This window comes from Nonomuraea sp. NPDC050404 (assembly GCF_040655495.1).
GTDB lineage: Bacteria > Actinomycetota > Actinomycetes > Streptosporangiales > Streptosporangiaceae > Nonomuraea.
In genome coordinates, this window is sequence record NZ_JBFAKB010000007.1 from 284,363 (window position 1) to 339,860 (window position 55,498).

Here is a 55,498-nt window from a genome sequence, read left to right on the forward strand (position 1 = left end):
CGGCGGCACCGATGAGCGCGACGGTCGCGCCGGGCCGCAGCGGCAGCACGCCGTCGTTGGTCAGCAGCGTGAACGCCCGCGCGGCGACCTCCCGCGCCAGCCCGGCACCATCGATCGCCCCGGTGTCCTGCGGCCGATCAGTGGCGTGCGGGGCGTCATGGCGGCCGGCGCGGTGCTCGTCCGCCGCGCGCAGGGCGCCGACGCGCTCGGCCAGGCGCAGGATGCGGCGGATCCGGTCGTCCACGGCCGACTCCGGCACCCGCCCCTCCCGTACGGCCGCCTCCAGCCGTTCCCCCCACGGCCCAGAAGGACCAGGCATGGCCACGTCGGTGCCGCCCAGCGCGGCGGCCTCGGTCGAGCGCACCGCCGTCCAGTCGGACACCACGAACCCGTCGAACCCCCACTCATCCTTCAGCACCCCGTTCACCAGCTCGGAGTGCTCGGTCATGGTGGTGCCGTTGACGGAGTTGTACGCCGTCATCAGCCCCCAGGCCCCCGCCTCGACCACCCGCTCGAACGGCCGCAGGTACATCTCCCGCAACGTCCGCTCACTCACCCGCACGTCCACGGTGAATCGGTCGGTCTCGAAGTCGTTGGCCACGAAGTGCTTGGGCGTGGTCGCGACCCCGCCCTCCTGCACCCCTTCGACATAGGCGGCGCCGATCTCGCCCGTCAGGTACGGATCCTCCGACAGGCACTCGAAGTGCCGCCCGCCCAGCGGGGAGCGGTGCAGGTTGAGCGTGGGCGCGAGCAGCACGTGCACGCCCTTGCGCCGCGCCTCCTGGGCCAGCAGCAGGCCGGCCCGCCTGACGAGCTCCACGTCCCAGGTCGCGGCCAGCGCCGTGGGGCTCGGCAGGGCGATGGAGGGGTCGGCGGAGGTCCACTGCTCACCGCGTACGCCGATGGGCCCGTCGCTCATCACGAGCCGTTCGAGCCCGATCTCGGGCAGCGGTGGCAGTGACCACATGTCGGCGCCCGTGAGCAGCCGGATCTTGGTGGGGAGGTCGAGCCGGGAGATCAGTTCGTCGAAGTCCACGAGCACAGTGTTCACCAGAAAACCGAGCACTCGATAGGTTTGTGACCTTAGCGTTATGCAAAGCCGTTGGGCGCCCAAGCTCGTCAGGCGGCCATGCGCCTCATGCCGTCACGAAGAACTCCAGCAGTTCGGGCGCCAGTGCCTCCGGTGCCACGTTGTGCGCCTGATCCTCCAGCACCCGCCGGACCGCGCCGGGCACCACCGCCGCGACCGCCTCGCCCGCGTTCGCCATCCACCCGGGGCTGTCGGCCCCGTTGAGCACGAGCGTCGGCTGCCTGATGGCGGCCAGCCGCCCGGCGGGCAGCGCGTTGCCCGGCCCCAGCACGGCCGCCTCGTAGGCGAGCGTGGGCGCCACGGCCTCGATCTGCGCCCAGAACGGCCGCGCCCGCATCGCGGCCACGTCCGCCCGCGACGCCTCGGCCGCCTCCACCATGAACCGCTCCACCGCCTCGCCCGCCCTGCCCGCCGCGACCAGCCCGGCGAGCTGCTCGGCGAAGTCGGGCGGCAGGTGGGGCGCGCTGTCGTCCACGTGGTATGGCGGCTCCCACACGGCCAGCTTCGAGATGTCCGGGCACACGACGGCCGCCTCCAGGGCCAGGGCCGCCCCCGACGAGCCGCCGAACACCATGGCCGACCCGCCCGCCGCCGCGACCACCGCCGCCAGATCCTCGATCTCCCGCCCGACGGCGTACGGCTGCGTGTCCCCGCTGCCGCCCCGCCCCCTGCGGTCGTAGTTGTAGACCGTGAACCACCGGGCCAGGGCGGTCGCGATGGCGGTCATCATGGGATGCCGCCGATCGGTGAACGCGCCCTGGACCAGGACCAGCGCGGGACCCTCCCCGCTGCGGTCATAGGCGATGGAGGTGCCGTCGGCCGACACCACCACGCCCGAGACCGCCGTTTCCGCGCTCACTGGGCCGGCTGCACCAGGCACAGCGCCTCCCAGTGGTGCCCGTCGAGGTCGGCGAAACCGCGCTGGTAGCGGAACCCGCCCTCCTGCTGCACGCCCGCCGCGGTGGCCCCGGCGGCGATCGCCTTGTCCACCAGCTCGTCGACCTGGGCCTGGTTCTCCATCCCGAGCACCAGGATCGCCTCCGTGCTCTTGACGGCGTCGCCGACCTCCTTGGTGATGTACGAGGCGAAGGTCGGCTCGGTCAGCAGCATGACCTGCGTCTCCTCGCTGATGACCACGGAGGCCATGTCCTCGGACATGCCGAACAGGTTGAAGCCCAGCTCGGTGAAGAACTTCTTGGCACGCTCAAGGTCCTTGACCGGCAGATTCACGAAGAGCTGCATTTTTCCGGATCCCTTCTCGTTTGCGAACACCTCAGATTCTGCTGAGAAAGGGCCGGCCGGTCTTGCGTCTGGGCGCCGGGAGAATTGACGTTCAGCGCACGGCGTGCGAGCGACGGTACTCGGCCGGCGGCATCCCGTACGCGCGCCGGAACAACCTGCTGAAATGCGCCGAATCGGGCAACCCCCACCGGGCGCCGACGACGCTCACGGACTGGGCGCCGCCCGCGATCAGATCCGTACGGCAGCGTTCGAGCCGCCGCTGCCTGATCCAGGCGGCCACCGTCGTGTTCTCCGTCTCGAACAGCCGGTGCAGGTAACGCACCGAGATGTGGCAGGCCGCCGCGATGGCCGCCGGATCCAGCTCGACGTCCCCGAGCCGCTGCTCGATGAAGGCGTGCACCTGAAGCAGCAGCGTACGCTGCCGGGCGTCGGCGGGCAGGGCGCGCTGCCGGTCCAGCCGCTCGGCCACGGCTGCCCCGACCAGGTCCGTCACCACGGTGGACAGCCGGGCGGCGCTGCCAGGCCGGTAGGTCTCATGATCCAGCGCCACCCGCCGCAGCAGCGGCACGGCCAGCGCGGCGGCGCCCGACTCGCCCGCGATGGGCAGCGCGGCCAGCTCCGCCACCGCGTCGACCGGCACGGCGAGCTGGTCGCGCGGCAGGCTGAACACCACCAGCCGCACCGCCGAGTCGTAGGCCAGCTCATAGGGCCGGGCGAAGTCGTAGATCGCGAACTCGCCCCGGCTGAGCTGCGTGTTGCGCCCGTCCTGCGACAGGCGCGGGCTGCCCTCCAGCGCGAGCACCACCCGGTAGAGGTCGGGGTTGTCGCGGCGGATCAGGCCGGAGGTGCGGTGCACGCTGTGCGGGGTGGAGGTGTGGATGCGGCCGACGCCCACGGCGCCGAGCCTGCCGAACTCGATCTCTCCGCGCAGCGGCGCGTCGGGGTCGATGCGTAAGTCCAGCGGGCCGAGGGTGTCGCAGACGACGCTCCGCCAGGCATCGTGGCGCCGCCCCTCGGGCAGGTCACTCGTACGGATCAGAACGGCCATGCGGATCGCCCTCCAACGGCTGCGCTGCGACGGTCACCACACGCCGCCCGGGCGGCTGCGCTGCCATGCTAGCCCCGGCCCCCGACACACAACACTTCCCGGCACCCGCACACCCGCACGTCCGCCCACCCGCAGATCCGAGCATCCGGGCACCTGCGCCTCTCAGCCTCACCAATGCCCTGGCACGGAAAAGCCCCGGGACAAGCCCGGGGCTCTTGTAGGTGGCGGGGGTCAGGCCGTCTGGCGGGCCTCGATGGCCTGCTTGTACAGCTTGCCCGCCCGGTACGACGACCGCACCAACGGCCCGGACAGCACCCCGGCGAACCCGATCGCCTCGGCCTCGGCCTGCAGCTCCACGAACTCCTCCGGCTTGACCCACCGCTCCACCGGATGGTGGCGCGGCGTCGGCCGCAGGTACTGGGTGATGGTCAGCAGATCGGTGCCGGCCTCGTGCAGGTCGCGCATCGCCTCGACGATCTCCTCGCGGGTCTCGCCCATGCCCAGGATCAGGTTGGACTTGGTGACCAGCCCGGCCTCGCGGGCCGTCGTGATCACACCCAGCGAACGCTCGTACCGGAAGGCCGGCCGGATCCGCTTGAAGATCCGCGGCACGGTCTCGACGTTGTGCGCGAAGACCTCGGGCTTGCTGGAGAAGACCTCCTCCAACTGCTCACGGTTGCCGTTGAAGTCGGGCACCAGCAGCTCGACGCCGCAGCCGGGCAGCAGCCCGTGGATCTGGCGCGCGGTCTCGGCGTAGAGCCAGGCGCCGCCGTCGGGCAGGTCGTCGCGGGCCACGCCGGTCACGGTCGCGTACTTCAGGCCCATCTGCTGGACGGACTCGGCCACCCTGCGCGGCTCGTCGCGGTCGTATTCCTTGGGCTTGCCCGTGTCGATCTGGCAGAAGTCACAGCGGCGGGTGCACTGGTCGCCGCCGATCAGGAAGGTCGCCTCGCGATCTTCCCAGCACTCGTAGATATTGGGACAACCCGCCTCTTCACAGACCGTGTGCAGGCCCTCCCGGCGCACGAGCGATTTCAGCTCGGTGTATTCGGGGCCCGTCTTCAGCTTGGTCTTGATCCACGGGGGCTTGCGCTCGATAGGGGTTTCGGCGTTACGCACCTCCAGACGGAGGAGCTTTCTGCCTTCAGGAGCAACGGTCACCATCTCAGCTTACGTCTCCTGGTGAAGTCGCCAGGTCGGGGGTCAGGAGATGAGCCGGGCGCCCCCGGCCGCGGCCCCCGGTCACCGCCGTAGCAGATCCTCTTCGTGCAGCTCGAAGGACTCCTTGCCGAGCGCCTCCGCCAGCCGCTTCTCCGCGATCGGCAGGACCTCGTCGGCCACGATCCGCCGGCCCGTCTCCGCCGACAACGAGGAGACCCCCACGTCGGGGATGCCGCACGGCGTGATCCGGTTGAACCAGCGGGGGTCGTTGGCGCAGTTGAGCGAGAACCCGTGCATGGTGACCCCGCGCGAGACCCGCAGCCCCACCGCCCCGAGCTGGCGGTCGGGCAGGCCGAGCGCGGGGTCCCCGGCCGCCCACACCCCGCCGCGGCCGGGCACCCGCCGGGCGGTGACGCCGAAGTCGGCGCACACCTGGATCATCGTGTCCTCCAGGCGGCAGGCGTAGGCGACCACGTCGGTGATGGCGACGATCGGGTAGACGACCAGCTGCCCGGGACCGTGCCAGGTCAGGCGGCCGCCGCGATCGACGTCCACGACGGGGGTGCCGTCGGAGGGGCGTTCGTGCGGCGCGGTGCGCCTGCCGGCCGTGTAGACGGGCGCGTGCTCCAGGAACAGCACGGTGTCCGTCAGCTCACCGGCGGCCCGTTTGCCGTGCACCCAGCGCTGGAGCGACCAGGCCTGCTCGTAGGGGACGTCGACACCGAGCCGGACGATGGCGAGAGCGTGGGGATCGTCCCCGCGGATGGGGCGCATGAGCCTATTGTGCCGTTCCCTCACCCTTGAAGGGTAATCAGGGGGTCAGCAAACGTGGCTCGATCCTGAACTCCTTTACCCTTCCCGCACCCTCGTTATCCACCCGGTACGCGTAGGCCCCGGCCTCCACGCTCACCGCCTGGATGAACTCCGTGCCCACGTAGTGCAGGGCCACGCCCTCGTCGGCGGCGTACCCGCCGGGCAGTTCGCCGTTGCCCACCGAGTGCTGCAGCAGCGGCCGGCGCTGCGGTTCGGCGTTGTAGTGCACCCCGCAGGAGTAGGGCAGCAGCCCCATGCCCTCGGCCCACACCCGCAGCTCGGGCCCGAAGGAGTCGGTGTTGCCGCCGACGTGCCAGCACAACGCGCCCGCGCTCTGCCCCGACAACACCACCCCGGCCCGCCACGCCTGCTCGAAGATCTCGTCGAGCCCGTGCAACCGCCACAACGCCATCAGGTTCGCCACGCTGCCACCGCTGACATAGATCATGTCCTGCTCAAGGACCCACGCCCGCGGATCGGCCACGTTGGGCATGGGGAACACCGTCAGATGGCTCAACTCGACATCCCAGCCGGCGAAGGCGCCGTACATCTTCAGCACCCAGTCGGAGGAGTCGCCCATCGCCGTGGCCACCAGGCCGAGCTTCGGCCGGTCCTGGCCGGTGAGGTCTAGGCCGTAGCGCAGCAGCGCGCTGGCCTCGATCTGGTTGTGGCGCCTGCTGGAGCGGAACGATCCGCCTCCGATGGCGAGGATGTGCGACTGTCCTGACCGGCTCATGTCAAATTCTCTCAGCTTGATGAACGAACGGCACCTCAGAGTACGGCGCGCAGCGCGTCGTCGAGACTCGTATGCGAGAAGCGGTAGCCGCCGGCCGTCAGCTTGGCCGGCGCGAGGCGGTGACTGGGCAGAAGAGCCTCGCGGGCGAACTCCCCGACCCCCGCGGACAGTGCGAACGCCGGCACGGGGATCGGCATCGTGCTCCGGTGCAGAGCCCTGCCCAGAGCCTTGGTGAACTCGGCGTTGGTCACGGGCGACGGGGAGGCGAAGTTGACCGGCCCTGTCAGGTCCCGATGGCTCAGCAGGTGCCGCGCGGCGCCCACCCAGTCGTCCAGGCTGATCCACGACCAGTACTGCCTTCCCGACCCGAGCGGCGCCCCCAGCCCCATCCTGAAGATCGGCAGGATCCGGCCGAGCGCCCCGCCGCCCCGGCTCAGCACCAGCGAGGTACGCGTCGTCACGACCCTGACGCCCGCCTCCGCGGCCCGCAGGGCCTCACCCTCCCAGCGCTCGCACAGGTCGGCCAGGAACCCGCCGCCCTTGCCCTGGGTCTCGTCGATCACCCGGTCACCGGTGTCGCCGTAGAAGTCCATCCCGGAGGCCGACAGGAGCACCTCGGGCGGCTTGGACAACTCCCGCAGGGCGTCCACCAGCACCCGGGTGCCCTGGACCCGGCTCTCCAGCAGCTCACGCTTGTACGCGGGACTCCAGCGTCTACCGCCGATCGAGGCCCCGGCCAGATGCACCACGGCCTGCGCCCCTTCGAGCGCCGCCAGGTCGATGACCTGCTCGGCCGGCTGCCAGAACGCTTCGTCGTCCTTGGCCGGCTTGCGGCGCACGAGCCGTACGACCTGCTGCCCGTCGGCCCGCAGAGCCTCGGTGAGTGCCGTCCCGATCAGCCCCGACGCCCCCGTCACGATGATCGCCATGCCCCCACAGTACGCCGCGGGGACACCGTACGCAGGGAGGCGAAACGAAAGGCCGGGCGGTCCCCGAGGGAACCGCCCGGCCTGTCGGGGACCTGCTCAGGCGAGGCCGAGCTGCGCCTCGAAGCGACCCTCCTCCAGACGGCGCTTGACCGTCGTCAGGAAGCGGGCCGCGTCGGCGCCGTCGACCAGGCGGTGGTCGTAGGTCAGCGCCAGGTACACCATCGAACGGACCGCGATGACCTCGCCCTCCGGCGTGTCGATCACCACGGGCCGCTTCACGACGGCGCCCGTGCCGAGCATGCCGACCTGCGGCTGGTTGAGGATCGGCGTGTCGAACAGCGCGCCGCGGCTGCCCGTGTTGGTCAGCGTGAACGTGCCGCCGGTGATCTCGTCGGGCGTCACCTTGTTGGCGCGGGTCCGCTCGGCCAGGTCGGCCGTCTTACGGGCCAGCCCGGCGAGGTTGAGGTCGCCGGCGTTCTTGATGACCGCCGCGATCAGGCCGCGCTCGGTGTCGACCGCGAGGCCCAGGTGCTCGACGTCGAAGTACGTGACCTCCATGGTCTCGTTGTTGATCGTCGCGTTGAGCTTCGGGTGCTGCTTGAGCGCCTCGATGGCGGCCATCTCGAAGAACGGCATGAACGTCAGCTTGACGCCCTCACGCCGCTGGAAGTCCGCCTTCGCCTGCTCACGCAGCCGGGCGATCTTCGTGACGTCCACCTCGACCACCGTGGTGAGCTGGGCGGCCGTCTGCAGCGACTCGACCAGGCGCTTCGACATCGTCTGGCGCAGGCGCGACATCTTCTCGGTACGGCCGCGCAGCGTCGTGTCGACCTCCACCGGCTCGGGCGCCGCGGCCGGCGCCTGCGCGGCCGGAGCCTGCGCGGGAGCCGCCGCTGCGGCGGGAGCCTGGGCGGCCGGCTGGGCGGCGGGCTGAGCGGCGGCGGCCGCGGCCTGCTCGCGCTGCGTCTTGGCGGCCTCCAGCACGTCCTGCTTGCGGATCCGGCCGCCCACGCCGGTGCCGTTGATGGCGTCGAGGTCCACCCCGTGCTCGTTGGCGAGCTTGCGCACCAGCGGCGTCACGTACGGGCTGTCACCCGAGGACGCCACCGGGGCGGGGGCGGCGGGCTGAGCCTGCGGGGCGGGAGCCTGCGCCTGAACGGGAGCAGGCGCGGGGGCCGGGGCCGGAGCCGGAGCGGGCTGCTCCGGAGCGGGCTGCGGGATGGAGGAGGCGGGGGGAGCGGGCTCGGGCTCCGGCTCGGGCTCGGGAGCCGGCGCGGGGGCCGCCGCCTCGGGAGCCGGGGCAGCGGCGCCCGGCTGGGCGTTCTCGTCGATGACGGCGAGTTCGGCGCCGACCTCGACGGTCTCGTCCTCAGCAACAACGATCTTGGTGAGCACACCCGCGGAGGGCGACGGAATCTCGGTGTCGACCTTGTCGGTCGACACCTCGAGGAGCGGCTCGTCGGCCTCGACGCGCTCGCCCTCCTTCTTCAGCCAACGGGTTACCGTGCCCTCGGTAACGCTCTCGCCGAGCTGGGGCATCTGTACGGAGACCGGCATCGTTATTCTTCTCTCGCGTTCTGATCTCGAGGGCTGGACTAACTAGTTGTGTACGTGCAGCGGCTTGCCGGCCAGGGCCAGCATCGCCTCACCCATGGCCTCGGACTGGGTCGGGTGTGCGTGAATGAGCTGGGCGACCTCTGCGGGCAGCGCCTCCCAGTTGTAGATGAGCTGGCCCTCCGTGACGAGCTCGCCGATCCGCCGGCCCACCATGTGGACACCGACGACGGGGCCGTCCTTCTGGGCGATGACCTTCACGGCGCCCGCGGTGCCGAGAATCTGGCTCTTGGGGTTGCCCGCGAGGTCGTAGACCTGCTCGACGGTCTCGATCCCGCGCTCGGCCGCCTGCGCCGAGGTGAGCCCGACCGAGGCGACCTCGGGGTCGGAGTAGGTGATGCGCGGCACGCCCGCGTAGTCGATGGGCGGCGGGTTGAGCCCGGCGATGTGCTCGGCCACCATGATGCCCTCGGCGAACCCGGCATGTGCGAGCTGCAGGGTCGGGATCAGGTCGCCGATGGCGTAAACCCCGGGCACGGAGGTCCGGCAGTGCTCGTCGACCACGACGGCGCCGCGCTCGACCGTGATGCCCTGCTCCTCGAAGCCCATGCCCGCCGACACCGCGCCACGGCCGACCGCGACCAGCAGCAGCTCGGCGTCGAGCGTCTTGCCGTTGGCCAGGGTCACGACCACGCCCGTCTCGGTGGTCTTGACTCCGTCGAAGAAGACGCCGAGCTCGTACTTGATGCCGCGCCGGCGGAAGGCCCGCTCCAGCAGCTTGGAGCTGGACTCCTCCTCGGTCGGCAGCAGGTGCGGCAGCGCCTCGACGATCGTCACCTCGGCGCCGAACGAGCGGTAGACGGACGCCAGCTCGACGCCGATGACGCCGCCGCCCAGCACGATCACCGACGCGGGCACGCGGTCCATCTTCAGCGTGTGCTCGCTGGTGATGACGCGCTCGCCGTCGATCTCGAGGCCGGGCAGCGACTTGGGTGCGGAGCCGGTGGCCAGGACGAGGTTGCGGCCCTCGTAGACGTCGGAGCCGACCTGGATGCGATTGGCGCCGGCCAGGCGGCCCTCGCCCTCGACGATGGTCACGCCCGCGGCCTTCAGCAGCCCCTGCACGCCCTTCCAGGCCCGAGTGACGATCTTGTCCTTGAAGGCGTGGACGCCCTGGACGTCGATGCCTTCGAAGCGCGCCTTGACGCCGTACGACTCGCTCTCGCGGGTCTCGTCGGCGATCTCGGCGGAGTGCAGCAGGGCCTTCGTGGGGATGCATCCCCTGTGCAGGCAGGTGCCGCCGATCTTGTCCCTTTCGATCAGGGCGACCGACTTGCCCAGCTCAGCCGCTCTAAGGGCGCAGGCGTAACCGCCGCTGCCGCCCCCTAGGACGACGATGTCATAGGCCACGGGAAGGCTCCTTGTCGGGGTGTTCTTGATGCCGTCATCTTTTCATTTGTTTCAGATGCTCGCGTGCCGCTCTGCGAGTCCGATGAGCGTGCGGGTGATGGCGCCCGTGCCGCCCTTCGGTGTGTAACCGTACGGCTCGCCCTTGTTGTAGGCGGGACCGGCCATGTCGATGTGCGCCCAGCGCACCCCGTCCGGCACGAACTCCTTCAGGAAGATGCCCGCCGCCAGCATGCTGCCCCAGCGTTCCGGCTGGAGGTTGGCGATGTCGGCGATCGGTGAGTCCAGGCCCTTGCGCAGCTCCTCGGGCAGCGGCATGCCCCACGCGCCCTCGCCGGCGGCGTGCGCCGCCTCGACCACCAGCTCCCTGATGGCGTCGTCGTTGGCCATGACGCCGGCGGTGCGCCAGCCGAGCGCGACGATCTGGGCGCCGGTGAGGGTGGCCACGTCGACGATCACGTCGGGGGAGTCCTCGCCGGCGCGGGCGATGCCGTCCATGAGCACCAGGCGGCCCTCGGCGTCGGTGTCGAGCACCTCGACGGTCTTGCCGCTGTAGCTGTGCAGGACGTCGGACGGGCGCTGCGCGGTGCCGCTGGGCAGGTTCTCGGCCAGGCAGAGGTAGCCGACGGCGTTGACCGGCAGGCCGAGCCCGGCGATGCCGACCATCGCGCCGAGCACCGCGCCCGCGCCGCCCATGTCGGACTTCATCAGGTCCATGCCCGCCGACGGCTTGAGCGAAAGGCCGCCCGAGTCGAAGGTGATGCCCTTGCCCACGAAGGCGAGGGTCTTGGTGGCGTCCGGGTGGCTGTAGGCGAGGCGGACCAGGCGCGGCGAGTTGGCCGAGCCCTGGCCGACGCCGATCAGGCCGCCGTAGCCGCCGTCCTTGAGCTGCTTGTCGTCCAGCACCTCGACGCTCAGCCCGGCCTCGGCGCCCGCCTGCTCGGCGAGCTCGGCGAACTTGGCCGGCCACAGGTCGGAGGGAGGCGTGTTGACCAGGTCACGGACGAGGGCGACCGACTCGGCCAGCACGCTCGCGCGCCCGGCCACGCCCTCCGCCTGCCCCGAGAGCACGGTGAGCTCGGCGACCGGCGCCTTCTGCTCGCCGTTCGTGCGGTAGCGGGAGAAGGCGTACGCGCCGAGCAGTCCGCCGAGCGCGACCGCCTCCGCCTCCTCGGCGGTGCCGGTGGGCAGCAGGAGGGCGGCGCGGGCGGTGCCCGCGACGGAGCGCACGCCGGCGCCGGCGGCGCGGCGCAGGGTCTCCAGGTCGGGGGTCTCGCCCAGGCCGACGGCGACCAGCAGCGGGCTGGTGACCGTGCCGAACGTGGGCAGCTTGGCCAGCTCACCGGCCTTGCCGGAGAACGCCACGGCGCCGAGTGAGACGGCGAGTTTGCCGCCGAAGGCGGCGTCGAGGGAGTCGGCGCCCACCGCGGGGACGGGGCCGTCCTGACCTGTCCTGAAGCCGACGATGAGGGCGTCGGTGTCGAACGAGACTGGATCTGCTGAGTTCAGCCGCACAGTGGTCACGTAAACCGATGCTATCCACGGTTTCTCGGTAGTCATAAACAGGGGTTCATCCCACCAATATTTGGTCCCGGGCTACTGCGTAATGGTGCTAGTGTCATTAGCACCATGTTGCTGACGCTCGATCTCAATGACGCCCGCCCCCTCCACGACCAGGTGGCGAGCGCTATCCGGCGCGCCATAGGCGAGGGCTCCTACCGGCCGGGCGACCGCCTGCCGCCCGCCCGCGACCTGGCCGCCGCGATGGGCATCAACCCCAACACCGTGCTGCGCGCGCTGCGTGACCTGCGCGACGAGGGGATGCTGGAGTTCAGGAGAGGGCGCGGCGTCAGCGTGGCCGGGCGCGCCGACGGACACGCGGACGGGCGCGCCCTGCTCACCCAGCGGGCACGTGAGCTGCTGGAGGAGGCCAAAAGGTACGGCTACAGCCGTGACGACCTCATCACGATCCTGGAGGGTTTGAAGTGAGAGACCGTGTCATCGCCGTGGCGTGGTGGCTGATCGTGGCCGGTGTGCTGCTCCTGGCACCCCTGAGGCTGCGCGACCGGCTGCCCGATCCTCTGGCCACGCACTGGGGGTCGTTGGGCAGCGTGCCCGACGGGTCGAGCTCCTTCATCGGGTTCGTGATCTTCACCCAGGTCGCCTGGGCGGTGTTGTGGCTGGTCTTCTTCGTGCTCGGCAACGCGCGCGGGAAGCAGGTTCGCCAGCGGCGGATGACCAGCTGGGGATGCCTGGTGGGGGTGGGCGTGGTGCTGCTCGGCGCGGGCCTCTCGACGCTGAGCGCCAACCTCGACGTCACCGGCTGGCAGGATGCCCTGCTGCCGGGCTGGCACATCCCGCTGGTCATCGCGGCCGCCATCGCCGCCGGCGGCCTGGCCGCCTACCTGGGCAGAGGAGCCCCCGACGAGCCGTCCCCCGAGGGTCAGGCGCCGCCCATGCTCAGGCTCAGGGCCGGCCAGCGGGCGGTCTGGGTCAGCCGCGTCGTCAACCGGTGGCTTCTCGTGGCCGTCGCCCTGGGCATGGTCATCACCGTCGTGACGGCCGCGCTGGGCCTGTCCGGCACGGTCCCGGGAGTCGCCGTGACCGCGATCCTGCCCGGGTTCGTCATCCTGTTCGTGGCCGGGCTGGCGAGCGTGGCCGTCACCGTCAGGGTCGGCGCGGACCGGATCGTGATCGGGTTCGGGCCGTTCGGCTGGCCCGCGCGCAGGATCCGGCTGTCCAAGGTCGAGACGGCCTGGGCCGAGGAGCGGCAGCCGGCGAGCCACGGCGGCTGGGGCTTCCGCGGGATGCCCGGAGCCGCCACCATCATGCTGCGCGGCGGCGAATGCCTGGTCCTGCGCTACCGCTCCGGCGGTCAGCTGGCGATCAGCATCGACGACGCCGAGCGCGGCGCGTCCCTCATCAACGCCCTCATCGCGGAGCGTGTGAATTCATGAAAAGACCTCTGCTCGTCTTCATCGTCCTGGCCTTCGCGCTGTCCTGGGCCGCGGCCCTGCCCCTGTGGTTCGGCGGCGGGCTGAGCTCGCCGCTGATGTCGGGGATGGCCACGCTGATGATGTTCACGCCGACCGTGGGCGTGCTCGGCGTGTGGGCCGTCTCACGCACGCCGTTCCGCCAGTGGGCCAGGGAGACCGGCCTCACGCTGGGCGAGCGCAAGGGCCGTACCGCGGTGCTGGTCCTGACCGCCTGGCTGGGCGTGCCGCTGCTGGTGCTCCTGTCCATGTGGATCAGCGCCGCCGTGGGACTGGTCACGCTGGACCTCGACCGGTTCAGCCTGCTCAGGAAGATGCTGGAGGCGGCCGGCGGCGGGGCGCCCGCCGACCTGACCACGGTGGCCATCGTGCAGCTCATCATCGCCGCCGTGGCCGGGCCCGTGCTGAACGCGATCCCGGCGCTGGGCGAGGAGTGGGGCTGGCGCGGCTGGCTGGTGCCCAGGCTCGTCGCCGGCAACGGCATGCTCGCCGGGCTGCTCATCTCCGGCTTCGTGTGGGGCCTCTGGCACGCCCCGCTCACCCTGCTCGGCTACAACTACCCGAGGCTCGGCTCGTGGGCGGCGCTGGCCTTCATCGCCTTCTGCGTGCTGGCCGGGGTGGTGATGGGGTGGCTGCGGCTGCGTACGGGCAGCGTGTGGCCCGCGGTCGTGGCGCACGGCTCGCTGAACGCCGTCGCCGGGCCCGTGCTGCTGCTCGGCGACGCCGCGAACCCGCCGAACGAAGTCCTGGCCGGGATCACCGGCGTGATGGGCTGGCTCCTGCTCGGGCTGCTCGGCGCGGCCCTGCTCCGCTTCTATCCGGTACGGCCGCCGCGCCCGGCCAGACCCGCCGAACCGGCCGAACCCGCGGAATCGGCCGAACCCGCGTAAACCGGAGCCGCGTCGGGCGGGGCCGGGAGCCGGGGTCGTGAGCTGGGGTCGCGTCGGGCGGGGTCGCGTGGTCGGTGGCTCAGCCGAGGATCGCGTACACCACCAGTGTGGTGGCCGTGGCCGTCTCCACGAGTGCGCCGAGCACGTCCCCGGTGATCCCGCCGAGGCGGCGCCTGGCGTGCGCGAGCAGCAGCAGGGCGCAGCCGAGCCCGGCCAGCAGCGCGACCGGCGCGAGGACGACGCCGGAGAGCCGGGCCTCGGTCCCGGCGCCTCCGGACACCGCCACCGCCACCAGGTCCTGCGGCTGAGCGTGATGTGCCCCGAGGCTGCGCTCGCCCGGCGCCAGGAACGGGGGCTCGTCGGCCGCGGTGGGGAACAGCGAATCCCAGCCTGTGGGTCCGTCCCAGGCCCACAGGCCCGATCCCGGGGCGGTGAGCAGGCCGATCACGGCGGCGGTGAGCAGCGCGGCCAGGGTGGCAGACCAGGCGGAAGCATGGCGTACCGTGCCCGCGACCATCGCGCCGAGCCCGTCGGTACGGGCGGCGGGCACGCCCGACCGGCAGGCCCACGTGAGCGCCAGCCGGCCCGCCACGCAGGCCGTCACCAGCGCCCAGAGCCCGGCGTCGGCCAGCGCCACGACCTGGATGAGCAGCGTCAGCACCAGCGCCATCACACCGAACGGCCCGATGTCGGACTTTTTCATGATGTCGAGCGCCCGGTCGGCCGGCTTGCCGCTGCCCAGCCCGTCGGCCAGGTCGGCCAGCCCGTCCAGATGCAGTCCACGGGTGAGCACGGCCAGCAGCCCGACGGCCAGCGCCGCGCCCAGCAGGGGCGGCGCGGGCAGTAGCAGCGGCAGTGCGGCGAGCAGCCCGAGCAGCAGACCGACCGCCGGGGCCAGCGTCATCGCCCGCCCCGCCACCTGCCGGTCCACCCGCTCCACGCGCACGGGTAACACGCTCAACGTGCCCAGGGCGAACCTCAGCCCGTCCGTCAGCCGCATAACGGACGATCCTAGGGCCCACTAGTGTGGCGGGATGCACGTGGTTGAACTGGAAGGCGTAGGAGTCCGGGTTGTCGGCAAATCGCTGCTGGACGGCGTCGATTGGCAGGTGGACTACGGCGATCACTGGGCCATCCTCGGCCCCAACGGCGCGGGCAAGACGACCCTGCTGTCGCTGGCGGGGGCCGTCAGGCATCCCAGCGAGGGCACGGTCAGGGTGCTCGGCCACCAGCTCGGCCGGGTCGATGTGCGGGAGCTGCGCCGCCACATCGGGCTGGTCGCGTCGAACGGGCGGCTGATCGACGAGGAGCTGATGGCGGAGGAGGGCGCCACCGCGCACACCGTGGTCCTCACCGGCCACACGGGCACCAGCGCCCCCCTCTGGGACCGGTACGGCGACGCCGAGCGCGATCGCGCCCACCGGCTGCTGGCCGACCTGGGCTGCAAGGACCTGGCCGAGCGGAAGTTCAGCGTCTGCTCGCAAGGGGAGCAGGCCAGGATCAGGGTGGCCAGGGCCCTCATGGCCGATCCCGCGGTGCTGCTGCTGGACGAGCCGTTCGCGGGGCTCGACCTGCCCGCCCGCGAGGACCTCATCACCGCCATCGAGGACCTGGCCACGACCCGGCCCGTGCTGACCACCGCGACGGTGACGCACCACCTGGAGGAGGTGCCGTCCACGACCACGCACGCCATGCTCATGGGCGAGGCCAGGGTGCTGGCCGCCGGTCCGGTGGCGGAGGTGTTCACCTCGGCTCACCTCAGCGAGTGCTTCGGACGCCCGCTGCAGGTGGACCGCATCGAGGGCCGCTGGTACGCCCGCGCGGCCCGCCCGTGACAAGCCCTGCTCGTGACAAGCCCGCCCGTGACGAGCCCGGCCCGTGCGGAACCAGCCCCGTGAGCGGCCCGGCCCGTAGCGACCCCGCCGTCAGGATCGTGCGACTGGGCCCGTGATCGGGTCCGTCACAGTTCGAGCAGGCGTCCGGCCACCACCAGTGCCACGTACTCGGATTCGGCCGCCAGACGCTCGTTGAGGCGCCCCAGCGCGTCCCTGAAGGCGCGCCCGCTGGCCGTGGCGGGCACCACGCCCATCCCCACCTCGTCCGAGACCGCCACGATCGGCCGGGGCGCCTGCCGCCACGCCGCCACGAGGTCGTCGCACCGGGCCCCGACCGGCGCGCGGTCCCCCTCCCAGGCCCCGTGCTCGTCGAACACCGCCGCCACCCAGGTGCCCATGCCGTCTATCAGCAGCGGCCCGGTGGCCGTGCGGATCGCCGTGGCCAGGTCGGTGGTCTCGGTGGTGGCCCAGTGCGCGGGCCGTTGCTCCCGGTGCGCCCGCACCCGCGCCGCCCACTCGCCGTCGCCCGCGCCGTCCGGCCCGGTGGCCACGTACGTGACGTCGGGCTCGGCCGCCAGCCGCGACTCCGCCTCGGCCGACTTCCCCGACCTGGACCCGCCCAGCAACAACGCCCGCCGCGGCTGCCGCTGATCAAGCCGCGCGGACCACAACGGCACGTCCGTCCCCACTCGCAAGCCGGGCATCCCGGCGGCCGCTCCCGCCGTCACGTCCAGTTCGGTGCCGTCGGGGACCATGATCGCCCCCCACAACCGCAGCCGTCTGGCCAACTCCTCCTCCGACCTGACCCGGTGATCCAGCCCTACGGCCACCACCGTGGTCGCCTCGTCCGCGAGGCCCGCCCGCCGCAGTTCCCCGAGGCGCTCGGGGCGGTCGGGCAGGTCGATCAGCACCACGTCGTACCGGCCGCCGGAGGTGGGCACGTCCCGCCCCCCGGGAAGGCAGAGCAGCCGGGAACCGTCGGGGCCGGTCAGCCCCAGGCCGTCCGCGCAGACCCGGTAGCCGGCGGGCGGCGCGGCGAAGGGGAAGGAGATCGAGCCGTCCACGAGGAGGCCGAACGGGCGGCGGTGGCCGGGCGGGAGGCAGGCGCACGCGACGCATCGGCAGCCGGGCTCCGGGAGACCCGCCGCGCCGGCCGTACCGGTGAGAAGGACTTTCACCGCGCCGAGCGTAATGCCCGCGCGGGACAGGAGGCCGACCCGGCCGCGACACGGTGCGCGCGCGGGATCGATGGACCCGCAAACTCCGGAGTAGGGTTCCAGTGCCTGCGGAGGGTGCGCCGGCGGACCCGCGGAAAAGGAGCGTATGGCATGACATGGCGGTGGCGTTATGAAAACGCAAATGGTGGTGAGGTGACGGATCGCCCTTTGCCGCGTGAGGTTTTCCCAAGTCAGGCCGATGCGGAGTCCTGGCTCGGCGAGAACTGGCGTGACCTGCTGGATTCCGGAGTCGAGCAGGTGGCGTTGCTGGATGAGGACCGCGTGGAATACACGGGATTGTCATTGCGTCCTGAATGAGCCCGGGTGAACGAAAAACCCCTTGAGCCGCAACGGCGCTCAAGGGGTTTTTGTCATACGGGAGGTTATGGCCGGGTGGCCGGGCTCACCGTCTTGGCCGGGTCGCGCTCGACGACGTCGCCGAGCACGTCGTCGATCCGCTTCAGCACCTCGGCGTCCAGCTTGACGCCCGCCGCCTTGACGTTGTCGCGCACCTGCTCGGGGCGGCTGGCCCCGATGATGGCGCTGGCCAGGTTCGGGTTCTGCAGCACCCAGGCGACGGCGAGCTGGGCCATGCTGAGCCCGAGGTCGGCCGCGATCGGCTTGAGCTCCTGCACGCGCGTGAGCACGTCGTCCCTCATCATCTTCTTCATCGTGTTGCCACCGGCCACGTCCACGGCCCGCGACCCCTGGGGCGGCTGCTGGCCCGGCAGGTACTTCCCGGTCAGCACACCCTGCGCGACGGGCGACCAGACGATCTGGCTCACGCCCTCCTTCTCGCACAGCGGAACGACCTCGGACTCGATGACCCGCCACAACATGGAGTACTCGGGCTGGTTCGACACGATCCGGTCGAAACCCATCTCATCGGCGATCTTCAGGGCGCGGCCGATCTGGTCGGCGGTCCACTCGCTGACGCCGACGTAGAGGACCTTGCCCTGGCGTACGAGGTCGTCGAAGGTCTTGATGGTCTCTTCGAGCGGGGTCTCGTGGTCGAAGCGGTGTGCCTGGTACAGGTCGACGTAGTCGGTCTGCAGGCGGCGCAGCGAGCCGTGGATCGACTCGGTGATGTGCTTGCGCGACAGGCCGCTGTCGTTCCTGCCGGGGCCGGTCGGCCAGTAGACCTTGGTGAAGATCTCCAGCGACTCCCTGCGCACGCCCTTCAGCGCCCGGCCGAGCACCTCCTCGGCCTTCGTCCCCGCATAGACGTCGGCCGTGTCGAACGTGGTGATCCCCTCGTCGAGGGCCGCCTGCACGCACTGCTTGGCGGCGTCCTCCTCGACCTGGGAGCCGTGGGTGAGCCAGTTGCCGTAGCTGATCTCGCTCACTTTGAGACCGCTGCGACCGAGGTGTCGGAATTCCATGCATCAGACCTTAATGGCGTCACATGTGCTGATCTGTTTCGGGATAGGGTGCGCGACGTGCTGAAGCTCGTACGGCTGGCGCTGACGGCCGCCATCCTGACCGCGATCGCGGTACGGCTGCGCCGTCGTGCCCGCATGCCCGCCCACCGGCCCATGCCCGTACCGCCCTCACCGCCCGCCCGCCGTACGCGGATGGGTCTGGTGTGGGCCGGCATCGCGGCGGTCGTCGCGCTCACCCTCGTCGCCGCACTGGTGCCAGGAGGGGCTGGAAGGGCCACGGTGGCGCAGGGGGAGTCGTCGGCGAAGAGTCACGAGGAGCTCAGGCAGGAGAGCCTGAGAGCGCAGACACAGGCCCCTGCAGGGACCCCCACGCCCGCACCGGTCCCCACGCCCGCACCGACCCCGGATCACCGCTGCTCGCCCGCGCCGCGCCCGGTGACCGTGCGGCCGATCGATCCCAAGGTCAAGCGGGCCATGGACCGGCAGTGGCGGCGGATCGAGCGGTGGCTGAAGGCGAACGCGCCGCGCACGTACCGCACCCTCGGCGCGCCCGGCAAGGCGCGCACGATCGCGATCGCCGAGGCCCAGATGGGCGTGGACTTCCCGGACGACCTGCGGGCCTCCCTGCTGCGCCACAACGGCTCGCCGGGCTTCGGGTTCGGGGCCGATTTCGGTGACTCCTCGAATCTCGGCATCCGCGAGATCAGGGACACCTGGCGCCACATGTGCCACCTGGATCCCACCGACGTCAACGACGACCCGTGGCTGGAATCCTGGAACGGCCGGATGATCCCGTTTCTCGTCTTCAGCGACCGGGATGACGGATCCGCTTTCTATGCCGTGGTCGATTCCGTCGGCGGCGAGGTCGGCTGGGACGACACGATCTCGGGCATGGCTCCCCGGATGCCGTCGTACCACGCGCTCGTGCGGACCGTCGCCGACGCCCTGGAGGAGGGATCGGAGTTCGACGGCTGGCGGCCCGCGACCAAGCGAGGCGTGCTGCGCTGGGAGAACGTGGAGTACGGCAACCCGTAGGAGCTACCGCTTGGGAGCCACCGGCTTGCCGCCGGGCAGCAGCGTGGGCGGCGGGAAGCGCAGCTTGCGGATCTGCAGCGCCCGCATGGCCGCGTAGAAGCCCACACCCTTGACGCTCTCGTTCGGCAGCTTCTCCGCCACCAGCCGCTTGACCTTGAAGGACACGAAGACCGAGGTGAACAGCACGCCGATCATCATGATCGGCCAGCCGATCGTGACCACGTAGCCCAGCACCTGGGCGCGCACGGCCATCGGCCAGGGGACCCAGGTGGCCAGCAGGATCAGTAGCGAGAACGGCAGGAAATACTGACTCGGCAGCCGCCGCGAGTCGACCCAGTCACGCGCGAACTTGCGCGCTGGGCCCTTGTCACGAACGGGAAGATACCGCTCGTCACCTGCGAGCATGCCCGCACGGGCCTTCTCGCGCTCGGCGGCCTGCTTGGCCCGCATCTGCCGGTATGCCTCTTTGCGGTCTTTCGGCGCGGAGACATACTGGCGCCGCTTGCCTTCGGCATCCCGGCGCTTGGGTGTGGGACGACCTTTACCCTGGGGCTTAGGATCGTCATCGGGGACGGGGGTGTCCGCCACGGAGGTTTGGGAACGGCGTCGCAACACGACGTCAACCCTACCTGGACTGCAACTTAGTGACGCCCTCGTGCGTTATGCGTAGGGTAATCCCAAGGCGGCTGCGCTGCAGCGGGATAACACCAGCACGACCTAGAAGGGGACGGCCGACGCGCATGAGCGTGATGAAGAGACTTTCGATGATCTTCAAGTCCAAGGCCAACAAGGCCCTGGACAAGATGGAGGATCCGCGCGAGACCCTTGACTACTCCTATCAGCGGCAGCTCGAACTGCTGCAGAAGGTGCGCAGGGGAGTGGCCGACGTGGCCACCTCGCGCAAGAGGGTGGAACTCCAGATAACCGGTCTTGAGAATCAGTCGTCGCGCCTGGAGGACCAGGGCCGCAAGGCGCTGTCCGTGGGCCGCGAGGACCTGGCCCGTGAGGCTCTGCAGCGCCGTTCCGGCCTGCAGGCCCAGATGGCCGATCTGAAGGTTCAGCATGACAACCTGCAGGCCGAGGAGGAGAAGCTGACCACGGCTTCCCAGCGGTTGCAGGCCAAGGTCGACTCCTTCCGTACGAAGAAGGAGACCATCAAGGCGACCTACACCGCCGCCGAGGCGCAGACGCGCATCAACGAGGCGTTCTCCGGCATCTCCGAGGAGATGGGCGACGTCGGCCTGGCGATCCAGCGCGCCGAGGACAAGACGGCGCAGATGCAGGCCCGCGCCGGCGCCATCGACGAGCTGCTGGCCAGCGGCGCGCTCGACGACTACAGCGGCACCCGCGGCGACGACATCCAGGCCGAGCTCGACCGCATGGGCGGCGGCATGGACGTCGAGCTTGAGCTGGCCAGGATGAAGTCCGAGCTGGGCCAGGGCCCGGCGCCGAAGTCGGCGATCGAGCAGGGACAGCCGCAGCAGCAGTCCCAGCCTCAGCCGCAGGCACAGCCCCAGCAGCAGGGTGGCCAGACCCAGCAGTACCGCCAGCCTGGGGAGGGCGCATGATTGTCAGGATCATGGGTGAGGGCCAGATCGAGATCTCGTCCGAGGACATCGCCGTGCTCAACACGCTCGACAGCGAGCTTGAGGCGGCGATCGAGGCGAGTGACGAGAAGGCCTTCCGCGTCAAGCTGCACGCATTGCTCGACAAGGTGCGCCATGTAGGCAAGGCGCTCCCCGACGACAGCCTTGAGCCGTCAGAGCTGATCCTTCCCCCCGCGGACGCCTCGATCGAGGAAGTCCGGGAGATGCTGGGCGACCAGGGCCTGATCCCGGGCTGAGCCCGTGAGCACGCGGTTCGCGTCCGACAGCGGCCTGACCCGCCGCATGGTCGTGACGATGTTCCTGCTCGGCCTGCTCTACGTGGTGTTCGTCGGCGTCCTGATCGCCCTTGGCGTGCGGGCGCTGACCGTCCTGGTGCTGGCCGGTGGCCTGCTGGTGGTGCAGTACTTCCTGTCCGACCGCATCGCGCTGTTCGCGATGCACGGGCGGGAGGTCTCTCCGCAGGAGGCCCCCGAGCTGCACGGCCTGATCGACCGTCTGTGCGCGCTGGCCGACATGCCCAAGCCGCGGGTGGCGATCGCGGATTCCGACGTCCCCAACGCGTTCGCCACCGGCCGCAACCAGAAGAAGGCGGTCGTCTGCGTGACGACCGGCCTCCTGCGCCGCCTGGAGCCGCAGGAGCTGGAGGGCGTGATCGCCCACGAGCTCTCCCACGTCGCGCACCGCGACGTGGCCGTCATGACGATCGCCTCGTTCCTCGGGATCGTGGCGGGGCTCATGACCAGGTTCGCGCTCTACTCGGGGCTCGGCGGCCGCCGCAACGGCGGCCAGGGCGGGTTGCCCATCGGCGCGATCATCCTGCTGGTGTCCGTCATCGTGTACGCCGTCAGCTTCCTGCTCACCCGCGCCCTGTCGCGCTACCGGGAACTGGCCGCCGACCGCGCGGGCGCCCTGCTCACGCAGCGCCCGTCGGCCCTGGCCAGCGCCCTGACCAAGGTGAGCGGCGAGATGGCGAGGATCCCGACCAGGGACCTGCGCGAGGCGGAGCCGTTCAACGCCTTCTATTTCGCCCCGGCGCTGGCCAAGGGCGAGACGCTGGCGAACCTGTTCTCCACGCACCCGCCGCTCGAACGCCGGCTCACGCAACTGGCGGACATCTCGCGGCAACTGGGAAGGGGCTGAGATCAGCATGGGCTGGCTCGACGCGCTGCTCGGCCGGTCGAAGCCGGTCAAACCGGATCTTGACGCGCTGTTCGCGCTGCCGTCGGCGGCCGTGACGCTGCAGGCCGCGACCGGGCTCGTGCCCACGGGTCTCGGCTCGGTGGCGTTCAGGGCCGCGGAGGGCGGCGCGTTCGCGGCGGTGGAGAGCGAGGCCAAGGCGCTGCTCGGCGAGCGCGTCGAGGAGTCCGACGACGGCTACGGCTACACCTGGCTGCTGGTGCGCCGCCCGCCCGATGCGCTCAGCGACCTGGTCACCGAGTTGCACGCGGTCAACTCCTCGCTGGAGGGCGCCGGGTTCGGGCCGTCGCTGCTGTGCTCGCTGGTGTCCTTCGCCGGTCCTGACGGCCGGCGGCTGGCCGTGGTGTACCTGTACAAGCGCGGCACCTTCTATCCCTTCGCGCCGCTGCCGGGGCAGCGGCGCGACAACGCGCTGGAACTTCAGGCGAGGGGCGCTCTGGAGGGTGAGCTGGCGCTGGAGAAGGACCTCTCCCGCTGGTTCCCCGTCTGGGGCGCGCCCGGACTCTGACCGACCGGGCTGCTCGACCCTGACCGTCCGGGCTCCTGGACTCTGCCGTATGGAACTTCGGACTCTGACCGGTGGGTAGCTCGGCTCTGGCCGGGGTGCTCTTGGGTGCCAATCGCACTGGGTGATCTAATTGTCACGTGGAGCGAAGGTTGTTCGTACTTGCCGCGGCGGCGTTGATCGTGACGGCTGTGCTGGGCAGCGCGTGGATCACCGGCCAGTTCACCACGCCCGCCGTGGACAGGACGGACGGCTACGTCAGTGAGCTGGCCGCCCGTGACCAGCCGTGGACCCGCCTGTTCCGGGTCAGCGACGCGTTGTCGGGGCTGGCCTGCCTGGCCGGCGTGGCGCTCGTGCCGAGGGTGGCGCGCGAGTGGCCCGGCTGGCTGGCGCTGGCCGCGTTCGGGCTGCTCGTCCTCGCCGCCGGGATCTTCCCGCTGGACTGCGCCGCGCTCAGCGACCCGCTCTGCGGCCGGCGTGGGACCTCGCCGGGGCACCTGGCCCACACGCTGGCCCGCGTGCTGGGCACGCTCGCCGTGCTGGCCGCCATGGCGCTGCTCAGCGAGCGGTGGCGGTCGCGGGTGTCGTGGTTGTTCACGTGGCTGACGGTGGCCGCCACGCTGTTCACGGTGGTGGCGGTGGCCGCCGGGCACGGCGCGGGCCTGGCGCATCGCGCCCAGCTCACGATGATCGCGGTCTGGCTGGTGTACGTGGCGCTGCGGCTGCTCATCCTCGACGGCGACGACCCGAACGCCGAGGCGGGCCCGCGGATCGCCCTGGGCCGGATGGGCGGCGTCGGAGGCGCGCGCGTCCGGGCGGACGACGCACCCCGCTGGAACGCCGCGGAACGCACCTGGCGCGCGCCGGACGGCGTCACAGGCGCGTGGACAGGACCGACTGGCGATGCGGGCGCGTGGACAGGCTCGGCTGGTGACGCGGGCTCGCGGGCAGGACCGGCTGGTGAGGCGGGCGCGTGGGCGGGCTCGGACGGGGGCACGGGCAGGGGTGCGGAAGTGGTGGGCGGGGGCGGGCGGCCGCATGTGGTGGTGCAGGGGGCCGGGCCCACGGTGCTGATCACGGCGGGGAGCGCGGGCGCGTGGTTTCACTGGGAGGCGGTCGCGGCGCTGCTCCGGGCGGCCCACCGCGTCATCCGCTTCGACCGTCCCGGCCTCGGACTCAGCCCCGGCCCGCCGGCCCCGCCCACCCTGTACGCCGAGGTGGCCCGCCTCGCCGCGCTGTCCCCCGCGCACCCCGAGCAGGTCACGGTGATCGCCCATGGTGTGGCGTGCTGGCACGCGGAGGCATTCGCCCGGCTGCACCCGCTGCGCCTGGCCAAGCTCGTCCTGGTGGCGCCGGCCTGCGCGGGTGAGGGCCGGCCGCGGGCCGCCGCCAGGGCCGCCGGCCGCTGGCTGCCCGCGCTTGGCGGCACGTGGGGCGCGACCGCCCTGGCCCGGGTGGCGGGACCGGCCGCGCATCGGCTGCTGACCGGCCTGCCGGACCCGTACGGCGTCTACGCCATGGGCAAGGTGCCGGCCGCGGTGGCGGGGGAGTGGCTGGCCCGCCGCGACATGGCTGCCGACCTGCGCAAACTCAGGACGGCCCAGCCGTTCCCCGACGTACCGGTGACCGTGATCAGCACCGCCGGCGGTGCGGGCTGCAGGCGGGCGCTGGCCTCAGAGCTCGGCGCCGAGCACGTACGCTTGCCTGGATACGGCCGCCGGCTGCAGCTCAGCTCCCCGCAGGCCGTCGCCGACGCGGCCGCAACCCGGCCGAATACGTGACGGACACTCGCGGCGCCGACCAGAATGGCGGGAAAGAAGCCATTTGTGGGGGTTGCCAATGCCTGACCTCGCGGCCCTGCGGCCAGGGGATCCCGCGACGGTGGGTCAGTACGGCCTGACCGGGAGGCTCGGCGAGGGCGGTCAGGGCATCGTCTACCTGGCCACGGGCCCCGGCGGGACGAAGGCGGCACTCAAACTGCTGCGCGCCGACCTGGCGGGCGACGCCGAGGCGTCGGAGCGCTTCGTCCGCGAGGTGGCGATGGCCAGGCGGGTCGCGCCGTTCTGCACGGCCCAGGTCATCGAGACCGGGCTGTACGGCGGCCGGCCCTACATCGTCAGCGAGTACATCGACGGCCCGACCCTGACCGACGTCGTACGCGGCCAGGGCCCCCGCTCGGGCGCCGCCCTGCACCGGCTGGCCATCGGCACCGTCACCGCGCTGGTCGCCATTCACCAGGCCGGCATCGTGCACCGCGACTTCAAGCCGTCGAACGTGGTGCTGGCCCCCGACGGCCCCCGCGTGATCGACTTCGGCATCGCCAAGGCGCTCGACCTCACCTCCACGCTCACCGGTGCGGCGGTGGGCACGCCCGCGTACATGGCTCCCGAGCAGTTCACGGAGGTCGGGCCCGGGGCGGAGGCGGACATGTTCGCCTGGGCGTGCACGCTGCTGTTCGCCGCTTCCGGGCAGCCGCCGTTCGGGTACGACAGCGTGGCCGCCGTGGTCAACCGGATCCTGCACACCGAGGCCGACACCTCCTGCCTGACCGATCCGGCCCTGCGCGCGCTGGTCACGGACTGCCTGGCGAAGGACCCGGCCGGGCGTCCCACGGCGAGCGAGGCCCTCATGCGCCTGCTCGGCCAGACCCCCGCCACCCCACCCCCCGGCGACACCCGGGCCCAAGCCTCCGCCGCGTCTCCCGGCGGTCCCCCAACCTCTGCCGCGCCTCCCGGTGACGCTCACGCGCAGGCCGCCCCTGCCTCCGCCCAGCCGCCCACCCTGCTCCAGCAGGGCACCGCGGCGGCACTGTCCTCGTGGGACGTGCGGCACGCGTACCCGCAGCAGCCAGTGCCACCCCACCCGACGGCCTCGCCGACTCAGACCTCCCACCCCCAGTACCAGCAGAGCCAGTCGCCCCACCCGCACACCCAGCCCTCCCAAGCGGGCTTCCAGCAGCCCCACCCGGGCTTCCAGCCGCCGCACCAGGGGTTCCCGCAGACCCAGCCGTCTCAACCGTCCCATCCGGGCCTCCCGCCGAACCGGCGGGAGGGGCGGCGCGGCAGCGGCTGGCTGGTCGCGGGGGGAGCAGCGGGCGCGCTCGTGCTCGTGGCGGCCGGCACCCTCATCGCCATCCGCCTGAGCGGCTCTCCGTCCGGCGTCGCCTCACCGCCCCCCACCACCGCCACCAGCTCCGCCACGGCCTCTCCCACCAGGACGCCCGCCGCCCGCCCGATCACCCTGCCCGGCACGTCGGTGACGATCGAGGAGCGCGACGGCGACCCCATCAGGCTCGCCTCCTACACCCTGGAAAACGGCAGGCGCCTGTACGTCAGGAAGCAGAACAGCCGCGCGTTCACCCGCGAGAACCGCTATTTCGAGTACGCGCCGAACCCCGTGGCCAACCTGGCGCTCGCCACCGACGTGGACTACAGCGACGACCTGTTCGCCACCGTGTCCCTCATCGACCGCGCCGGCGGCGCCAGACGGGTCGTCAAGCTCAGCCCCAAACCGGTCTACCCCACCACCCCCCGCTGGTCCCCGGACGGCAGGTACGGCCTGGTCACCCTCTACAAGGGCACGGACGGCTCGGCCGTCGAGCACGGTTTCGGCATCATCGACGCGACGACCGGCGAGGGCAGCGCCTTCGAGATCAAGGACCGGGGCGCGGGGGAGTGGCGCTTCTTCTGGGACGCCGGCGGCAAGGCGGTGGGCACCTGGTCCGGGGGCGCGATGCGCTTCTACGACCTGAACGGCAAGCTCGTGCGCACCCTGCCCGGCGTCGGCAGCCCGGTGTGGGTGGAGGGCGACGACGTCTCGCCGTCCGGCAGCCGCTTCCTGGCCCACTGCACCGCGCAGGGCACCACGCTGTGCGCCCGCTCCACCTCGGGCCACGACACCGGGGCCGTCACGATCCCGGTCGCCACCAACCGGCTCATCGGCTGGTGGGACGACGAGCGCCTGGCGGTGTGGCGCGCCAAGGGCGCCGGGTACGAGGCCGTCGTGATCGACCTGACGGGCAAGGTCGAGCGGGTCCTGGCCAAGGCGCCGGACCGGGCAGAGCTGGACAGGATGGGCCTGCGTTTCAGCCGCGTCCCGTAAAAGCCGCCGGCACCCGGCGTCCGGGCTCCCTTGCGGCAGGACCGGCACGTCTTAGGATCAAGACGGAGTCCCACTCCGAAGGAGCTGACTGTGGACATCACCGTGCTCGGCGAGGGCGTCGCCCTGGCCACACCGGACATGTTGCGGCTGCACGCGGGCGTCGAGGTGCGCAGGGCGTCGGCGGCGGAGTCGTTCGCCGCCGTACGGGCCGCCGCGGCCCGGCTGGCCGAGGCGCTGCGCCAGGTGGGCATCGAGGCGCAGGACGTGAGCACGGCCGAGCTGTCCCTGGGGCCGGAGTACGAGGCGTACCCGAAGGTGTCGGCCTACCGGGCGGTTCAGGGCTTCGACGTCCTGGTCCGCGACGTGGGCCGGGCCGACCACGTCATCGACACCGTGGCGGGCGTGGGGGAGGAGGCCAGGCTCAACGGCGTGAACTTCGAGGTGTCCGACCCGGGCAGTGCGCTGCGCGAGGCCAGGACCACCGCGTTCAGGGACGCCGCGGCCAAGGCCGCCCAGTACGCCGAGCTGGCCGGGCGCCCGCTGGGGCGGGTGGTGTCGGTGAGCGAGGAGCTGCGGAACGGCCCGCCCGTGCCGCTGGGGCGATCGGCCCTGATGGCCGCCGAGGCCCAGGACACGATCAGCCCCGGCCGCCAGAGCCTCACGGTCGTGGTGAAGGTTGGCTACGACTTCGCCTGATCCCCGCACAATGGGGCGTATGGACGAGATCATCCTGACCGAGGACGGGGCCGAGCTGTGGGCCACCCGCACCACCGGTGACGGCGTGCCCGTCGTCTTCTGCCACGGCGGCCCCGGCCTGTGGGACACCCTGGGCGACGTGGCGGACCTGCTGCCGGGCGCCGCCCGCGTGCACCGGTGGGACCAGCGGGGATGCGGCCGCTCCCAGCGGGTCGGGCCGTACTCGATGGCCAGGACCGCGGCCGACCTCGACGCCGTGCGCCGCCACTTCGGGCTGGACGACATGGTGCTGCTCGGCCACTCCTGGGGCGCCCAGCTCGCCCTGCGCTACACCCTGGACCACCCCGACCGCGTGCGGGGGCTGGTCTACGTGTCCGGCAACGGCATCGAACCGAAGTCCGCCTGGGGCCAGGACTACGCCCGCAACCTGCGCGCCGGGCTGGGCGAGCACCTGGAGCGGTGGCAGGAACTGAACGACCGCGAGCGCACGCCGGAGGAGGAGCGCGAGTGGGCGGTGCTGCAATGGTCGGCCGACTTCACCGGCGAGCGGCCCCTGGAACAGTCCGAGCGCATGGCCACACCCTGGTACGGCGTCAACCTCGAATGCAACGCCGCGATCAACGCCGCGGACAGGCGGGAGTGGGGCACGCCGGAGCTGCGCGCGGCCTGCGCGGAGCTGGACGTGCCGGTGCTGATCGTGGACGGGGCGCGCGACATCCGGCCGCGCCGGGCCGTGGACTCCCTGGAGCGGGCCCTGCCCCGGGTGACCCGGGTGGTGCTGGAGCGCGGCGGCCACCTGCCCTGGACCGAGGACCCCGGCGGCTTCGCCGATGCCGCCGCCGCGTTCCTGACGGAGGTCGGCGGCGGGCGGCGAACGACAGGCTGAGCAGCCGCTCCGGCCCGTGCTACGGCAGGGCCAGCATGCGGTCCAGGGCGACCTTGGCCCAGTGGGTGGTGTCCTCGTCCACCGTGATCTGGTTGACGACCTCGCCCAGCACCAGCGACTCCAGCGCCCACACCAGGTGCGGCAGGTCGATCCTGTTCATGGTCGAGCAGTAGCAGACCGTGCGGTCGAGGAAGGAGATGTCCTTGTCGGGGAAGGTCTGGGCCAGGCGCTTGACCAGGTTCAGCTCCGTGCCGATGGCCCAGCTCGACCCCGCGGGGGCCTGCTCCAGCATCTTGATGATGTGCTCGGTCGAGCCCACGTGGTCGGCCTTGAGCACGACCTCGTGGCGGCATTCCGGGTGCACGAGCACGTTCACGCCGGGGATGCGGGCGCGTACGTCGTCCACGGACTCCGCCGTGAAGCGGCCGTGCACCGAGCAGTGGCCGCGCCACAGGATCATCCTGGCGCGCGCCAGCTCCTCGCGGCTCAGCCCGCCGTTCGGGCGGTGCGGGTTCCACACCACGCAGTCCTCCAGCGACATGCCCATCTCCAGCACCGCCGTGTTGCGGCCCAGGTGCTGGTCGGGCAGGAAGAGCACCTTCTGCCCCTGCTCGAAGGCCCAGTCGAGGGCGCGGCGGGCATTGGAGGAGGTGCAGACGGCGCCGCCGTTCCTGCCGCAGAACGCCTTGATGTCGGCGCTGGAGTTCATGTACGTGACCGGGACCACCTGATCGGCGAGCCCCGCGTCCTCCAGCGACTCCCAGCACTCCTCCACCTGGTCGAACGTGGCCATGTCGGCCATCGAACAACCCGCCGCCAGGTCGGGAAGGATCACCTTCTGGGCGTCACCGGTGAGAATGTCGGCGGACTCGGCCATGAAGTGCACGCCGCAGAAGACGATGAACTCCGCCCCCGGCCGGGCGGCGGCCTGCCGGGCCAGCTTGAAGGAGTCACCGGTCACGTCGGCGAACTGGATGACCTCGTCGCGCTGGTAATGGTGGCCGAGCACGAACAGCCGGTCGCCGAGCGTCTCCTTGGCCTTGCGGGCGCGGTCCACCAGGCCGGGGTCGGAGGCGGGCGGCAGTTCGCCGGGGCAGTCGACCCCCTTCTCACTGTGCGGATCGGCGCTCCGGCCGAGGACGAAAAGCGGCAGTCCGGTCTGGGCAGCCATGGCCATCCCCCCTTATCGTCGATTTGACGATACTCATCATGACACATGGCACATCGTGCTTATTCCGGGGGGAGTCGCCCCGGGAATGTGTGGCAACGCCCAGGTGTTGGTAGCGTCATTAGTAGGACGTCAGAAACGACAGCCGGGTTAGGGAGTCATCAGATGACGGTTGAGAGCAGCGAGACCACGGCGCAGGGCCTGATCCTGACTGACGGGGCCGCCGCCAAGGTGAAGAGCCTGCTCGAGCAGCAGGGCGAAGAGGGTCTGCAGCTGCGGGTCGCCGTGCAGCCGGGAGGTTGCTCCGGTCTGCGCTACCAGCTCTTCTTCGACGACCGTTCGATGGACGGGGATGTCGTGTCGGACTTCGGCGGCGTGAGCGTGGTCACCGACCGGATGAGCGCCCCGTACCTCATGGGAGCCTCCATCGACTTCGTCGACACGATCGAGAAGCAGGGCTTCACCATCGACAACCCCAACGCCACTGGCTCGTGCGCCTGTGGCGACTCCTTCAACTAAGGGTCGCCGGCAGCAGGCAGGTCCCGCTCGCCTTTGTGCGTGCGGGACCTTCGCGTATTCTCGTGGGGCTCATTGGCCTGCTGACAACGAGGAAGAAGAATCCCGTGCGCATCGCCGTAACCGGCTCAATCGCGACTGACCACCTGATGACTTTCCCGGGAAGCTTCGGCGACCAGCTCATCGCCGAGCAACTGGACCGGGTGTCACTCTCGTTCCTGGTCGACGACCTTCAGATCCGGCGCGGTGGCTGCGCCGCCAACATCGCCTTCGGCATGGGCTGCCTCGGGCTCAAGCCGATCCTCGTCGGCGCGGTCGGCAACGACTTCGCCGACTACCGCTCGTGGCTGGAGCGCCACGGCGTGGACTGCGAGTCCGTGCACATCTCCGAGACGCAGCACACCGCGCGTTTCCTGTGCACCACCGACCAGAACCACAACCAGATCGCCTCCTTCTACACCGGCGCCATGGCCGAGGCCAGGCTCATCGAGCTCAAGCCCGTCGCCGACCGCCTGAAGGGCCTGGACCTGGTCCTGCTCAGCCCCAACGACCCCGAGGCGATGCTGCGGCACGCCGACGAGTGCCGCCAGCGCGGCATCCCGTTCGCCGCCGACATCTCCCAGCAGCTCGCCCGCATGGCGGACGAGGAGATCCGCCAGCTCGTGGACGGCGCCGCCTACCTGTTCTCCAACGACTACGAGAAGGGGCTCATCGAGCAGAAGACCGGCTGGACCGACGAGGAGATCCTCGACCGGGTCGGCGTCCGGGTCACCACGCTCGGCCCCAAGGGCGCCGTCATCGACCGCAAGGGCGAGCCGTCCATCCACGTCGCCCCCGCCCCCGAGCTCGGCAAGGCCGACCCCACCGGCGTCGGCGACGCCTTCCGCGCCGGCTTCCTGGCCGGTCTGGCCTGGGGCCTGCCGCTGGAGCGGTGCGGGCAGATCGGCAACCTCACCGCCACGCACGTGCTGGAGCGCGTGGGCGGCCAGGAGTACGAGCTGGGCCAGAAGTCCTTCCTGGAGCGGTTCGGCGCCGCGTACGGGGCCGAGGCGCTGTCGGAGATCTCCCAGCACGTCCGCTGCTACCACCCCTGAGCCGCAAAAAGGGGCCGTCCCGTTCGGCGGGGACGGCCCTTTCTCTCTGGCCGCGTGTCAGCGCAGGGCGTAGACGCGGTGCACGAACTCGGCGAGCTCGCCGTCGGGCAGGTGCCTGGCCAGATCCGCCTCGGTGATCATGCCGACGATGCGGCCGTTCTCCATCACCGGCAGGCGCTTGATCTGGTGTTCCTCCATGCGTGCCAGCGCCTCCTCCACGGTGGCGTCCGACGGTACCCAGACCAGCCCGGTGGACAGCTCGCCGGCCGTCACCCGGGCGGGGTCGTGGCCCGCCGCGACACACTTCACGACGATGTCCCGGTCGGTGATGATGCCGGTCACCCGGTCGTCGGGCCCGCACACGGGCAGCGCCCCCACGCCGAACTCGCGCATCATCTGCGCCGCCCGGTCGAGGGTCTCGTGCGCGGCGACGCACTCCGCTCCCGTGCTCATGACGTCGCGGGCGGTCTCGTGCGGTTGTGCGCTGATCATGACTTCCCCTGGATGTCGATGAACTCCGTACGGGAAGCCCCTACCCACCCTGCGCGCCTGAATCGGCGATTAGGGAACGACCGGAAATCTAGTAGTTGCGCCTGACGTGGATCGCCCAGCCGCCCTCGGGCAGCTCGTACGACCCCACGTGGCGATGCGACTTCAGCCTGCACCAAGCCGGCACGTCCGTGTACGCCGCCGGATCGTCGGCCAGCACGGCCACCACGGCGTTCAGCGGGATGTGGTTGATCTGCTCGGCGAGCATGATGATCGGGATCGGGCACTTCTTCCCGAGTGCGTCGATCGTCAAAGCCGGCTGGGTTACCTCGGTCATGCGACTCCCGCGTCCTGCCGGATGCGGCGTACCAGATCGGGCAGGACGGCGAGGAACCTGTCGACCTCGTCCGCGCAGGCGCCCCTGGGTAGCGACACCCGGACGTTCCCATGCGTCAGCACGCCCATGGCTTCGAGAACGTGCGATGGACGAAGCGTACTAGCGGTGCACGAACTTCCGGACGATACGGCGAATCCCGCCTTGTCCAGCTCGCTCAGCAGCGCCTCTCCGTCAACGTAGAGGCACGAAAAGGTCACGATGTGCGGCGCCCGGTCAACGGGGTCGCCGATGACCTCCACGTCCGGGACGATCTCCGGGACCGTCCGCCTGATCCTGTCGATGAGGCCGGAAAGTCTCGCCTGCTCCCGTTCGGCGTCGGCGGCGACCGCGCGCAGGGCCGCGGCGGCGGCCACGACGGCCGGCACGTTCTCGAAGCCCGGCACCCGCCGCCGCTCCCGCTCGTCGGCCGGCAGGTAGGAGCGGAAGCGCGTGCCCTTGCGCACCGCCAGCACGCCCACCCCGGCGGGGCCGCCCCACTTGTGCGCGCTGGCCGTCAGCACCGACCAGCCGGGCGGCACCGGCATCCGGCCGGCCGTCTGCGCCGCGTCCACCAGCAGCGGCACGCCGTGCGCCTGGCAGGCCGCGGCGGCCCGCGCCACCGGCTGGAGCGTGCCGACCTCGTGATTGGCGCTCTGCAGGCACGCCAGCGCCGTGCCGGGGCGCGCGACCGCCTCGGCGAACCGGTCGGGGTCCACCCGGCCCGACAGGTCCACGCCCACCGTCTCGACCGTGCCGCCGTCGCGTTCGTGCACCTCACCGGCGTGCAGCACGCTGGAGTGCTCCACCGCTCCGGTCACCAGATGACGCCCCGCCCTGCGCCTTCCGTGTAGGGTGCCGAGCACGCCGAGATGCACGGCCTGCGTGCCCGACGAAGTGAACGACACCTCGTCAGGGCGCGCGCCGAGCGCCTCGGCCACCTCCGTGCGGGCCTGTTCGAGCAGCAGGTGCGCGCGGCGGGCCTGGCCGTAGAGTCTCGCGGGGTCGGCCCAGCCGGCGTCGATCGCCGCCAGCAGCGCCTCGCGCGCCTGGGGGTGGAGCGGCTCGCTCGAAGCCGCGTCGAAATAAGCCACGGGACTCATCGTCCCACTTGCGGGGCCATCGAGGGGTCGCGCGGTGGGGCGAGGCACCTGCACGCTAATGTGTCTGCAATCAAGCTGTGCATTTGGAAATACGAGCCCCCAAGAGAACGACTCTTGGGCTTCATCTGTGGGGTAGGCGATCCGTGAGTCCGACTCGCCGTACGACGCGGCGTTCGTTGGCCCGGCGCAGGGTGCCGCGCGCTGCCGCTTTGGCGTTGCTGCTGGCCACTGCTACGGCGTGTGCTAATGACGTCCCCGAGGCCGACTGGTCTCGCGGCCTTCTTCCCGAACACGTCACCGAGCAGGGCGGCGTGGTCCAGAGCCTGTGGAACGGGGCCTGGATCGCCGCGCTGGCCACGGGTGCCGTCGTCATCGTGCTGATCCTGTGGGCGACCATCTTCCACCGCAAGCGCAGGGCCAAGGCCGAGCTGCCGCCGCAGGTTCGCTACAACATGCCGATCGAGATTCTCTACACCCTGATCCCGCTGGTCATGGTCTCGGTGTTCTTCTTCTTCACCGCGCGTGACAGCGAGGTGCTCGACCGCGTGGACGGCGACGCGACCGTCAAGGTCAAGGTCGAGGCGTACCAGTGGAGCTGGCGCTTCACCACGACCGTCAACGGCAAGCCGCTCAAGCCCGTCGCGGGCGTGCCGGTGAGCGACTATCACCAGGGCCCCCAGCTCGTCCTGCCGAACAAGACGAAGATCGAGTTCGACCTCCAGACCGACGACGTCATCCACTCCTTCTGGGTGCCGGAGTTCCTGTTCAAGCGGGACATCATCCCGGGCATTCCCGAGGACAGCCCCGGCCGTAAGTTCCAGATCACCACGCTTGACGCGAGGGGCACCTACGCCGGCCGCTGTGCCGAGCTGTGCGGTGTGGACCACAGCCGGATGCTCTTCTCGGTCAAGCTCGTCAACCAGGACGAGTGGAACCAGTACGTCTCGACCCAGGGTGCCGCCCAGTGACCGCCATCCATGAACCACTGACCCCCACGACGGTCAGGCCGCCCACCCCCAAGGGGCAGATCATCGCGAAGTGGATGTCCTCGACTGATCACAAGATCATCGGGCACATGTACCTCATCACGTCGTTCGCCTTCTTCCTGATCGGCGGCGTGATGGCGCTGGTCATGCGGGCCGAGCTGGCGCAGCCGGGCCTGCAGTTCACCAGCAACGAGCAGTTCAACCAGCTGTTCACCATGCACGGCACGATCATGCTGCTGATGTTCGCGACGCCGCTGTTCGCCGGCTTCGCCAACGAGCTGATGCCGCTGCAGATCGGCGCGCCCGACGTGGCCTTCCCGCGCCTGAACATGGTCAGCTACTGGCTCTACCTGTTCGGCAGCCTCATCGCCGTCTCCGGCTTCTTCACCCCGGGCGGCGCGGCCTCGTTCGGCTGGTTCGCCTACACGCCGCTGTCCAACGCGATCAACTCGCCCGGCGTCGGCGGCGACCTGTGGATCATGGGTCTGGCGCTGTCCGGCCTGGGCACGATCCTCGGCGCGGTCAACTTCATCACCACGATCATCTGCATGCGCGCGCCCGGCATGACCATGTTCCGGATGCCGCTGTTCACCTGGAACGTGCTGCTGACCAGCATGCTCGTGCTGATGGCCTTCCCGGTGCTGGCCGCCGCGCTGCTGGCGCTGGAGTCGGACCGCAAACTCGGGACCCACATCTTCGCCTCGGAGAACGGCGGCGCGCTGCTCTGGCAGCACCTGTTCTGGTTCTTCGGGCATCCAGAGGTGTACATCATCGCGCTGCCGTTCTTCGGCATCATCACCGAGATCCTGCCGGTCTTCAGCCGCAAGCCGATCTTCGGTTACATCACCCTGGTGTGCGCGACGATCGCCATCGCCGGTCTGTCCATCACGGTCTGGGCGCACCACATGTTCCCGACCGGGCAGGTGCTACTGCCGTTCTTCTCGTTCATGACGTTCCTCATCGCGGTGCCGACGGGCGTGAAGTTCTTCAACTGGATCGGCACGATGTGGCGGGGGCACCTGTCGTTCGAGTCGCCGATGTTGTTCTCGGTCGGCTTCCTGATCACGTTCCTGCTGGGCGGCCTGACCGGCGTCATCCTGGCCTCGCCGCCGCTCGACTTCCACATCAGCGACACCTACTTCGTGGTGGCCCACTTCCACTACGTGGTGTTCGGCACCGTCGTGTTCGCCATGTTCGCGGGCTTCTACTTCTGGTGGCCCAAGTTCACCGGCAAGATGCTCGACGACAAGCTCGGCAAGCTGCACTTCTGGCTGCTGTTCATCGGCTTCCACACCACGTTCCTGGTCCAGCACTGGCTGGGCGTGGTGGGCTTCCCGCGCCGCTACGCCGACTACAGCGCGGCCGACGGCTTCACCGACCTGAACATGTTGTCGTCGGTGGGCGCGTTCGTGCTGGGCGCCTCGACGCTGCCGTTCTTCTACAACGTCTGGAAGACCTGGCGCACCGCGCCCAAGGTCACCGTGGACGACCCGTGGGGCTACGGCGGCTCGCTCGAATGGGCGACCTCCTGCCCGCCGCCGCGGCACAACTTCACCTCGCTGCCGCGCATCCGGTCGGAGCGTCCCGCGTTCGACCTGCACTACCCGCATGCTTCCAGCAAGCCAAGCAAGCCCGCTCCGGAGGTCGAGTCCTAATGAAGGTGCAGGGTTGGCTGTTCCTGCTGTGCGGAGTGTTCTTCGCCGGCGTGGACATCGCCTACTGGTTCTGGACCAAGGCCGCGACGGGTCAGGGTGAGCCGGTCGGCACCACCGCCATGGCCATCTCGGTCGGCTTCGCGTTCATGGTGGGCTACTACCTCATGTTCACCGCGCGGCGCATCGGCGACCAGCCGGAGGACAACAAGCAGGCCGAGATCAGCGACGGCGCGGGCGAGATCGGGTTCTTCAGCCCGAGCAGCTGGTGGCCGCTGTTCCTCTGCCTGGCGGCGGCCTTCGCCTTCGCCGGTTTCGTGATCGGCTTCTGGATGTTCCTGATCGGGGTCTTCCTGATCCTGATGGCCATGATCGGGTTCGTCTTCCAGTACTACCGGGGTCACTTCTCGCACTAGAGCGACCGGAGTCACCGAGCGGGCGTCTTCCCTCAGGGGGAGGACGCCCGCTTTTTGGTGTTCTTTGCCAGTGTCCGGATGCGGTTATTCGATCACTCAGGGTAATAAAGGAGGCAGAACTGGCTCGATCTTGGACGAGGGAGTACTCGTGGGGCGCGGAGCGTATGGATCTGCCGGCCTGCTGGCCTTGGCGCTGCTGACGGCGTGCTCGGCGGGCCCGGCACCGGAGGACCCTGAGGGGGTCGCCATGGCGGGCGGGGCGCGCAGCGCCCCTGTGGGAGTCTCTCCGGCGGACAAGGCGGCGAACGTGCCCACGGACCAGGCCGTGGTGGTGTCGGCCCACAGCGGCAAGCTGAAGAGCGTACAGGTGCAAGGCGGCAAGTCCGGGCCGCTCAAGGGGCTGCTGAGCGCCGACGGCTCGCGCTGGCGCAGCCTGGGCGGCGCCAGGCCGGGCACGGTCTACACGGTCACCGCGGTCTCCGTGGACGGCGCGGGCAAGCAGGTCCAGAGCACGAGCACGTTCACCACGGTCAAGGGCGACAAGGCGTTCGACATCGAGACCATCACCCCGAACAAGGACGACACGGGGCTGACGGTCGGGGTCGGCATGCCCGTCATGATCACCTTCGACAAGCCCGTGGCCGACCGGGTCGCCGTCGAGCGCAACCTCAGCATCCGCAGCTCCAAGCCGGTGGAGGGGGCGTGGCACTGGTTCGACGACACGCACGTGGACTTCCGGCCGCAGAAGTACTGGCCCGCGCACAGCAAGGTGAGCGTGGAGGCCAAGCTGGCGGGGGTGCGCGGCGGGCCCGGCATGTACGGCAAACGGGACGTACGCCTCGACTTCAAGATCGGCCGCTCGCAGATCACCCGGGGCAGCGTCAACGAGCACGTGCTGCACGTGCGGCGCGACGGCAAGAAGATTCGCGCCATGCCGATGAGCGCCGGGCAGGGCGGCCAGTGGAAGTACTACACGACCTCCGGCGTGCACCTGGCCATGTCGCGCGAGCCCGTCACGGTGATGACCTCGCCGGGCATCGGCCCGGGTTCGGCCGGGTACTACCGGCTCACCGTCTACAACACCGTGCGCATCTCCAACAGCGGCGAGTACGTGCACAGCGCGCCCTGGTCGGTGGGCTCGCAGGGCAACTCGAACGTGAGCCACGGCTGCGTGAACATCAGCCCCGGCAACGCCGCCTGGTTCATCAAGAACACCCTGATCGGCGATCCGATCATCATCACGGGCTCGCCACGGAAGCTGGAGCCCACCAATGGCTGGGGCCACTGGCAGGAGAACTGGAAGCAGTGGCTCAAGTGGAGCGTCCTCAAGGCCGGCCCCACCATCATGCTGCCTTGAGGTCCGGGGCCGTCGCCTGTGGGTGACGGCCCCTCGTGCTCGGCGGGTCAGGCGGGGCGGAAGGAGCCGCTGACCTCGATCCAGCGGTCCAGGGTGGCCGCCGCGGCGCCCGAGTCGACCGCCTGCACGGCCCGCGCGTACCCGTCGATCATGGCGGAGTCGAGCTCGTCGCCGGGCCCGTCGGCCGCCACCAGGGCGGCCGCCGCGTTGAGCAGCACGGCGTCACGCACGGGCCCGGTCTTGCCGCGTACGAGATCGTGCACGGCCTGGGCGTTGAAGGCCACGTCGCCGCCCCGCAGCGCGCCCACGTCGGCACGCGGGATGCCGAGGACCGCCGGGTCGAACGCGGTCTGCGTCGCCGTGCCGTCCCTGACCACCCACACCGTCGAGGTGGCCGCGATGGTGAGCTCGTCGAGGCCGTCGTCGCCGCGGAACACCAGCGCGGAGACCCCGCGCTCGGCGAACACGCCCGCGAGCACCGGCAGCATGCCCGCGTCGTAGACGCCGATGGCCTGGGCCGACGGGCGGGCCGGGTTGGTCAGCGGGCCCAGGAAGTTGAAGATCGTGGGCACGCCGATCTCCTTGCGCGTCGGGCCGGCGTGGCGCAGCGCGGGGTGGTAGACCGGGGCGAAGCAGAAGGCGATGCCCGCGTCGCGGGCCACCTGCGCGGTCTGCTCGGGCGTGAGGTCGAGCCGGATGCCCAGGTGCTCCAGCACGTCGGCCGCGCCGCACGAGGACGAGGCGGCGCGGTTGCCGTGCTTGACCACGCGCGCGCCCGCCGCGGCGGCCACGATGGCGGCCATCGTGGAGACGTTGACGGTGTGCGCGCGGTCGCCGCCGGTGCCGACGATGTCGACCACGGGGCCCTCCACGCTCAGCGGCGTGGCCAGGTCGAGCATGGTGCGGGCCAGGCCGACCACCTCGGCGACCGTCTCACCCTTGGCGCGCAGCGCGATCACGAAGCCGGCGATCTGGGACGGCGTCGCCGTGCCGGACATGATCTCCCGCATCGCCCAGGCCGACTCGTCGGAGGTGAGATGTTCTCCGGACAGGAGAGCGGAGAGCAGGGTGGGCCAGGTCGTCCGGGAGTCCATGGGCACCTACTTGGCGTTGAGTCGGGTGGAGGAACGGCGGCGCATCAGGCCCGCCACGGTGTCGGCCACGACCATCGGCTCCAGGGGCTGCGACACGACCGCGTCGGCCTTGGACCACTCGGCCAGCCAGCGGTCGTCGCGCCTGGCGATGATCAGGCAGATGGGCGGGCAGTCGTAGACCTCGTCCTTGGCCTGGCGGGCCACGCCCATGCCGCCCGCGGGCTGCGTCTCGCCGTCGAGGATCGCCACGTCGATCTCGCCGGAGCCCAGCCACTGGTGGACCTTGGGCTCGGTGGCGCACTCGACGATCTCCACGAAAGGCACGTCGGCGGCGGGGCGCCTGCCGATCGCCTGGCTCACCTCGGTCCGGGTGGCGGCGTCGTCGCTGTAGACGAGGACCTTCATCTTCTCGTCGGTGCTCCCAGTGGACATCGGTCGCGCTCACTATCAGTCGAAGAGGTAGGGTCACCTGGGATCGTACCGGTGTGTCGGCGCGGAGGCCCAGGCCACCATGCCTGGTGGGTGTTTTGTGTCGATTATCCCAGGTTGGTCCGTGGTTTGTACCTGCTAACGGGGGGTCGTGCGCCGGACCGACCACCGGAACCGCAATAATGCTGCCCGTGGCGACAGCATCCGCAATAACTTCGACGACGACAGCCCAGTCGTACCGGCGGCCGAACCTGGTCAGTGTCGGGACGATCGTCTGGCTGTCCTCTGAGCTCATGTTCTTCGCGGCGCTGTTCGCGATGTACTTCACCATCCGGTCGGTGAGCGTCGGCAAGGGCCTCGAGTGGGGGCCCGGCCTTCTTCCTGCTGGAGCGTCAGCAGAACACGTCGCTCACCTGAACATCCCGTTCGCGACGGCCAACACGATCATCCTGGTTCTGTCGAGTGTGACGTGCCAGCTCGGCGTGTGGGCCGCGGAGAAGGGGCAGGTCGGAAAGCTCCGCTTCTGGTACATCGTCAGCTTCCTCATGGGCGCGGTCTTCGTCGCCGGGCAGCTGTACGAGTACATGGAGCTGGCGTCAGAGGGCGCGACCTTGTCCGCTAACGCCTACACCTCGGTGTTCTACCTGACGACGGGCTTCCACGGCCTGCACGTGACCGGTGGCCTGATCGCGTTCCTGTTCATGCTGGGACGCACGTACGCCGCGAAGCGCTTCACGCATGAGCAGGCCACCAGCGCGATCGTCGTGTCCTACTACTGGCACTTCGTAGACGTCGTCTGGATCGGTCTTTTCGCGACCATTTACATCATTCAATAAGGAACGGGATCTCTGTGGTTAGGATCACCGCTTGGCGGCGGCATCCCCTCGCGAGATACGCCGTCCTGATTTTGGCGTTGGCGCTGGTCGGGATGGTATACGCCGCCTTGGTTCAGGCGGGTAAGCCTGCCGACGCGGCATTGGCGGCGGGCAAGGTCGATGACGTGGCCGAGGGCAGGAGCCTGTTCGAGAAGCACTGCATGAGCTGCCACGGCACCAATGCGCAGGGCATCGACGGCAAGGCCCCCACACTCATCGGCGTCGGCGCCGCGGCCGTCGACTTCCAGATGAGCACCGGGCGCATGCCGGCCGGCGCGCCGGGGCCGCAGGCGCCGCGCAAGCCGCTGCCGGAGTGGGTCAACGAGACCAAGATCCGGCAGATCTCGGCCTACGTGCAGTCGCTGGGCGGCGGCCCGCAGGTGCCCGCGGCCGAGCAGGTGGACGGCAAGCTCGGCGACGCCGGCAAGGGTGGCGAGCTGTTCCGCGCCAACTGCATCCAGTGCCACAACTGGGCAGGCGCCGGTGGCGCGTTGACGCAGGGCAAGCACGCGCCCAGTCTCAACGAGTCGACCCCGACGCAGATCTACGAGGCGATGATCACCGGCCCGCAGGCCATGCCGGTCTTCAACGACACGACGATCACGCCGGAAGAGAAGCGCAGCATGATCGCCTACATCACTCAGGTGCGCGCGCAGAAGGACCCGGGCGGTTTCGGTCTCGGCCGCATCGGCCCGGTGACCGAGGGTCTCGTAGCGTGGATAGTAGGCATAGCCGTCCTCGCACTCGCCGCAATCTGGATCACCGCGAAGAAGCGACAGAAGCCATGACAGACAACGAGCACGAGATCGAGCAGCCGGACGAACGCGTGCCCAAGCGCGTCATCGGCACCCCCGCGCCGGGCACCTCGATGCTCGGCGCCGCGCAGGCGCAGGAAGACGTCGATCAGGACGTCCCCGGCGTGACCCTGCAGGACGAGGCCAAGGCCCGCAAGGCCGAGAAGATCGTGGCGCTCTGCTTCGTCATCACGTTCTTCGCCGCCATCGCCTTCATCATCTCCTACGTGTACTTCCAGGTCGGCTCGCCCGAGGCGACCGGCACCTCCAACCTGGCGCTGGGCTCCTCGCTCACGGTGGCGATCCTGGCGCTGGCGATCGGCATCGTGGTCTGGGTCCGCCAGATCATGCCGAAGTACTCGCTGGTCCAGGAGCGCCACACGATGGCCTCCGACGAGGAGGACCGCGACGTCGTCGCGGACACCTTCGTGCGGGGCGCCAACGAGAGCGGCTTCGTCAAGCGCAAGCTGCTGCGCCGCACGCTGCTGCTGGCGGCCGCGCCGCTCGGCCTGGTGCCGCTGGTGCTGCTGCGCGACCTGGACAACAGCAAGATGGCGGGCGCCAACTTCCACAAGGAGCTGCGCCACACGGTCTGGGGTGAGAAGAACAAGGAGGGCAAGCCGCTCAGGCTCGTCGTCGAGGGCACCGGCCAGCCCATCAGGGCGGCCGACTTCAACTCGCCGGGCGGCATCCTGTCGGTCGTCCCCGAGGGCTACGAGCACGACCTGACGGCGCTCGCCAAGGCCACGCTCATCCTGATCAAGTTCCGTCCGGCCGAGATCAAGGCCGGTACGAACAAGAACTGGACGCACGACGGCATCGTGGCGTACTCCAAGATCTGCACCCACGTGGGCTGCCCCGCCGCTCTGTACGAGCAGACCACCCATCACATCCTCTGCCCGTGCCACCAGTCGACGTTCGACGCCGCCGACGGCGCCAAGGTCATCTTCGGTCCGGCCGCCCGGCCGCTGCCGCAGCTGCCGATCACCGTCGACGCCGAGGGCTACCTCGTGGCCACCGGCGACTTCAACGTGCCGGTCGGCCCCAGCTACTGGGAACGCGGTGACGCCGAGGCCGAGGCCAGGGCGAAGGGAGGCCACGCATGAGCGACCTGAAGACCGTGCCGAAGGCCATCGCCGGCCCGTCGAACTACCTCGACGAGCGGCTCGGCGGGGCCAACGCGCTCAAGCGCAACCTGCGCAAGATCTTCCCCGACCACTGGTCGTTCATGCTGGGTGAGATCGCGCTCTACTCCTTCATCATCCTGCTGCTGACCGGTACGTTCCTGACGCTCTGGTTCAAGCCGAGCATGATGGAGGTCGCCTACGACGGCTCGTACGCGCCGCTCAAGGGCGTCCTGATGTCCGAGGCCTACGCGTCGTCGCTGGAGATCAGCTTCGACGTCCGGGGTGGTCTGCTCATGCGGCAGATGCACCACTGGGCGGCCCTGCTCTTCGTGGCCGGCATGATGGTCCACGCGCTGCGGGTGTTCTTCACCGGCGCCTACCGCAAGCCGCGCGAGCTCAACTGGATCATCGGCGTGCTGCTGCTGACGCTGGCGCTGGCCGAGGGCCTGACCGGCTACTCGCTGCCCGACGACCTGCTCTCCGGCGCCGGTCTGCGGATCACCGAGGGTGTGGCGATCTCGCTGCCGGTGGTGGGCACGTACATCACGTTCTTCCTGTTCGGCGGGGAGTATCCGGGGCATGACGTCGTCTCCCGGTTCTACTCGCTGCACATCCTGCTCATCCCGGGCATCCTGCTGGCGCTGATCACGGCGCACATGGTGCTCATGTGGGTGCAGAAGCACACCCAGATGCCGGGCAAGGGCCGCAACAACAAGAACGTGGTGGGCTCGCCGTTCTATCCTGCCTTCATGGCCAAGGCAGGGGCGTACTTCCTGTTCACGCTGGCCGTGGTGGCCGGTCTGGCGACGTTCACGCAGATCAACCCGATCTGGTTGTTCGGGCCGTACACACCGGCGGACGTGTCGGCGGGTTCGCAGCCCGACTTCTACATGGGCTTCCTCGAAGGCTCGCTGCGGCTCATGCCGGCGTGGGAGATCAACCTCTTCGGTACGACCCAGGCGGGCACGCTGCCACTGAGCGTGATCATCCCGGCATTGGTGCCGATGGGCATCATCATGACGGGCCTGGCGCTCTATCCGTTCCTGGAACGCTGGGTGACCGGCGACAACCGTGAGCACCACGTCGCCGACCGTCCGCGCAACAACCCGCACCGCACCTCGATCGGCATGGCGGCCATCACGTTCTACGGCGTGCTCTGGCTGCTCGGCGCTAACGACGAGATCGCGGCGTTCTTCCACGTGAGCCTGAACCACACCACCTACGCGGGCCGGGTGCTGGTCTTCCTGGCGCCGGCGCTGGCCTACCTGATCACCTACCGCATGTGCCTCGGCCTGCAGCGTTCCGACCAGGCGGTCGTTTCGCACGGTGTCGAGTCCGGTGTGATCAAGCGGCTGCCGCACGGTGAGTTCATCGAGGTCCACACGCCGCCGGCGGAGGACATCGAGGCGCACATGCGGGGCAAGGAGGCGGTGCCGGAGCTGCCGGTGGACGAGGACACCTCGGGCATCCCGCCGAAGGGCATGCGCGGGCCGCTCGGCAAGCTTCGCGGGCGCATGTCGAAGGCGTACGGCGGGGAGAAGATCCCGCTGGACGACGGGCACGGGCACGATGACGAGCACGCGGCCATCGGTTCCGGCAAGGACGAGGACCGCAGCCACAGCCACTGACTCACCCTGACGCCACAACCGCACGGGCCCGGACGAGCCACTCGTCCGGGCCCGTCGGCGTCTCCCGCCGGTTGTTCTTGCGTGGCGTCCTTTCACACCGCCCACGTGGGGGCGCGCCGGCAGCCGGGAACGCCGTGCCACGGACGAGCCTGGCGCGGGGTCAGCCGTGACGGCGGGCCGGGCGTGGGCCGGGTTCCTGCGCGAGGCAGCCGGGCCGGGCGGGAGGGCTGTGCGGGCCGCCGGGCCGGGTCAGTCGGTTTCGGGGAAGCCGATTGAGAAGGCGGCGTCCAGGTCGTGCTTGGAGTAGGCGCGGAAGGCGATGTGGGTCTCGCTGTGCAGCACCCCGTCGACCTTGTTGATCCGCCCCGGGACGACCTCGGCGATCTCCTCGTACGCGGCCACCCGGACCATGGCCATCAGGTCGTACTCCCCGGTGATGGAGTAGACCTCGCTGACCCCGTCGATCTCGGCGATCGTCTGGGCGACCTCCGGGATCCGGTCTACCTCTGCATTGATGTGGACGATAGCCGTGACCATGTAACAACTCTATCCTTTCACCTCAAAGGTCGTCCCTCCCGATTGCGCCTCTGGTCGAGATGCCGGTAAGCGAGGTCGATGCGCGCCTTGTGCCGGGCGGCTCCGCGCGCCGGCAGGCTCCACTCGCCGTCCACCTCCACCAGCCGCACCCCGGGCGACTCCAGCCAGCGCAGTATGCACTCCGTCTCCTCCGCGCTGGCGGCGTGGATGGGACCCGGACCCGGCAGCACGGCCTCGGCGGTGGCCGTCAGGGAGGCGACGAAAGGGGTCGGGTGGGCGCCCTTCGGCATGACGCCCGCGTTGGCCAGCCGGCCGTAGCGGATGACGTGGATGTCCCAGCCGCCGCCGAACGCCGGGCTGGCGGCCACGAGTTGCGGGATACGGGTGATGGCCGTCAGGCGCTGCATGCGGGCCGCCGTACGGACGAAAGCGGCCAGCCGGTCGCGGTCCACGGAGGCCTCCTCGTAGCGCTGTTCGACCGACAGGCGCTCCATGCGCGCCGAGACGGCGGTGAAGACGGGGGAGGCGTCGACGATCATGGCGCGGCGGGCGTTCTCGGCGTGCACGGCGTACTCCTCCGGGCTCTCCCTGCCCTCGCACGGCGCGCCGCAGCGGCCCATCTCGTGCAGCACGCAGGCCGCCCGCCGGGTGCGCAGCGTGACCGGCTGGGTGCACTGGCGCAGCGGGACCGCCTCGTGCAGGGCGATGCGGGCGTCGTCGGCCAGGCGGGCGCTGGTGAAGGGGCCGAGGTAGGTGGCGCCGTCGTCCTTGAGGTCGCGCACGATCGACAACCGCGGGAACACCTCGGTGGTGAGCTTGAGCCACACGACCTTCTCGGGGAAGCGGGAGCGGCGGTTGTAGCGCGGCTTGGCCCCGCCGATCAGGCGCAGCTCCCTGACCTCGGCCTCCAGCGCGGTCGAGCAGACGATGTGGCGTACCCGCTCGGCGATGCCGATCATCTCGCGGATGCGGGGCCGGGTCTCGCCGGCGGTGAAGTAGGAGCGCACCCGGTTGCGCAGGTTGGTGCTCTTGCCGATGTAGAGGGTCTCGCCGCGCTCGTCCTCGAAGAAGTAGACGCCCGGCGCGTGCGGGACGGAGTCGGCCAGGTGGCGCTTGCGCTGCTGCTCGGGCGTGGGAGCCCGGACGAACGACTTGAGCTCCTCCAGCGTGTGCACCTGGAAGGAGCCGGCCCGCTCGATCAGTCCGTGCAGCACGTCCACGGTGGCCCTGGCGTCCTGCAGGGCGCGGTGGCACGGCTCGGTGGGGCTGCGGAAGAACCTGGCCAGCGTGCCCAGCTTGGCGTTGGGCACCTCGTCGCGGGTCAGCACCCGCCTGGCCAGGTCGACCGTGTCGACGACCGGGTTGGCGGGCGGGGGATAGCCCAGCTCGGCGCAGGCGGCCTTGACGAAACGGGTGTCGAAGCCGGCGTTGTGCGCCACCAGCGTGGCCCCGCGGATGAACTCCAGGAAGCTCGGCAGCACCGACCCGATCTTCGGGGCGGCCATCACCATGGCGTCGGTGATGCCGGTCAGCACGGAGATGAACGGCGGTATCGGCCCGCCGGGATCGACCAGCGTGGAGAACTCGCCGAGCACCTCGCCCGCCCGCACCTTGACCGCGCCGATCTCGGTGATGGAGTCCTCGGCGGGCGAGCCGCCGGTCGTCTCGAGGTCGAACACGACGAACGTGACGTTGCTCAGCGGCGTGCCGAGCTCGTCGAGAGTGCCTTGAACCGGGTCCACGAACCAAGACCATAGAGAGGTCGACCGACAGGAACGAGTCTCCACCCCTGTTGATCCTTAGTTACCCTTCCCTGTATGTCCTCGGGAAGACTCGCCGGCCGCTACTCCCTGCTGCGCCCGCTGGGCGCGGGCGGCATGGGGAAAGTGTGGCTGGCCAGGGATGAGATGCTTGACCGCGACGTCGCGGTCAAGGAGCTCACGCTGCCCGAGGGCCTGTCGCCCAAGGAGCGGGCCGACTCGGTGACCAGGGCCGTGCGCGAGGCGCAGGCCACGGCGCGGCTGCGCCACCCCGGCATCGTGGCGCTGCACGACGTGGTCGTCGAGGAGGAGCGGCCGTGGCTGGTGATGGAGCTGCTGCGCGGGCGCACGCTGGCCGAGACCGTGCGCGAGTTCGGTCCCATGCCTCCCGACTACGCCGCCAGGGTCGCCGCAGACGTGCTCGACGCGCTGATGGTCGCCCACGCCCAGGGCCTGCAGCACCGCGACGTCAAGCCGGGCAACGTCTTCCTCACCGAGAGCGGCCGGGTCGTGCTCACCGACTTCGGCATCGCCAGGCAGGAGGGCCAGGCCACGCTCACCGAGCAGGGCCTGATGATCGGCTCGCCGGGGTTCATCGCGCCGGAGCGGCTCGAAGGCCGGCCCGGCGGCCCCGCCAGCGACCTGTGGTCGCTCGGCGCCACGCTCTACGTCGCGCTGACCGGCGCGCCCGTCTACGGCGGGTCGGCGGCGCAGCGCGTGCGCGCCACGCTCACGCAGCCGGTGCCCGAGTTGTCCGGTCCGCTCGGGCCGCTGGTGGCCGCCATGATGGCCTACCAGCCGGGCGCCCGGCCCGACCCGCTGGCGACCGCGCAGGCGCTGCGGCAGGTGGCCGCGGGCGGCCAGGCGCCCCACGTCCCGGTCAACGCCGAGGCGACCGCGCCGCGGGGGGTCAGGCGGCGCGGCCGGGCCGCGCTGTGGATCGCGGCCGGCGCGGTGGTGCTCGCGGCGGCGGGCGCGGCCGGGTTCGTGCTGCTGAAGGACGATGGGGGAGGGACGCCGGAGGCGTTCACCGTGCCCATGGACGTGTGCACGCTGATCGGGGAGCAGGAGGTGGGCAGCTTGCTGCGTACGCAGAATCCCCCGAAGGGGCAGCCGGGCTCCAACGAGGTCGGTCCCAGGTGCGGCTGGCCCGTCGCCGAGACCGGGGTGGGCCTGCAGGTGCAGAAGAACTCCGACACCGTAGACCCCTGGTCCATGACCGAGGCCGCGGCCCGCACCCTGTTCGAGAACCAGAAGCGCTACTGGACCAAGTACGACACGGTCGACTGGACCTGGCCCGAGATCGGCGCGAAGGACTCCACGCGGGCCGCACGTACCCCGATCCGCCAGATCGCCGGCGTCGGCGAGGAGGCGTTCGGCTACGAGCTGAAGGGCCCGGACGGGCGCGTGCACTCCGCGCACGTCTACTATCGGCTGGCCAACCTGGTGGTGAGCGTCGAGTACACCACGCTCACGGAGCGGCCGACCGACGAGGACATCAAGCAGTCGGCCCTGAAGGCCGCGCAGGCGAGCGAACGGGCGTTGCGCAATGCCGGATGACCTCTACCTCCTGGCCGGCCGTTACCGGCTGATCGAGCGGCTCGGGCAGGGCGGCGCGGGCACGGTGTGGCGCGCGATCGACGAGATGCTCGACCGGCAGGTCGCCGTCAAGCAGGTGCGCATGCCCCAGCGGCTCGACCCCGGCGAGCGGGCGCAGTTCGTCGACCGGGCCATCCACGAGGCGAGGTCGGCGGGACGGCTGCGCGACCCGGCCATCGTGCTCGTGCACGACGTCGTCCTGGAGGGCGACCAGCCGTGGATCATCATGGACCTGTCCACCGGCCGCTCGATGGACAAGGTGATCAAGGAGCAGGGGCCGCTGCCGCCCGAGTTCGTGGCCGCGACCGGGCTGCGCGTGTTGTCGGCGCTGGAGGTCGCGCACGCGCACGGCATCCTGCACCAGGACGTCAAGCCCGCCAACATCCTGCTCGACGCCGACGGTTCGGCGATGCTCACCGACTTCGGCATCGCCGCCCCGATGGGCGGCAGGGGCGACATGTACGGCAGCGCCGGCTCGCCCGGCTACATGGCCCCGGAACGGCTCAACGAGCAGCCCTCAGGCCCGTCGGCCGACCTGTGGTCGCTGGGCGCCAGCCTCTACACCGCCGTGGAGGGCCGCGCGCCGTTCGAGCGGGCGCTGCCCGCCGCGGTCGCCGCGGCGGTGCTGCTGCACGAGCCGCCCTTCCCCACCAGGGCAGGCCGTGACCTGGGCGGCCTGCTCATGGCCATGCTCGCCAAGGACCCCGCGGCCCGTCCCACCTCGGCCCAGGTGCGCCAGGCCCTGACAAGGCTGACCGGCTCCGACACCGCGCCGCGCCGCCACCGTCACGCGGGCCGCCCCCGCCGGTGGCTGCTGCCCGCCGTGCTCGCCGCCGTCGTGGCGCTGGGCGGGGGCGGCTGGTACGCCGTCACCGCGTTCGCCGGCGCCGGCCAGGAGATCGGCGCGTACGCCAAGGCCCCCGACCCGTGCACGCTCCTCACCGACGCCGAGGTCACCGAGCTGATGGAGGGCGCTCCCTCGCGCGCCAACACCAGGACGGGCGAGTGCCAGTGGCTCATCCGCGAGGGCTCGCTGGGCAGCCGCCGCCTCGTCGTACGCGCGTGGACCGAGCAGCCCGCCGGCGACCTCGGCGGCCCGCAGGTGGCGCAGCGCCGCTTCGCCAGCGAGAAGAGCACCCGCGCCGCGGCGGAGGGCACGAGCGGGCGCCAGGTGTACGGCGGAGTCTCCGACGTCGCCGGGGTGGGCGACTCGGCGATCATCCAGAACGGCTTCAAGGTCCATCTCAACTCCACGACGGACGGCGCGTCGACCAGCACGCTGCTCTTCCGTACGAGCAACCTGCTGGGAGAGGTGATCTGGTACCGCGAGGACGTGTCGGCGGACGCCCCGAAGGACGCCGGGACGCCCATCTCCGCCGCCCGGCTGGTCTTCGCGGCGCTGTCGAAATGAGGCGCTTTCGCGCTGCCGTCCAGATGAGGTGCTTTCGTGGTGTGACATCGCAAAAGGGGGCGTTGTCGTAGGGTGGCGTGGCACATGGTGCTGCAAGCACGTTGCAAGGGGTGTGGCTAGCATGTCTCCCCGCAAGTCAGGGCAACCCCAGGAGTCCCAGTGAATCCCGGTAGCGAGTACGAGCCGCCGACCACCCCTCGCCAGGTGCCCGGCAGACAGTTCGAGCCGCCGGGAGCGCCCCAGCAGGGGCCGTACATGCACTCGACACCGCCCGGAATGCAGCCCGGGATGCCACCCGGAATGCCGCCTGGGATGCCCCCGCACGGCATGCCGCCAGGGATGCCACATGGGATGCCGCCCGGGATGCCGCAGCCGCCGCGTCCGGGACGGCCCTCGTGGCTGATGCCCACGCTGGCCGCCGCGCTCGTCGTGCTGGTCGCCGCCGGGGGCGTGGGGGCCTACTTCGTCTACGGCAAGCTCTCCGGCGGCGGGCCGCCCCCGGTCGCCTCCGCGTCACCTTCGTCGCCCGCCACGCAGCCCGCCTCCGCCCCGTCGGCCCCCGACGTGTGCGCCATGCTGCCCAAGGACCAGGCCGAGCGGCTGGTCCCCGACGCGACCGTCGCCCATTCGGCCAAGGACGGCGACTACACCGTCAATCTCACCTGCAACTGGAAGAACGAGCGCATCTCCTTCGGCGAGTTCTGGCGCAACAGGGAGATCGACGTCAGGATCGAGCAGCACAAGGGCGAGGGCGCCAAGACCGGCCGGGCGATGGCCCAGAACTCCTATGAGATGGACTACCGCCAGGGCAAGTACGTCGAGACCGCCAAGCCGTCGCTCGACCCCGATGAGAAGGAGTACGTCTCCCCGATCAAGGACCTGCCCGGCGTCGGCGACAGCGCGTTCGCGCAGTACACCTGGCGCCGTAGCGGAGACCTGCTCTGGTACGCCTACGGCCAGGCCCAGGCCCGCGTCGGCGACATGACGATCGAGGTCAAGTTCCAGGCGGGCCAGCAGCGCAAGGACGCCCAGATCCTGACCAACGACACCGCGCAGGCGATCACGGAGGAGAACGCCATCCGCGAGGTGAGCGGCCTGGCCGGGCACTTCGCCAAGGGCGCGGCGGCCTGGCAGGCGCAGAACCCCGACGTGCTGGCCAAGGCCGAGCCGACGGCGCAGGCCACCCTCACGCCCAGCGCCCGACCGACGCCGTCGCCCACCGAACTGGCCGCCTTCCCCGCCGACTGCTCGGCGGTGACGGAGACGGCCACGCGGCTCGTACCGGAGCCCACGACCAGGGCCCGCGGCACGCAGGCGGGCTCCGACAACCAGACCGAGTGCCGCTGGCTCAACCGCGAGTTGTCCGGCGGCGAGGGCATCACCAAGATCCGCAGCGCGCTGATCACCGTGCACCGGTTCACCAACCGGGCGGGCACGGTGGACGAGTCCGCGGCCAAGGCGTACTACGCGACCCAGTACGGCAAGGACAAGACCACGGCCAACTCCTCCCTGGGAGGCATCAAGTGGGGCAAGCTGGCCCAGGTCAAGGGGATGGGCGACGAGGCGTACCAGCAGTACGTGCAGAGCAGGAGCTCCGACGTCTCCGCCTCCAGCGGCACGGTGATCATCCGCAAGGGCCCGGTGGTCGTCCAGGTCGACTACTCGGGTCACCAGCGTCCGGAGGGCGAGGCGACCAACTCGCCCAAGGTTGAGTTCATGCCGGAGAAGGAGGCCGCCGCCGGTGTGCTCACCCTGGCCAAGGCCTATATGGAAGGGCAGGCGGGCGGCTAGCCCGGACTGATCGAAGGGGCGGTTCCCGTGATGGGACCGCCCCTCTTTACTGGTCTTACTGACGATCTCCTTGAGCGGTTAATGGACCTGCAACCCGGTTGCAAGCGGGACAAATACGGTTATGTCTGCAAGCACCTGAGCCGCGCGATCATGTTTGTCCAGTACAGGGGCATGGGCAAGCCGTGGGGGATCACGCGGCTCATTGCTTTTCCCGGGTCAGGAAGGGTTCGAGGAGGCCGGGGACGGCCTGCGCGGCCAGGTCGAGCCCGTCGCCGCGGCCCACGTCCACCACCTCGTAGTGCCCCCGGCCCGCCGCCGTGGTGGCCGAGATCGTCAGCAGGCCGGAGCGCCGCTGGAAGAACGACTCGGTGACCGTCCAGCCCGCGATGCCCGTACGGTCGAGCGCGACCGTACGGCGGACCACGGCGCCCCTCCTGGCCACCAGATGCCTGACGCCCAGCGCGTGCCCGAGGTTCGCGGCGCTCACCACGGCGTGCCACAGCCCGTACGCCAGCACCGCCACGGGCACCAGCCACACCCAGACGCCCACCCAGGCCCACGGCGCCGCCACGGTCGCGACCGCCGCCGCCACCACCGACACGGCCGCCGTGACCATCGCCCGCACGATCCGCCTGCGCGTGGCCGCCGCCGGATGCGGCACCAGCGGGGGCACGCCCGCGCCCGCGACCGCGGTGGCGACCCGCACGGCCAGGGCGCGCGGCACGGGCGGGGTGAGCGCCGCCGCGTCCTCGCCCTCGTTGTCGGCGGACTTGCCCAGCCCGGTGGCGATGGACCTGACCCGGGCCCCGCCGCTCAGCCGCAGCAGCAGCGGCTCGCTGATCTCCACCCCGCGCAGCCTGCGCTCCTGCAGCGTCAGGGAGCGCACGGTCAGCAGGCCCCGGCGCAGCCGCAGCCGGCCGGGCTCGCGCTCCAGGCGGTAGCGGGCCCAGGACTCGGCGAACAGCAGCGCCGCGCCGAGCACGCCGACGACCAGGTTCACCGCGAGCAGCAGCGGCACGGTCAGCAGGGGCTCGGCCGCCAGCCACTCCCACACGCCGGTCGCGATCCGGCTGGTGAACCTCTTGAGCCCGAAGGAGTCGAGTGCCTTGTAGAGCATGCCGAGCACCACCGCCGCGCCCGTGAAGGTCCACACCGACAGCGGCGCGTACCTAATCCACGACCAGCTCAGCTCCGCCAGCGGCCCGTCCTCGCGCGCGGCCTCCTCCTCCTGGTGCAGCAGCGTCCGCCGCAGGGCCTCGGCCTCGTGCCTGCCCAGCGGGTCGAGCGCGACCTCGTCCCCGTCGCCGGCGTGCTCTCCCGTGCCCACCTTGACCACGGTCAGGCCGAACATCCGCAGCACGGGGTCGGCGCGCAGGTCCACGCTGCGCACCCGGTCGCGCGGGATCGAGCGGTGCTGGCGGGTGGCGATGCCCGAGCGCAGTTCGAGGCGGTCGGGGGTGAGCCGCCAGCGGGTGGCACGCAGCCTGAGCAGGTCGTACGCGACCACGCCCGCGACGATCAGCACCGCCGCGCCCGCGCACACGGCCACGATGCCGCCCACCGGCCAGTCGCGGCCCACCAGGAACCGCACCAGCCCGGCCGTCGCGCCCGCCACGAGGGCCAGCGACTTGACCGCGGAGGCGTACACACTCCGCCGCGCGAGCCGCTCCCACACAGCACCACCGGCCGCCAGCTCGGCCGCCGTCCGGGGCGCCGCTTCGCCCACCGTCTCGGTGGTGGATTCCGTCCGTCCGGCGGCGTGTCGGCCGGTCATGTCGCGTCCCCCGGCGTGGCCTGGGTGAGCGCGGTCAGCCGTTCGGCCAGTTCGGCCGCCACCTCGTGGTCCAGCGCCTCGATCTTGATGGCCCCGGCCGAGGACGCGGTGGTCACCGTGACGTCCGCCAGCCCGAACAGCCGCTGCACCGGCCCCCGCGCGGTGTCGACCCGCTGGATCCGCGACATCGGCGCCACCCGCCAGGTGTGCGTCAGCCACCCCTTGCGCGTGTAGACCGCCTCGTCGGTGACCTCCCACCGCTCCACCCGGTAGGCGGCCCGCGGCGCGACCAGGGCCAGCACCAGGCACGCCACCGCGAACACCGCCGCACCCGCGCCGAGCCAGAGCCCCCGCTCGGTGAGGAACCAGTACGCCGCCGGCGCCGCCCCCGCCACCGGCACCATCAGGATGAGCCACTGCACCGTCCACCACCGCACGGCCCGGGGGTCGGCCCGGTTGCGCGGCGGACGCAGCATGGTCGTGCTCATTCGCTCTTCTCCGATTCGGGGATGACCAGCAGCACGAGCCCGAGCACGCCGATCACGATGGCCGCGAACACCTCATATCCCTCCAGGAACGGCACGTGGTTGACCACGATCAGGTCGTGCGCCCACCGCCACCATCCGAGGAGGCCGTTCACCAGGCCGGCCAGACCCTGCAGGAACAGCAGCCAGCCGAACACCTTCAACACCGCTTGCATGCCATCAGCCTCCTCCGCCCGCGGGGTCGCCCGCGTCGGTCCTTGGTCTCCTCAGGCACCGACTTTGGTCGCTGTCGCCCTTCCTCCGGCAGGGCATAACCTCGATGAACGATGAAGGGACTGCGGGGGGATCGCGCCGAGTACCGGTGGGCGCTGCCGTCGGTGCTGCTCGGCGACGGCAGCGCGGGCGGGCGGGTGCGGCGCTCGACGCGCGACTGGTTCGTCGACATCGTCATGTTCCTGGTCGCCTGCGGTCTGACCTTCCTGTCCCTGATCGAGTTGCGGGCCCAGAACCCCTCCGAGCCACTGCTGATGATCGAGCAGGTGACGGGGGCGCTGTCGTGCGCGGCGATCTGGCTGCGGCGCAGGTGGCCGGTCACGCTCGCGGTGGTGACCGCCCTGCTCTCGTCCTACCTGGAGCTGCCGGGCGGAGCCTCGCTGGTGGCGTTCTTCACGGTGGCGGTGCACCGGCCGTTCAAGATCTCGGGGCCGATCACCCTGCTCAATTTCATCACCCTGATTCCCTATGTCTGGTTGCGTCCCCAGAGCGAGCTGGACCAGGTCTGGACGGCGGCGCTCGGTGTCGCGCTCATGCTCACCGCGTTCGCGTGGGCCATCGTGATCAGGGCCAGGCGGCAGCTCGTCTGGACGCTGCGGCAGCGCGCCGACAGCGCCGCCGAGGAGGCCAAGCGGCTCGAACGCGAGCGCATCGCCAGGGAGATGCACGACGTCCTGGCGCACCGCATCTCGATGCTCAGCCTGCACGCCGGCGCGCTGGAGTTCCGGCCCGACGCGCCGCCCAAGGAGATCGCCAGGGCGGCGGGGGCCATCAGGAGCAACGCCCATCTGGCGCTGGAGGACCTGCGCGAGGTGATCGGCGTGCTGCGCCACTCGGCCCCCGGCGACGACGACCTGGTGCCCGACCGGCCGCAGCCGACGCTCGCCGACCTGCCCGCGCTGGTCGAGGAGTGCCGGCAGGCCGGCATGGACGTACGGCTCGACCAGCAGGTCCGTGACATCCCCGAGGGGCTGGGCCGCAACCTCTACCGCATCGCGCAGGAAGCACTCACCAACGCGCGCAAGCACGCGGGCGGCGCGCCGGTGGTGGTCACCGTCGAGGGCAGGCGCGGCGCGGGGCTGTCGGTCGAGGTGCGCAACCCCCTGTGGGCGCGCCACGGCGCGCGCATCCCGGGGGCCGGCGCCGGGCTCATCGGGCTCACGGAACGGGCGGAACTGGCGGGTGGCAGGCTGGGGTACGGTCCCACGCCGGAGGGGGAGTTCGTGGTACGGGCCTGGCTGCCGTGGCCGGTCGAGACGACTCGGGAGGACGGCGTACATGACCGTTGACGGTGGAGACCACTTGGGAGGACGACGCGAATGACCGTTGACGGTGGAGACGACTCGGGAGGACGAGGTAAATGACCGTTGACGGGCCGATCAAGGTGCTGATCGTGGACGACGACGCGATGGTGCGGGCCGGGCTGTCGATGATCCTCGGCGGCGCGGCCGACATCGAGATCGTCGCCGAGGCCGGCGACGGGGCCGAGGTGCCGCCGCTGGTGAGCGAGCACCGGCCCGACGTGGTGCTGATGGACATCCGCATGCCGGGGATCGACGGGCTCACCGCCACCGAGACGCTGCGCCGCACGTCCGAGCCGCCCGAGGTGGTGGTGCTGACCACCTTCCACGCCGACGCGCAGGTGATGCGGGCGCTGCGGGCGGGCGCGGCCGGGTTCCTGCTGAAGGACATCGCGCCCGGTGACCTGGTGCAGGCCATCAGGAAGGTGGCCGCGGGGGAGCCGATCCTGTCGCCGGCGGTGACGCGGCAACTCATCACGCACGTGTCCGACCCGGAGCCCGAGGAGGGCGGCGAACGGGCCAGGAAGCTGCTCGGCCGGCTCAGCGAGCGGGAGCGGGAGGTGGCCACCGCCATCGGGCAGGGCAAGTCGAACGCCGAGATCGGGCGGGAGCTGTTCATGAGCGTGCCCACGGTCAAGGCGCACGTCTCCCGCATCCTGACCAAGCTGAGCCTCAACAACCGGGTCCAGGTGGCGCTGCTGGTCTACGACGCGGGCTCGTAGCCGGCGAGCAGTTCCTCGATGGTGGCCCGGTGCAGCACCAGGTCGTCGGGGTCGTCGGGCATGGGCTGCTCGCCGAAGTGGATCCTGCGCTGCCAGACCCTGGCCATGATGATGCCGTGCCGCAGGGCGGCGTACAACTCGTAGAAGTCCAGGTCGCGCGGCTCGTAGCCGGTCAGCTCGCGGTAGGTGGCGCAGACGTCCTCGCGGCGCATGAAACCGGGCAGGCCGGGCAGGCCCGCGCCGGTCGTGATGTCCTGGAAGAAGCGGTGCAGGAAGATCATCCAGGACAGGTCCAGCTCGCGCGGCCCGACGGCCGCCATCTCCCAGTCGAGCACCGCGACCGGCGTGAAGTCGCGGAACATCATGTTGCCGATCCTGGCGTCGCCCCAGGAGAGCACGTCGGGGCCGGGCTCGTCCGGC

At 70.8% G+C, this 55,498-nt stretch carries 56 protein-coding genes (2 of these 56 cut by a window edge); 29 read left to right on the plus strand and 27 right to left on the minus strand.

The features are described from left to right. The 11 genes from AB0I81_RS21465 to AB0I81_RS21515 form a co-directional block, all read right to left on the minus strand. Positions 1-967: the beginning of a glycoside hydrolase family 3 C-terminal domain-containing protein gene (locus AB0I81_RS21465; protein ID WP_360659796.1), read on the minus strand. The gene continues 1,340 nt to the left of window position 1, outside the view; the window shows 967 of its 2,307 coding nt (coding positions 1-967); its start codon is at positions 965-967; its stop codon lies beyond the left edge, outside the window. Positions 968-1,136: 169 nt separating this feature from the next. Beyond that, the gene (locus AB0I81_RS21470; protein ID WP_360659137.1) at positions 1,137-1,949 is read right to left on the minus strand and encodes an alpha/beta hydrolase; all 813 of its coding nucleotides are present in this window, start codon (positions 1,947-1,949) and stop codon (positions 1,137-1,139) included. Then, on the minus strand, positions 1,946-2,332 hold the full coding sequence (locus AB0I81_RS21475) for a VOC family protein (protein ID WP_360659139.1): 387 nt from the start codon (positions 2,330-2,332) through the stop codon (positions 1,946-1,948). The genes AB0I81_RS21470 and AB0I81_RS21475 overlap by 4 nt, the downstream gene beginning before the upstream one ends. A gap of 91 nt (positions 2,333-2,423) precedes the next feature. Continuing rightward, positions 2,424-3,380, minus strand: a complete 957-nt coding sequence (locus AB0I81_RS21480) for a helix-turn-helix domain-containing protein (protein WP_360659141.1) — start codon at positions 3,378-3,380, stop codon at positions 2,424-2,426. Positions 3,381-3,611: 231 nt separating this feature from the next. Beyond that, a complete protein-coding gene (gene lipA, locus AB0I81_RS21485) occupies positions 3,612-4,541 on the minus strand; it encodes a lipoyl synthase (protein WP_360659143.1) in 930 nt (309 codons plus the stop codon). 81 nt (positions 4,542-4,622) lie between these two features. Then, a complete protein-coding gene (gene lipB, locus AB0I81_RS21490; RefSeq protein ID WP_360659145.1) occupies positions 4,623-5,315 on the minus strand; it encodes a lipoyl(octanoyl) transferase LipB in 693 nt (230 codons plus the stop codon). A 37-nt stretch (positions 5,316-5,352) separates the two neighbouring features. Beyond that, the gene (locus AB0I81_RS21495; protein ID WP_360659147.1) at positions 5,353-6,090 is read right to left on the minus strand and encodes a peptidase E; all 738 of its coding nucleotides are present in this window, start codon (positions 6,088-6,090) and stop codon (positions 5,353-5,355) included. Positions 6,091-6,125: 35 nt separating this feature from the next. Then, positions 6,126-7,019 (minus strand): TIGR01777 family oxidoreductase, encoded by an 894-nt coding sequence (locus tag AB0I81_RS21500; RefSeq protein WP_360659149.1) that lies wholly within the window; start codon positions 7,017-7,019, stop codon positions 6,126-6,128. A 96-nt stretch (positions 7,020-7,115) separates the two neighbouring features. After that, the gene (sucB, locus tag AB0I81_RS21505) at positions 7,116-8,576 is read right to left on the minus strand and encodes a 2-oxoglutarate dehydrogenase, E2 component, dihydrolipoamide succinyltransferase (RefSeq protein ID WP_360659151.1); all 1,461 of its coding nucleotides are present in this window, start codon (positions 8,574-8,576) and stop codon (positions 7,116-7,118) included. A gap of 42 nt (positions 8,577-8,618) precedes the next feature. Next, positions 8,619-9,983, minus strand: coding sequence for a dihydrolipoyl dehydrogenase (gene lpdA / locus AB0I81_RS21510; protein WP_360659153.1), 1,365 nt, complete (start codon positions 9,981-9,983; stop codon positions 8,619-8,621). Positions 9,984-10,034: 51 nt separating this feature from the next. Next, entirely contained in the window at positions 10,035-11,540 is a 1,506-nt protein-coding gene (locus AB0I81_RS21515) for a leucyl aminopeptidase (RefSeq protein ID WP_360659155.1), read from the minus strand. A gap of 69 nt (positions 11,541-11,609) precedes the next feature. Here AB0I81_RS21515 and AB0I81_RS21520 point away from each other — a divergent pair, with 69 nt between their 5' ends. The 3 genes from AB0I81_RS21520 to AB0I81_RS21530 are packed head-to-tail and all read left to right on the plus strand — an operon-like array spanning position 11,610 to position 13,863. Continuing rightward, on the plus strand, positions 11,610-11,969 hold the full coding sequence (locus AB0I81_RS21520; RefSeq protein ID WP_360659157.1) for a GntR family transcriptional regulator: 360 nt from the start codon (positions 11,610-11,612) through the stop codon (positions 11,967-11,969). After that, the gene (locus AB0I81_RS21525; protein ID WP_360659159.1) at positions 11,966-12,937 is read left to right on the plus strand and encodes a hypothetical protein; all 972 of its coding nucleotides are present in this window, start codon (positions 11,966-11,968) and stop codon (positions 12,935-12,937) included. Before AB0I81_RS21520 ends, AB0I81_RS21525 begins: the two co-directional genes overlap by 4 nt. Beyond that, entirely contained in the window at positions 12,934-13,863 is a 930-nt protein-coding gene (locus AB0I81_RS21530; RefSeq protein ID WP_360659161.1) for a CPBP family intramembrane glutamic endopeptidase, read from the plus strand. The genes AB0I81_RS21525 and AB0I81_RS21530 overlap by 4 nt, the downstream gene beginning before the upstream one ends. A gap of 79 nt (positions 13,864-13,942) precedes the next feature. Here AB0I81_RS21530 and AB0I81_RS21535 read toward each other — a convergent pair whose 3' ends face one another. Further along, positions 13,943-14,863: an adenosylcobinamide-GDP ribazoletransferase gene (locus tag AB0I81_RS21535; protein WP_360659163.1), complete on the minus strand. Its 921-nt coding sequence runs from the start codon at positions 14,861-14,863 to the stop codon at positions 13,943-13,945. Between the two features lie 34 nt (positions 14,864-14,897). Between AB0I81_RS21535 and AB0I81_RS21540 the strand changes: the two genes are divergently transcribed. Next, the gene (locus AB0I81_RS21540; RefSeq protein WP_360659165.1) at positions 14,898-15,698 is read left to right on the plus strand and encodes an ATP-binding cassette domain-containing protein; all 801 of its coding nucleotides are present in this window, start codon (positions 14,898-14,900) and stop codon (positions 15,696-15,698) included. A gap of 125 nt (positions 15,699-15,823) precedes the next feature. Here AB0I81_RS21540 and AB0I81_RS21545 read toward each other — a convergent pair whose 3' ends face one another. Further along, the gene (locus AB0I81_RS21545) at positions 15,824-16,876 is read right to left on the minus strand and encodes a bifunctional adenosylcobinamide kinase/adenosylcobinamide-phosphate guanylyltransferase (RefSeq protein WP_360659167.1); all 1,053 of its coding nucleotides are present in this window, start codon (positions 16,874-16,876) and stop codon (positions 15,824-15,826) included. Between the two features lie 150 nt (positions 16,877-17,026). On the opposite strand from AB0I81_RS21545, the gene AB0I81_RS21550 reads away from it, so the two are divergent. Further along, positions 17,027-17,233, plus strand: coding sequence for a hypothetical protein (locus tag AB0I81_RS21550; RefSeq protein WP_185106952.1), 207 nt, complete (start codon positions 17,027-17,029; stop codon positions 17,231-17,233). A gap of 65 nt (positions 17,234-17,298) precedes the next feature. Here AB0I81_RS21550 and AB0I81_RS21555 read toward each other — a convergent pair whose 3' ends face one another. Further along, positions 17,299-18,297 carry an aldo/keto reductase family protein gene (locus tag AB0I81_RS21555; protein ID WP_360659169.1) on the minus strand — a complete coding sequence of 333 codons (999 nt, stop codon included), beginning with the start codon at positions 18,295-18,297 and terminating at the stop codon, positions 17,299-17,301. 57 nt (positions 18,298-18,354) lie between these two features. On the opposite strand from AB0I81_RS21555, the gene AB0I81_RS21560 reads away from it, so the two are divergent. Continuing rightward, positions 18,355-19,332 (plus strand): SMI1/KNR4 family protein, encoded by a 978-nt coding sequence (locus tag AB0I81_RS21560; RefSeq protein ID WP_360659171.1) that lies wholly within the window; start codon positions 18,355-18,357, stop codon positions 19,330-19,332. 3 nt (positions 19,333-19,335) lie between these two features. On the opposite strand, the gene AB0I81_RS21565 is transcribed toward AB0I81_RS21560, so the two are convergent. Further along, the gene (locus tag AB0I81_RS21565) at positions 19,336-19,947 is read right to left on the minus strand and encodes a DUF3043 domain-containing protein (RefSeq protein ID WP_360659173.1); all 612 of its coding nucleotides are present in this window, start codon (positions 19,945-19,947) and stop codon (positions 19,336-19,338) included. Positions 19,948-20,072: 125 nt separating this feature from the next. Between AB0I81_RS21565 and AB0I81_RS21570 the strand changes: the two genes are divergently transcribed. The 8 genes from AB0I81_RS21570 to AB0I81_RS21605 all read left to right on the plus strand — a co-directional run bounded on the left by AB0I81_RS21570 (position 20,073) and on the right by AB0I81_RS21605 (position 28,324). Continuing rightward, positions 20,073-20,900: a PspA/IM30 family protein gene (locus AB0I81_RS21570; RefSeq protein ID WP_360659175.1), complete on the plus strand. Its 828-nt coding sequence runs from the start codon at positions 20,073-20,075 to the stop codon at positions 20,898-20,900. Beyond that, positions 20,897-21,175 carry a hypothetical protein gene (locus AB0I81_RS21575; RefSeq protein ID WP_360659177.1) on the plus strand — a complete coding sequence of 93 codons (279 nt, stop codon included), beginning with the start codon at positions 20,897-20,899 and terminating at the stop codon, positions 21,173-21,175. The genes AB0I81_RS21570 and AB0I81_RS21575 overlap by 4 nt, the downstream gene beginning before the upstream one ends. Before the next feature lie 4 nt (positions 21,176-21,179). Continuing rightward, on the plus strand, positions 21,180-22,079 hold the full coding sequence (htpX, locus tag AB0I81_RS21580; protein ID WP_360659179.1) for a zinc metalloprotease HtpX: 900 nt from the start codon (positions 21,180-21,182) through the stop codon (positions 22,077-22,079). Between the two features lie 7 nt (positions 22,080-22,086). After that, positions 22,087-22,644 carry a hypothetical protein gene (locus AB0I81_RS21585; protein ID WP_360659181.1) on the plus strand — a complete coding sequence of 186 codons (558 nt, stop codon included), beginning with the start codon at positions 22,087-22,089 and terminating at the stop codon, positions 22,642-22,644. A 149-nt stretch (positions 22,645-22,793) separates the two neighbouring features. After that, a complete protein-coding gene (locus AB0I81_RS21590) occupies positions 22,794-24,422 on the plus strand; it encodes an alpha/beta fold hydrolase (protein ID WP_360659183.1) in 1,629 nt (542 codons plus the stop codon). Between the two features lie 58 nt (positions 24,423-24,480). Continuing rightward, positions 24,481-26,742 carry a protein kinase gene (locus tag AB0I81_RS21595; RefSeq protein WP_360659185.1) on the plus strand — a complete coding sequence of 754 codons (2,262 nt, stop codon included), beginning with the start codon at positions 24,481-24,483 and terminating at the stop codon, positions 26,740-26,742. A 90-nt stretch (positions 26,743-26,832) separates the two neighbouring features. Continuing rightward, positions 26,833-27,438, plus strand: coding sequence for an SIMPL domain-containing protein (locus tag AB0I81_RS21600; RefSeq protein WP_360659186.1), 606 nt, complete (start codon positions 26,833-26,835; stop codon positions 27,436-27,438). A gap of 19 nt (positions 27,439-27,457) precedes the next feature. Continuing rightward, on the plus strand, positions 27,458-28,324 hold the full coding sequence (locus AB0I81_RS21605; RefSeq protein WP_360659188.1) for an alpha/beta hydrolase: 867 nt from the start codon (positions 27,458-27,460) through the stop codon (positions 28,322-28,324). A gap of 19 nt (positions 28,325-28,343) precedes the next feature. Here AB0I81_RS21605 and nadA read toward each other — a convergent pair whose 3' ends face one another. Next, positions 28,344-29,501, minus strand: coding sequence for a quinolinate synthase NadA (gene nadA, locus AB0I81_RS21610; protein WP_360659189.1), 1,158 nt, complete (start codon positions 29,499-29,501; stop codon positions 28,344-28,346). A gap of 156 nt (positions 29,502-29,657) precedes the next feature. Between nadA and AB0I81_RS21615 the strand changes: the two genes are divergently transcribed. After that, positions 29,658-30,011, plus strand: a complete 354-nt coding sequence (locus AB0I81_RS21615; protein WP_360659191.1) for an iron-sulfur cluster assembly accessory protein — start codon at positions 29,658-29,660, stop codon at positions 30,009-30,011. Positions 30,012-30,115: 104 nt separating this feature from the next. Next, positions 30,116-31,102 carry a carbohydrate kinase family protein gene (locus tag AB0I81_RS21620; protein WP_360659193.1) on the plus strand — a complete coding sequence of 329 codons (987 nt, stop codon included), beginning with the start codon at positions 30,116-30,118 and terminating at the stop codon, positions 31,100-31,102. Between the two features lie 57 nt (positions 31,103-31,159). Here the strand turns inward: AB0I81_RS21620 and AB0I81_RS21625 are convergent, their stop codons facing one another. The 3 genes from AB0I81_RS21625 to AB0I81_RS21635 all read right to left on the minus strand — a co-directional run bounded on the left by AB0I81_RS21625 (position 31,160) and on the right by AB0I81_RS21635 (position 33,067). Next, positions 31,160-31,594: a CBS domain-containing protein gene (locus tag AB0I81_RS21625; protein WP_360659195.1), complete on the minus strand. Its 435-nt coding sequence runs from the start codon at positions 31,592-31,594 to the stop codon at positions 31,160-31,162. Between the two features lie 88 nt (positions 31,595-31,682). Next, positions 31,683-31,928 carry a sulfurtransferase TusA family protein gene (locus AB0I81_RS21630; protein ID WP_360659197.1) on the minus strand — a complete coding sequence of 82 codons (246 nt, stop codon included), beginning with the start codon at positions 31,926-31,928 and terminating at the stop codon, positions 31,683-31,685. Beyond that, on the minus strand, positions 31,925-33,067 hold the full coding sequence (locus AB0I81_RS21635; protein WP_360659198.1) for an aminotransferase class V-fold PLP-dependent enzyme: 1,143 nt from the start codon (positions 33,065-33,067) through the stop codon (positions 31,925-31,927). The genes AB0I81_RS21630 and AB0I81_RS21635 overlap by 4 nt, the downstream gene beginning before the upstream one ends. A gap of 311 nt (positions 33,068-33,378) precedes the next feature. Here AB0I81_RS21635 and AB0I81_RS21640 point away from each other — a divergent pair, with 311 nt between their 5' ends. The 4 genes from AB0I81_RS21640 (at position 33,379) to AB0I81_RS21655 (ending at position 37,478) form a co-directional block, all read left to right on the plus strand. Continuing rightward, a complete protein-coding gene (locus AB0I81_RS21640; protein WP_360659200.1) occupies positions 33,379-34,035 on the plus strand; it encodes a cytochrome c oxidase subunit II in 657 nt (218 codons plus the stop codon). Further along, the gene (ctaD, locus tag AB0I81_RS21645) at positions 34,032-35,708 is read left to right on the plus strand and encodes a cytochrome c oxidase subunit I (protein ID WP_360659202.1); all 1,677 of its coding nucleotides are present in this window, start codon (positions 34,032-34,034) and stop codon (positions 35,706-35,708) included. Before AB0I81_RS21640 ends, ctaD begins: the two co-directional genes overlap by 4 nt. Beyond that, entirely contained in the window at positions 35,708-36,121 is a 414-nt protein-coding gene (locus AB0I81_RS21650; protein WP_360659204.1) for a cytochrome c oxidase subunit 4, read from the plus strand. The genes ctaD and AB0I81_RS21650 overlap by 1 nt, the downstream gene beginning before the upstream one ends. 148 nt (positions 36,122-36,269) lie before the next feature. Continuing rightward, positions 36,270-37,478, plus strand: a complete 1,209-nt coding sequence (locus AB0I81_RS21655; protein WP_360659206.1) for an Ig-like domain-containing protein — start codon at positions 36,270-36,272, stop codon at positions 37,476-37,478. A gap of 47 nt (positions 37,479-37,525) precedes the next feature. Here the strand turns inward: AB0I81_RS21655 and trpD are convergent, their stop codons facing one another. Together trpD and AB0I81_RS21665 are read right to left on the minus strand one after the other, a co-directional pair. Beyond that, positions 37,526-38,572, minus strand: a complete 1,047-nt coding sequence (gene trpD, locus AB0I81_RS21660) for an anthranilate phosphoribosyltransferase (RefSeq protein WP_360659208.1) — start codon at positions 38,570-38,572, stop codon at positions 37,526-37,528. Between the two features lie 6 nt (positions 38,573-38,578). Then, the gene (locus tag AB0I81_RS21665) at positions 38,579-39,004 is read right to left on the minus strand and encodes a hypothetical protein (protein WP_360659210.1); all 426 of its coding nucleotides are present in this window, start codon (positions 39,002-39,004) and stop codon (positions 38,579-38,581) included. A 179-nt stretch (positions 39,005-39,183) separates the two neighbouring features. Here AB0I81_RS21665 and AB0I81_RS21670 point away from each other — a divergent pair, with 179 nt between their 5' ends. The 4 genes from AB0I81_RS21670 to AB0I81_RS21685 are packed head-to-tail and all read left to right on the plus strand — an operon-like array spanning position 39,184 to position 43,425. Next, complete coding sequence (locus tag AB0I81_RS21670; RefSeq protein ID WP_360659212.1) at positions 39,184-39,837, plus strand: heme-copper oxidase subunit III; 654 nt, start codon at positions 39,184-39,186, stop codon at positions 39,835-39,837. A 14-nt stretch (positions 39,838-39,851) separates the two neighbouring features. Further along, complete coding sequence (locus AB0I81_RS21675; RefSeq protein WP_360659214.1) at positions 39,852-40,664, plus strand: c-type cytochrome; 813 nt, start codon at positions 39,852-39,854, stop codon at positions 40,662-40,664. Next, positions 40,661-41,776 (plus strand): Rieske 2Fe-2S domain-containing protein, encoded by a 1,116-nt coding sequence (locus AB0I81_RS21680; RefSeq protein ID WP_360659216.1) that lies wholly within the window; start codon positions 40,661-40,663, stop codon positions 41,774-41,776. The genes AB0I81_RS21675 and AB0I81_RS21680 overlap by 4 nt, the downstream gene beginning before the upstream one ends. Further along, on the plus strand, positions 41,773-43,425 hold the full coding sequence (locus tag AB0I81_RS21685; protein WP_360659218.1) for a ubiquinol-cytochrome c reductase cytochrome b subunit: 1,653 nt from the start codon (positions 41,773-41,775) through the stop codon (positions 43,423-43,425). The genes AB0I81_RS21680 and AB0I81_RS21685 overlap by 4 nt, the downstream gene beginning before the upstream one ends. Before the next feature lie 249 nt (positions 43,426-43,674). On the opposite strand, the gene AB0I81_RS21690 is transcribed toward AB0I81_RS21685, so the two are convergent. Next, positions 43,675-43,962 (minus strand): Lrp/AsnC ligand binding domain-containing protein, encoded by a 288-nt coding sequence (locus AB0I81_RS21690; protein ID WP_360659220.1) that lies wholly within the window; start codon positions 43,960-43,962, stop codon positions 43,675-43,677. A gap of 17 nt (positions 43,963-43,979) precedes the next feature. Next, positions 43,980-45,704, minus strand: coding sequence for a DEDD exonuclease domain-containing protein (locus AB0I81_RS21695; RefSeq protein WP_360659222.1), 1,725 nt, complete (start codon positions 45,702-45,704; stop codon positions 43,980-43,982). A gap of 75 nt (positions 45,705-45,779) precedes the next feature. Between AB0I81_RS21695 and AB0I81_RS21700 the strand changes: the two genes are divergently transcribed. From AB0I81_RS21700 to AB0I81_RS21710, 3 genes are all read left to right on the plus strand, one after another. Continuing rightward, positions 45,780-47,282: a serine/threonine-protein kinase gene (locus AB0I81_RS21700; protein WP_360659224.1), complete on the plus strand. Its 1,503-nt coding sequence runs from the start codon at positions 45,780-45,782 to the stop codon at positions 47,280-47,282. Further along, entirely contained in the window at positions 47,272-48,732 is a 1,461-nt protein-coding gene (locus AB0I81_RS21705) for a serine/threonine-protein kinase (protein ID WP_360659226.1), read from the plus strand. Before AB0I81_RS21700 ends, AB0I81_RS21705 begins: the two co-directional genes overlap by 11 nt. Positions 48,733-49,095: 363 nt before the next feature. After that, positions 49,096-50,523 carry a hypothetical protein gene (locus AB0I81_RS21710; RefSeq protein ID WP_360659228.1) on the plus strand — a complete coding sequence of 476 codons (1,428 nt, stop codon included), beginning with the start codon at positions 49,096-49,098 and terminating at the stop codon, positions 50,521-50,523. Between the two features lie 199 nt (positions 50,524-50,722). Here AB0I81_RS21710 and AB0I81_RS21715 read toward each other — a convergent pair whose 3' ends face one another. The 3 genes from AB0I81_RS21715 to AB0I81_RS21725 are packed head-to-tail and all read right to left on the minus strand — an operon-like array spanning position 50,723 to position 52,997. Further along, entirely contained in the window at positions 50,723-52,297 is a 1,575-nt protein-coding gene (locus tag AB0I81_RS21715; RefSeq protein ID WP_360659230.1) for a PH domain-containing protein, read from the minus strand. Further along, positions 52,294-52,785 (minus strand): PH domain-containing protein, encoded by a 492-nt coding sequence (locus AB0I81_RS21720; protein WP_360659232.1) that lies wholly within the window; start codon positions 52,783-52,785, stop codon positions 52,294-52,296. Before AB0I81_RS21720 ends, AB0I81_RS21715 begins: the two co-directional genes overlap by 4 nt. After that, positions 52,782-52,997, minus strand: coding sequence for a hypothetical protein (locus AB0I81_RS21725; protein WP_360659234.1), 216 nt, complete (start codon positions 52,995-52,997; stop codon positions 52,782-52,784). The genes AB0I81_RS21720 and AB0I81_RS21725 overlap by 4 nt, the downstream gene beginning before the upstream one ends. A 111-nt stretch (positions 52,998-53,108) precedes the next feature. Between AB0I81_RS21725 and AB0I81_RS21730 the strand changes: the two genes are divergently transcribed. Together AB0I81_RS21730 and AB0I81_RS21735 are read left to right on the plus strand one after the other, a co-directional pair. Continuing rightward, positions 53,109-54,344 (plus strand): histidine kinase, encoded by a 1,236-nt coding sequence (locus AB0I81_RS21730; RefSeq protein WP_360659236.1) that lies wholly within the window; start codon positions 53,109-53,111, stop codon positions 54,342-54,344. A 71-nt stretch (positions 54,345-54,415) separates the two neighbouring features. Then, positions 54,416-55,078, plus strand: a complete 663-nt coding sequence (locus AB0I81_RS21735; protein WP_360659238.1) for a response regulator transcription factor — start codon at positions 54,416-54,418, stop codon at positions 55,076-55,078. Here the strand turns inward: AB0I81_RS21735 and AB0I81_RS21740 are convergent. Further along, on the minus strand, positions 55,060-55,498 hold the final stretch of the coding sequence (locus AB0I81_RS21740; protein ID WP_360659240.1) for a phosphotransferase family protein. It continues 533 nt past the right edge of the window; only the last 439 of its 972 coding nucleotides appear in the window; its start codon lies beyond the right edge, outside the window — the gene reads right to left on this strand; it ends in the stop codon at positions 55,060-55,062. The genes AB0I81_RS21735 and AB0I81_RS21740 overlap by 19 nt on opposite strands.

Bases quoted from the DNA above. Each gene is read 5' to 3' on its own strand.
- AB0I81_RS21705 (WP_360659226.1), top strand. From the start codon at position 47,272: ATGCCGGATGACCTCTACCTCCTGGCCGGCCGTTACCGGCTGATCGAG.
- AB0I81_RS21735 (WP_360659238.1), top strand. From the start codon at position 54,416: ATGACCGTTGACGGGCCGATCAAGGTGCTGATCGTGGACGACGACGCG.
- AB0I81_RS21500 (WP_360659149.1), bottom strand. From the start codon at position 7,019: ATGGCGATCATCGTGACGGGGGCGTCGGGGCTGATCGGGACGGCACTC.
- AB0I81_RS21595 (WP_360659185.1), top strand. From the start codon at position 24,481: ATGCCTGACCTCGCGGCCCTGCGGCCAGGGGATCCCGCGACGGTGGGT.
- AB0I81_RS21725 (WP_360659234.1), bottom strand. From the start codon at position 52,997: ATGCAAGCGGTGTTGAAGGTGTTCGGCTGGCTGCTGTTCCTGCAGGGT.
- AB0I81_RS21555 (WP_360659169.1), bottom strand. From the start codon at position 18,297: ATGGAATTCCGACACCTCGGTCGCAGCGGTCTCAAAGTGAGCGAGATC.
- AB0I81_RS21570 (WP_360659175.1), top strand. From the start codon at position 20,073: ATGAGCGTGATGAAGAGACTTTCGATGATCTTCAAGTCCAAGGCCAAC.
- AB0I81_RS21475 (WP_360659139.1), bottom strand. From the start codon at position 2,332: ATGCAGCTCTTCGTGAATCTGCCGGTCAAGGACCTTGAGCGTGCCAAG.
- AB0I81_RS21635 (WP_360659198.1), bottom strand. From the start codon at position 33,067: ATGAGTCCCGTGGCTTATTTCGACGCGGCTTCGAGCGAGCCGCTCCAC.
- AB0I81_RS21585 (WP_360659181.1), top strand. From the start codon at position 22,087: ATGGGCTGGCTCGACGCGCTGCTCGGCCGGTCGAAGCCGGTCAAACCG.
- AB0I81_RS21665 (WP_360659210.1), bottom strand. From the start codon at position 39,004: ATGTCCACTGGGAGCACCGACGAGAAGATGAAGGTCCTCGTCTACAGC.
- AB0I81_RS21700 (WP_360659224.1), top strand. From the start codon at position 45,780: ATGTCCTCGGGAAGACTCGCCGGCCGCTACTCCCTGCTGCGCCCGCTG.
- AB0I81_RS21575 (WP_360659177.1), top strand. From the start codon at position 20,897: ATGATTGTCAGGATCATGGGTGAGGGCCAGATCGAGATCTCGTCCGAG.
- AB0I81_RS21615 (WP_360659191.1), top strand. From the start codon at position 29,658: ATGACGGTTGAGAGCAGCGAGACCACGGCGCAGGGCCTGATCCTGACT.
- AB0I81_RS21550 (WP_185106952.1), top strand. From the start codon at position 17,027: ATGACATGGCGGTGGCGTTATGAAAACGCAAATGGTGGTGAGGTGACG.
- AB0I81_RS21540 (WP_360659165.1), top strand. From the start codon at position 14,898: ATGCACGTGGTTGAACTGGAAGGCGTAGGAGTCCGGGTTGTCGGCAAA.
- AB0I81_RS21630 (WP_360659197.1), bottom strand. From the start codon at position 31,928: ATGACCGAGGTAACCCAGCCGGCTTTGACGATCGACGCACTCGGGAAG.
- AB0I81_RS21605 (WP_360659188.1), top strand. From the start codon at position 27,458: ATGGACGAGATCATCCTGACCGAGGACGGGGCCGAGCTGTGGGCCACC.
- lipB (WP_360659145.1), bottom strand. From the start codon at position 5,315: ATGCGCCCCATCCGCGGGGACGATCCCCACGCTCTCGCCATCGTCCGG.
- AB0I81_RS21670 (WP_360659212.1), top strand. From the start codon at position 39,184: ATGCTGCCCGTGGCGACAGCATCCGCAATAACTTCGACGACGACAGCC.
- AB0I81_RS21710 (WP_360659228.1), top strand. From the start codon at position 49,096: ATGCCGCAGCCGCCGCGTCCGGGACGGCCCTCGTGGCTGATGCCCACG.
- AB0I81_RS21520 (WP_360659157.1), top strand. From the start codon at position 11,610: ATGTTGCTGACGCTCGATCTCAATGACGCCCGCCCCCTCCACGACCAG.
- AB0I81_RS21650 (WP_360659204.1), top strand. From the start codon at position 35,708: ATGAAGGTGCAGGGTTGGCTGTTCCTGCTGTGCGGAGTGTTCTTCGCC.
- trpD (WP_360659208.1), bottom strand. From the start codon at position 38,572: ATGGACTCCCGGACGACCTGGCCCACCCTGCTCTCCGCTCTCCTGTCC.
- AB0I81_RS21715 (WP_360659230.1), bottom strand. From the start codon at position 52,297: ATGACCGGCCGACACGCCGCCGGACGGACGGAATCCACCACCGAGACG.
- AB0I81_RS21730 (WP_360659236.1), top strand. From the start codon at position 53,109: ATGAAGGGACTGCGGGGGGATCGCGCCGAGTACCGGTGGGCGCTGCCG.
- AB0I81_RS21535 (WP_360659163.1), bottom strand. From the start codon at position 14,863: ATGCGGCTGACGGACGGGCTGAGGTTCGCCCTGGGCACGTTGAGCGTG.
- AB0I81_RS21720 (WP_360659232.1), bottom strand. From the start codon at position 52,785: ATGAGCACGACCATGCTGCGTCCGCCGCGCAACCGGGCCGACCCCCGG.
- AB0I81_RS21685 (WP_360659218.1), top strand. From the start codon at position 41,773: ATGAGCGACCTGAAGACCGTGCCGAAGGCCATCGCCGGCCCGTCGAAC.
- AB0I81_RS21530 (WP_360659161.1), top strand. From the start codon at position 12,934: ATGAAAAGACCTCTGCTCGTCTTCATCGTCCTGGCCTTCGCGCTGTCC.
- AB0I81_RS21690 (WP_360659220.1), bottom strand. From the start codon at position 43,962: ATGGTCACGGCTATCGTCCACATCAATGCAGAGGTAGACCGGATCCCG.
- AB0I81_RS21680 (WP_360659216.1), top strand. From the start codon at position 40,661: ATGACAGACAACGAGCACGAGATCGAGCAGCCGGACGAACGCGTGCCC.
- sucB (WP_360659151.1), bottom strand. From the start codon at position 8,576: ATGCCGGTCTCCGTACAGATGCCCCAGCTCGGCGAGAGCGTTACCGAG.
- AB0I81_RS21495 (WP_360659147.1), bottom strand. From the start codon at position 6,090: ATGAGCCGGTCAGGACAGTCGCACATCCTCGCCATCGGAGGCGGATCG.
- AB0I81_RS21480 (WP_360659141.1), bottom strand. From the start codon at position 3,380: ATGGCCGTTCTGATCCGTACGAGTGACCTGCCCGAGGGGCGGCGCCAC.
- AB0I81_RS21515 (WP_360659155.1), bottom strand. From the start codon at position 11,540: ATGACTACCGAGAAACCGTGGATAGCATCGGTTTACGTGACCACTGTG.
- AB0I81_RS21625 (WP_360659195.1), bottom strand. From the start codon at position 31,594: ATGATCAGCGCACAACCGCACGAGACCGCCCGCGACGTCATGAGCACG.
- nadA (WP_360659189.1), bottom strand. From the start codon at position 29,501: ATGGCCATGGCTGCCCAGACCGGACTGCCGCTTTTCGTCCTCGGCCGG.